Below are 57,671 nucleotides of genomic sequence, written 5' to 3' on the forward strand. Positions count from 1 at the left end.
TCATATTTTAACTATTTAGACTCAGGTTTTTTTATTTAAAGCAAACTATGGGACAGTAGTGGCTTCATGCGCCTTTTTTATTATCATCTATTAAGATGCATGAATTTTTTCAACAATATCTTTAACTCGTTTTGCATAGAGCTTAGCTGTTTCCAAATCACCTGAAGGAATTTCATCAACACCTGCATCTGATGGAGTTTGTACTAATAAACCAACAGAACCACCTAAATTGTTCACATCCTCACGGGTTGCTGTTTTAGTATTTGCTGGTAATAAGCCTAAACTTACCCAAATTCCACCATGTTGAGAGGCTAAAGTTTGTAAATGGATTAAGGTAACTTGTTTATCACCATTTAAACTTGCACTATTGGTAAAACCTGCAAAAACTTTATCTTTCCAGCCCTGTGTAAACCAGATTTTCGAAGATGCATCAGCGAATTTCTTAAATTGCCAAGGCGCTGCTCCCATATATGTTGGTGTACCAAAAACGATCCCCTGCGCTTGATTTAGCAGCTGCCAATCTTGTTCTGAAATATCGCCATTTTGATCAATTTCGATTAAATCTGCTTGTATGCTTTGAGCAAATGTTTCAGCAACAACTTTCGTATGTCCATAACCAGAATAATAAACCACAGCAATGTTTGACATGAGAGAATCCTTATAATTTCAAAAAAAGTTCGATTTAATAATATATATTTTAGAAACTAGGTATCAATTAGTTACCAATTGGTAACTATGTTGCTATTCGCATTAAATACTGGGTTAAAAAGATGAATACCGGATTAAAATATAATATTTATCAACAACATTGCCCTGCTCGGTTATTTTTTGAAAAAATTGCTGACAAATGGGTTTTACTGATTATCAATGTCCTCGCAGACGAAACTCAGCACTTCAATCTTTTAAAGAAAAATATTCAAGGTATTTCACCTAAAGTACTGTCTCAAAAACTAAAAATGCTAGAGCGAGATGGATTTATCCAAAGACAAGTCCAAAATACCTCTCCAATACGTGTTGATTATTCATTAACATCGTTAGGACATGAAGTTGCCAAAATGGCATTTCAGTTAAAAGATTGGGCTGAAACTAATATTGAAAAAGTGATATCGGCTCAACAAAAATTTGATTCAAGCCCCAAACAAGAAAACGACTTAAAGTAGATCACTTTAAGTCGTTTTAGCACTTGAGCAATAAATTAAACTAGACTAGAACTTTAAATCCTTGTTGACGCCAAGCTTCATAGACAATAACAGCAGTTGCATTAGATAGATTTAAACTTCTTGAGTTTTCAGCCATTGGTAACCTTATCCACTGCTCTTGTGGGAACATCATTCGGACATGCTCAGGCAAACCTCTAGTTTCAGGTCCCATCAATAAAGCAACTGGACGATTGAGATCAACTGTATGTGGTGTCGCACTGCCCTTGGTCGTAAGTGGAAAGACATGCTCAACACCTTTAGATTTGAGATCAGCAAGACACAACTCAATATTGTCCCATATCAACATTCTTGCCCATTCATGATAGTCCAAACCTGCGCGCTTCAATTTTTTATCATCTAGCTCAAAACCTAAAGGTTTGACTAAATGTAGCTGAGCACCTGTATTAGCGCATAAACGAATGATATTACCTGTATTTGCTGGAATCTCAGGTTCGTATAGGACCACATGAATCACAAATTTTCTCTACTTTTCATAATCCCTCCTAGTCACCCTTTGAAAAAGAGAGGAACTCACTCTCTTTTTAAAGTGGGATTAGGAGAGATTTATTGCCATTTTAACTGTTCCCGTAGGCTCACAACTTCACCAATAATCGTTAAAGTCGGTGCTACGATATGATGTTCAGATACCTTTGTTGCAATATCAGCCAAAGTTCCAACAACAACTTTTTGTTCAGGCGTTGTACCTTTAGAAATCAATGCAACAGGCATCGTTGGACGTTGACCATGTGCAATCAGTTGCTCACAAATGCGTTCTAATCCGACCAAGCCCATGTACAGAACTAAAGTTTGGTTTTCATAGACCAATTCACTCCAAGGCAACTCTGGTGAACCTTCTTTTAAATGTCCTGTTAGAAACCGCACACTTTGCGCATAATCACGATGTGTTAACGGAATCCCTGCATAAGCGGAGCAACCTGAAGCCGCGGTAATTCCTGGAACCACTTGGAATGTCACATTGGCTTCCACCAATTCTTGAATCTCTTCACCACCACGCCCAAAAATAAATGGATCACCACCCTTTAGACGGCAAACACGCTTACCTTGTTGTGCATATTCAACCAACAAAGCATTAATGCCTTCTTGTGGAACAGAATGATTTGAACGTGCTTTACCCACATAAATTTTTTCGGCATCACGACGACACAAATCTAAAATCGGACCTGAAACCAAACGATCATAGATCACAACATCAGCTTGTTGCATCAAACGCAACGCTTTGAGTGTCAATAACTCTGGGTCACCTGGTCCCGCACCAACGAGATACACTTCACCTTTAGGTGCAGACCATTCAGTTAGAGCTTGCTGGATCAGTTGATTTGCAAGCTCAAGATTGTCATTGAAAACTTGTTCTTTTAGAGGACTTGCATATAAATTTTCCCAAAAGATACGTCGCTCATCTGGGTTAGAAATTTTTTCTTTAACTTGCTTACGCCATTGTCCAGAAAACTCAGCGAGTTTACCCATCCCGTGCGGCACAATAGTTTCAATCTGTGTACGCAATTGTCGAGACAATACTGGCGATGCCCCATTAGACGCAACAGAAATCACTAAAGGTGAACGATCAATGATTGCAGGTACCATGAAACGGCAATTAGGTATGTCATCAACACTATTGACTAAAATATTGCGCTGCTCATAATGATCAAATACGGCTTTATTTACATCCGCTTGGTCTGTCGCAGCAATCACTAAGCGATAGCGAGTATCAAGTACAGATTCTGAGAAGCTTTCTTGGATATACTGACCCGTTGATTTCTCAACTAAAATCATCAAATCAGGTTCGATCTCAGGTGCAACCACATCAATGATTGCACCTGCTTTGATCAATAAACTTGCTTTACGATAGGCAATACGCCCACCGCCTACAATCAGACAACGTTGCTGCTGCAACTTTAAAGAGATTGGAAATATTTCCACATCTGGCCTCTTCTATATTTTCTATCTGATTGAACTAAAGCAAAAACTATGCACAAAATCGATGCATGTTTTAATCAATGAAGCTTACGCCGCCCATATATGGACGTAAAACTTCTGGAATTTCGATTGAACCATCAGCACGTTGATAATTTTCCATTACCGCAAGCAAGGTACGACCCACCGCAAGACCTGAGCCATTCAATGTATGCACCAATTCGATCTTCTTCTGATCTACACGATAACGTGCTTTCATACGACGCGCTTGGAAATCACCCATATTTGAACAACTAGAGATTTCACGATAGGTATTTTGGCTTGGTACCCACACTTCGAGGTCATAAGTCTTAGTTGCGCCAAAGCCCATATCACCACCGCAGAGCAAAATCTTACGGTATGGCAGACCAAGTGCCTGTAAAATGCCCTCTGCATGTGCAGTTAATTCTTCAAGTGCCTGCATAGAGTGCTCAGGCTTAACAATTTGCACCATTTCGACCTTATCGAATTGATGCTGACGAATTAAACCACGGGTATCACGACCATAAGAACCAGCCTCACTACGGAAACATGGTGTATGTGCAGCATATTTTAACGGTAAACGATCTGCATCAATGATTTCATCGCGCACAAAGTTAGTAATCGGCACTTCGGCAGTAGGAATCAGATAGTATTCCTTTTCACCTTGAAGCTTGAATAAATCCTCTTCAAACTTAGGTAATTGTCCTGTACCACGTAAAGTATCTGCATTTACTAAGTAAGGTACATAAGCTTCGGTATAACCATTTTTAAGCGTATGTGTATCTAGCATGAATTGAGTCAGGGCACGTTGCAAACGAGCCAATGGACCTTTCAACACGCTGAAGCGAGAACCTGTTAGTTTTGTTGCAGTCTCAAATTCAAGACCACCCATCCACTCACCGAGATCAGTGTGATCTTTAATTTCGAAATCAAACTGGCGTGGTGTACCCCATTTCAAGATTTCTAAATTATCACTTTCATCTTTACCTTCAGGTACAGATTCATCAGGCAGGTTTGGAATCGCCAGTGATTTTTGTTCTAACTCAGTTTGAAGTTCTGCCAAAGCAACTTCAGCAGCTTTGATTTCGTCACCAATGGCAGACATACGTGCCATGATTTCGGAAGCATCTCCACCAGACTTTTTGATTTGACCAACTTGTTTAGCACCCGCATTGCGTTCAGCTTGTAAATTCTCAGCTTTTGACTGCAATTCTTTACGGCGAACTTCTAAATCAGCCCATTCTTGCGCATTAAGCTGAACACCACGTTTTGCTAAAGCAGCGTTTACCGCTTCAATATTATTTCTGAGTAATTTTGGGTCAATCATAATCAATCATGAATAGAGAAAAAACTGGCTATAGTGTAAGGCTTTAACCCAAAAAAATACAGCGATAGACAACAAAGACTCAGCACCTACACATGTTGAGATGCTGAAAATCAATTAATTGGGTTCTTTTGGTAAACTTGGTAAATATTCAGCTTTAATAAACTGTTTCGCTGCATAATAGGGCAACGTTAACTCACTCATTCCTTCAGCATAAGATGCAAGCTCATATAAAGGATAGACAAAAACAATACCATTCACTCCGTAGTAATAATTGTCACTGAGCTGTAAATCTTGTTTTTTAATATTATGATCTTCTAACCAGTTCTGATTAGACGCATATAGTTCATCACGCAGTTTGGTATTCATCTCAGGTTTAATCAATTCACTGACAGTGATATGTTTTTTATTAGAAAGATCAAAATTCACAAACTCTTGATGTGACATACCATGTGCTGCGCCAGCAGAATATGAATACGACTGAATCGCAAATGTCGCTAAATTATAATTTTGTCCTATAAAACGAACGTATGTACTACTCTCACTCAATGAAGGTTCATCTGCAGGAACTTTAACTTTCTGATCAGGAAGATTAGCAAAAGCATTCGGCTCAGCTTTTTTCATACGATTGACAAAATATTCATCGATCCATTTTTGATTGGTTTCGACGGTTTGCAAATCATAATTGGTACAACCATCCTCCAAACAAACTTTTTGCTTGGGAAGCTTAACTGGAATTACTTTTGCTTGAATTAATGGTATGTCTAATTTTGCAGTTTCTTTGGATGATTCTTGTTTAGGTTGGCATCCGACTAAAGCAACAACTATAAGAATTGGAATAAGTTTTGAGAATTGTGAAGTATTCATCGTCACGCAAGTCTCTGATGTTTTTCTTCACTATACAAAGCCTTGTAAGGATATAAAATTTAAAAATGTATCTTTCAGACAAGAAAAAGCCGCAAATATGCGGCTTTTTTTAACTGATTACTGATCAATAATATCTGTACCTTTAGGCGGTGCAAAATTAAAGACTGATGCAGGGATCTTTGGATTGACTTTAATGTTACTGAATCGAACATATGTCGTTTGACCTAAAGAATCCTGTAAAATCATCAGGTTTGGTGCTTTATTTGCGCCAAAACTAATGGTCATGCTTTGGAAAGCACTGTCTTCTTGTTTTGGATATAAAGTGTAATAAAGTTTAGTGCGGTCAGGCTGCGTCACACGATAAGACTGCATGATCTGATTAGTATTGCCTGATAACAATAATGCTGGTGTATTGGCAATTTGATCATCTAAACTCTGACGAACAGCTTGTTGTAAATCTGGATCATAAATCCAAACAAGCTTACCTGTGGTCACAATGGTCTGCTTCGCTGGGCTAGTCGTTTCCCAATAAAACTTTCCAGGACGTTCTACTTTCATTGTACCTTTGAAAGTTTGATTCATATGTTGTGCAGTTAAGCTTTTATTTTTGCTCGGCTTACTGTTCGTAACTTTTGTAGTTTGTTCAAAATCTGCTGTTAAACGTTGCAAGCCAGATAACTGCTTCACCAAACTGGAGGTTGCTTGCTGAGCAGATGCTGCTGTTGGTGCAGCAGATAACTGTGTACTCACAACTGGAGCCAGTGTCATTGCACCAATTGTTGCAGCATATGCCATTTTTTTTACGAAATTCATAAAATGAACCTTCTATCAGATTTCTACTGTTATGACGACATCTTACTGTTTTTGATCATTAAAAAAATGAAGAAAAGCATAGGTTTTGTGTATTTCGTGTCGCAAAGTTCAGCATTATGTATGAAGATGCGGTCTTTATGTAGAAATTGTAAGGATGCAAATCCACAATTTGACAAGATTTTAAAATCGATCATGTAGCTAAATTTTTAGATATAGAAATTATTAATAAAGAATAGACTAGACCTGAATCAACTTTTTGATAGTCTTACTAGAATTTATAAAATAAGCATAAACTATGAAAAGTCTTGCATTCATCCATCGAAATGACACTCGATTCGCTATTGGCGACTTTTACCCTGCACTTTCAGTATTCTCTTACCATGAACTTGGTAATACAACATCACCCTTTCTACTGCTTGATCATTTAGGACCAGGAAAACTCGAAGCTAAAAGCAAAAAGAAAGGCGTAAATGAACATCCACATCGCGGTTTTGAAACCGTGACCTTTGTATTTGCAGGTGAATTACAACATAAGGACTCCACAGGTGGCGGTGGCTTGATCAAACGAGGTGACGTTCAGTGGATGACTGCTGCCTCAGGAATACAGCACATTGAACAGTTTAGTTCCGAGTTTCGTGAAAGTGGTGGTCCCTTTGAAATGGTACAACTCTGGGTAAATTTACCAGCCAAAGACAAAATGTCTGCCCCTCGCTATCAAAGTTTATTAAATGAAAATATCCCTAAAATTATTCTCGATGATCAAACTAGCTATATTCGCGTAGTTGCTGGTGAGTTAAATCAAACAACTGGAATCGCAAAAACATTTACTGCGATGAATGTCTTTGACATACATCTTGTGAAAGACCAACAAATTACATTACCTGCTGCCGAGGGTACGACAACCTTGATCTACTTGCGTAAAGGTAAAGTACATTTTTCTTCTGATGAAGAATCTCTCGAAGAACAAGCGATGGCTGTCATGTCGAGCTTAGGAACTGGCGTTCAAATCAACGCTCTAGAAAACTGTGATTTATTATTTTTATCAGCACAGCCCTTAAACGAGCCAATTAATGGACAAGGGCCTTTCGTCATGAATAGTTATGATGAAATTTTACAGGCTTATGATGATATTAAGACAGGAAAATTCGGACACTATTCTGATTAGACACCTTATAAAATGTATACCCATAAAAAAAAACCCGCTAAAAGCGGGTTTTTCTGAACTATTAAAACTTACGCTTCAACAGTTACATAGCGACGGCCAAATTGACCTTTCACTTCAAATTTTACTACGCCGTCAGCAGTAGCAAATAGAGTATGGTCACGGCCCATACCAACATTTGCACCAGCGTGGAACTCAGTACCACGTTGACGAACGATGATGTTACCAGCAGTTACAGTTTGACCACCGTAAACTTTAACACCTAACATCTTAGGATTCGAATCACGACCGTTCTTCGTCGATCCACCGGCTTTTTTAGTTGCCATGTCTATTTACTCCTCGTGTTAGCCTGCGATACCAGTAATTTTCAACTCGGTAAACCATTGACGGTGACCTTGTTGCTTACGGTAGTGTTTACGACGACGCATTTTGATGATGCGGATTTTGTCGTGACGACCATGGCCAACTACTTCTGCAGTTACTTTTGCGCCAGCTACAACTGGAGCACCGATTTGAATGTTGTCACCGTTAACAACCATTAATACGTCATCAAACGTAATAGTCGCGCCAGTTTCAGCTTTCAATAATTCTACTTTAAGGGTTTCACCCTCAACAACACGGTGCTGTTTACCACCGCTTTGGATTACTGCGTACATATGTACTCCAACATGCCCGTGTCGTCGTGTCGATAAAGGGATATATCGATCTTAAAACGAACGCCACTGGGGTTATATAAGGGGACAAATTTTAAGTGAAATTTGATCAAACAACAAGTCATTTTATACAAATGCAAATAGATTCAATCAATTTTTAGATTTTCTAATAAAATCAATTAGATTGAAGTTCTACAGTTTTGATTGATTCTTTCTGTGATTTGCAATACATTTTTAAAAACAAATTGCGACAATAACAAACTGTGTTTTTACAAAGTCATAAGTAAAGTAATGATGTTTGGTGGGCAAGCTCTTTTTTCTGTCTAAATTAAGACCAAAAAACTCATCATAATGTTTTAAATGACGGATTACACAGCCTGTATAACTGTTTAGCAACAGATTAATTGATACACTTAGCGCATTACCCACCTATACGAGGTTTTTCTTCATATGGTTATCGATTTTAAGCAAGACGTTCTTTCCCCTGTTGCGACAGATTTTGCTGCGATGGATTACCTGATCAATGAAGGAATTAGCTCTAAAGTTGGCTTAGTCATGTCTGTCAGCAAACATGTCGTGGAAGCTGGTGGGAAGCGTATGCGCCCAATCATGTGCTTACTGGCTGCAAAAGCTTGTGGATTGGCAAATATGCAGCAAGCGCAACATTTAGCTGCCATCATTGAAATGCTTCATACCGCAACTTTAGTGCATGATGATGTAGTCGATGAATCAAACCTCCGCCGTGGTCGCCCAACCGCAAATGCAACGTGGAACAATCAAACTGCTGTTTTGGTGGGGGATTTCTTAATAGCACGTTCATTTGATCTATTGGTTGATTTAAATAACATCACACTATTAAAAGATTTCTCTACAGGCACATGTGAAATTGCTGAAGGTGAGGTTTTACAACTTCAATCTCAGCATCAACCTGAAACAACCGAAGAAACATATTTGCGCATTATTCATGGTAAAACATCTCGTTTGTTTGAACTTGCTACTGAAGGCGCAGCTATTTTGGCAGGTACAGAAGAGTACCGTGAACCTCTTCGTCGCTTCGCTGGTCATTTTGGTAATGCTTTTCAAATTATTGATGATATTTTGGATTACACATCTGATGCTGAAACATTAGGTAAAAATATTGGTGATGATTTGATGGAAGGTAAACCTACTTTACCGTTAATTTCAGCATTAGCTCATTCGACAGGTGAAGAACATGAGATTATCCGTCGTAGTATCGCCACTGGTGGTATCGAGCATCTAGATAAAGTTATTCAAATCGTGCATAACTCGGGCGCAATCGAATATTGCCAAAAGCGTGCCCAACAAGAAACGGATGGCGCATTAGAGGCTTTAAAAGCCTTACCTGATAATGAATATCGACAAGCACTGATCAATTTGACCTTAATGGCCTTACACCGACTCCAATGATGTTCTAATTGCCTATGCATTTAAATTTATCTGATTTATTTTTAAAAATGCAAGAACAGCTTGAACTACCTCAAGCTGCTCTTGACGAAAACCTAATTATTGAACTGGTCAATCGTATACGACCATCTGATCCTAACGATGCCAATGAAGTAAAATCACGTATTGATGCATTGGTTAGGATTTTATTACTCACTCCTGCATCCTCCATTTTGCTTCAAAACTTTTTATTGCGACTGATTAGCCAATATAAACAAATTAGCTTGTATGCCGACAGTGGCATTCTCTCTTTGGATGGCTTTTGGAACCAGTTAAGCCAACGATTAGGCGCTCATTTTCTTCCTTTAATTGAAGATGGTCAGCAACTCAGAACATTGGTTGGTAAAGTTTTTCACCAAGAAACTGATAGCGATTGGTTAGCTTTAATTGATACGCAAGATTGGATTCGTTTATTTAGCCTAATCAGTGAAAGTCATAGCAATAGTAAAGAAAAACTCTATTCTAAAAATGAATTAATAAAAGCGATTACTGTTCTTTCATATCGAATCAGTGGCATTGGCTTATATCCCGAGTTTATCAATGCCTTACCTGACATTATTGAATACGAATCTCCTTTTCTGGTTCAAAACCGAGAAATTGTCGAATTTATTGAGAAGTATAAAAAGCAGATCGAAGATCAAGATAGTATTGTAGTTCTCCCGCCTCCTGATGCATCACAAGCATTTGTTATGCTGGATCAATGTCGCGAAGTTGTACTCAAAATCCGCAGAGCAACCAAGCGTATTGGTGTAAGTATCAGTTTGACTTATTTACTCTCGCTTTTGGAACAAGCGCTTGATCGAATTGAATTATTGCTTAGTTTATTGGTCAGCAAAAATGAAATTCGATACCGATCATTGGGTGAGTTAATCACAGATCTAACTCAAGCGAATTATGATGAAAAAAGTGTGCGTCACTTACTGAGTTCTACCAGTGAGTTAATTGCGTTACAGGTTACTGAGAATGCAAGTAAGACAGGCGAACATTATGTAAGTACTGACAAAGCTGGCTTTTGGGGAATGTATAAGGCTGCTGCGGGTGCAGGTGCAATTATTGCGACTATGGCAACCTTAAAAATACTGACAGCGCGTTTGGTCTTGGCCCCATTTGGACATGCATTTCTATATAGTATGAACTATGCGTTAGGTTTTATGCTGATTCATGTGCTGCATTTCACCGTTGCAACTAAACAACCTGCAATGACAGCTGCTGCTCTCGCAGCAACAGTGCAACATCAAAAAGGTAGTAAAACAGCACAAATTGCTGAACTCGCAGCTTTAATTATCAATATTATTCGTACTCAATTTGTGGCTATCCTCGGCAATATCTCGATTGCGATTCCAGTAGCTGCACTTATTACTTTCTTGTGGCAATACAACTTACATGAACCTTTGCTTTCACCTGTTAAAGCAAGTAAAACACTGCACTCCTTAAATCCATTCACTTCTTTGGCCGTTCCACATGCAGCAATTGCTGGTGTGTGCTTATTTTTATCAGGTTTACTTGCAGGATATTTCGATAACCTAGCCGTATATCGAAAGGTAGGTCCTCGTTTAAAACAGCATCTTCGTTTGAAACATTTAATGGGACAAGAAAGACTGGATAAGTTTGCTAATTATATCGAAACCAACTTAGGTGCTTTAGCTGGTAACTTCTTGTTCGGTATCATGCTTGGAAGTATGGGGACGATTGGTTTTATTCTAGGCTTACCAATAGATATTCGTCACATTGCCTTTGCATCTGCAAATTTTATACAAGGCTTAATGACTATTAGTGGATCACCTGATATTGGTCTAATCCTTGTATCGTTTCTTGGTGTCATGCTCATTGGTTTAACCAACCTATTTGTTAGCTTTACTTTGACTATTATTGTTGCTTTACGCGCTCGTCGCGTACGTTTCGCACAATGGAAACCATTGGCAAAATTGGTACTCACCCACTTCTTAACACGACCAAGTGATTTCTTTTGGCCACCAAAACAACCAATCGAAGTAGATGATGATGCATCAAGTGAACAAAAAGTGAGACATTAATCAATTTTTGTTATGTTTTTTTACTGAACCTTAAGAAAATCTGAAAATGAAATTATCATAAAATTTCAAGACTTGACCAAAAGTGTACTCACAAGTACACTTTCAAACATTATATAACACTGAACAATGGTTAAGCAAATAATGAGGTTCGCATGCCGTACCTACTGCTTTGTATTGGTTGCATTTTTTTGATAATCGGTGTGATTGGGCTGTTTTCTCCAAGCATATCAAATTTAGACCTTAGAGGTGTTCAAATGCTATTTGAACACCGTTCGTTTGCGCTTAACCACGTAGCCGTTCTATTTTCTCGCCTAGGAGGCATGCCCTTTTTACTGGTTTTAACGTCGTTTTTTTGTATCCATCAAATTCGAAAGAAAAACTATAAAAAGGTCATATTTGTCGCCCTGAGCGTGATCGGTAGCATTGTGATTGGTTGGCTTCTGAAATGGGGCATTGATCGACCAAGACCATTGGTGTTTTATCATTTAGTTCAAAGTTATGGAGCATCCTTCCCAAGTGCCCATAGCCTGTATGCTGCAACCCTATCGAGTTTAGTTCTGTTGCTATCACAACAGCACAAATATCGTTCCAGTATCGTTTTAGTATCTGTTTTATGGTTAATAATCATGGGGATATCTAGAGTTTATGCAGGGGTTCATTACCCAACTGATGTATTGGCTGGTTGGGGTATTGGGTTGATTTTGACTTCGTTGCTTTGGTTTTGGCTGTATCAAAGCAATTTCAGCAACAATTTGTTTTTAGATAAAAAATCTAAATTGAGGTGGAACAATGATGTCGGCTAAGCTTTGGGCACCTGCCCTCACTGCTTGCGCATTAGCAACAAGCATTGCGCTTGTTGGTTGTAGCAAAGATCCTAAAGATGAACAGCAAGCTGCTGCTGCTCAAAAAATGCCGCCTCCAGAAGTTGGTGTTATCGTTGCTCAACCACAAAGTGTTGAACAAAATGTTGAACTTTCTGGGCGCACTTCTGCGTATCAAATATCAGAAGTTCGTCCACAAACGGGTGGCGTTATTTTAAAGCGTTTATTTGCTGAAGGCAGTTATGTCGAAGCAGGTCAAGCGCTTTATCAAATAGATGCTAATACCAACCGTGCAACTGCTGACAGTGCTCGTGCAGCTTTATTACGTCAGCAAGCTAATTTAAATGCATTGCGTGTGAAAGAAAATCGTTATCGCCAATTGGTTGGTACTAACGCCGTTTCTAAACAAGAATATGATGATATTAATGCTCAAGTAAAATTGGCTGAAGCAGATGTAGCTGCAGCTCAGGCAGCATTGAAAAATGCTGAAATTACTTTAGGTTATTCAACTGTTCGCGCACCTATCTCAGGGCAATCTAGTCGTTCTTCGGTAACTTCTGGTGCTTTAGTTACTGCAAACCAAGCAGATCCGTTGGTGACAATCCAACAACTTGATCCGATCTATGTAGATATCAATCAATCAAGTGCTGAAATGCTCCGTTTACGTCAGCAGTTGAGTAAAGGTAGTTTAGATAGTAGTAATAATACGCGCGTCAAACTCACACTTGAAGATGGTTCAGATTATCCTATCGAAGGCCAACTCGCATTCTCTGGTGCAAGTGTTAACCCTGAAACAGGATCAGTGACTTTACGTGCCGTTTTCCCTAATCCAAATCACTTGTTATTACCTGGTATGTACGCAACTGCAAAAATTTCTCAAGCAGTTCTACCTAATGCATATCTGATTCCACAAGCAGCTGTAACTCGCTTACCTACAGGACAAGCAATTGCTATGGTCGTAAATGCGAAAGGTGCTGTAGAGACTCGACCAGTGACGACAGCAGGGGTTCAAGGTCAAGACTGGATTATTACCGATGGTTTAAAAGCGGGTGATAAAGTTATTGTGGATGGTGTTGCAAAGGTAAAAGAAGGTCAAGAAGTTAAGGCTAAGCCTTACCAACCTCAAGCATCACAAGGTCAAAATGCTGCCCCTAAAGCAAATGAACAAAAACAAGCTGACTCTTCAAAAACTGAACAAAAAGCTACTTCACAAGTTTAAGGGGTAGATTGCATGGCTCAATTTTTTATTCATCGCCCAATTTTTGCATGGGTGATTGCACTGGTTATTATGCTGGCGGGTATTCTCACCCTCACCAAAATGCCAGTTGCACAATACCCAACGATTGCACCACCTACGGTGACAATTTCTGCAACATATCCAGGCGCCTCAGCTCAGACTGTTGAGAATACGGTTACTCAAATCATTGAACAGCAAATGAATGGTTTGGATGGTTTGCGTTATATCTCTTCAAGCAGTGCGGGTAATGGTCAAGCATCGATCAACTTAAACTTCGAACAAGGCATTGATCCTGATATCGCTCAAGTTCAAGTTCAAAATAAATTGCAATCAGCAACTGCACTTTTACCAGAAGACGTTCAACGTCAAGGTGTAAGAGTGACCAAGTCTGGTGCAAGCTTTATGCAGGTCGTTGCTTTCTACTCACCTGACGGCAGCTTGTCAGCATCAGATATTAAAGATTACGTCAATTCAAACATCTCTGAGCCACTAAGTCGTGTTGCAGGTGTAGGTGAAGTGACTGTCTTTGGTGGTTCTTATGCAATGCGTATTTGGTTAGATCCAGCAAAACTTACTAGTTTTAATCTCACACCTTCAGATGTTGCAGCAGCTATACGTTCACAAAATGCTCAAGTTGCGGTAGGTCAATTAGGTGGTGCTCCAGCAGTTCAAGGACAAGTTTTAAATGCGACGGTAAATGCACAAAGTATGTTGCAAACTCCAGAGCAGTTTAAAAACATTTTCCTAAAAAATGCTGCTGATGGCGCACAAGTGCGTTTAAGTGATGTTGCACGTGTTGAGTTAGGTTCTGACAACTATCAGTTTGACTCTAAGTTCAATGGTAATCCTGCAGGTGGTGTCGCGATTAAACTTGCGACGGGTGCAAATGCGCTAGATACAGCTGCTGCAGTTGAAAAACGTTTATCAGAATTACGTGTTAACTATCCAAGTGGTTTAAAAGATAAACTTGCTTACGATACGACACCATTCATTAAGCTTTCGATTGAAAGTGTAGTACACACACTGATTGAAGCTGTTGTTCTGGTATTTATCGTCATGTTCCTGTTCTTACAGAACTGGCGTGCAACGATCATTCCGACACTTGCAGTCCCTGTAGTTGTATTGGGAACTTTTGCGGTAATCAATATTTTCGGCTTCTCAATCAACACACTCACCATGTTTGCGATGGTACTTGCGATTGGTCTGTTGGTCGATGATGCGATTGTAGTCGTCGAGAACGTCGAACGTGTGATGCAAGAAGAACACCTTGAACCTGTACCTGCTACTGAAAAGTCGATGGGTCAAATTTCTGGTGCTTTGATTGGTATCACTAGTGTATTAACGGCGGTATTCGTACCAATGGCCTTCTTCGGGGGGACAACTGGTGTAATTTACCGTCAATTCTCTATCACTTTAGTAACGGCAATGATTTTATCTTTGATCGTTGCGTTAACGTTTACCCCTGCCCTTTGTGCAACGTTATTAAAACAACACGATCCAAACAAAGAACAAAGCAACAGTATCTTTGCGCGTTTCTTCCGTGGTTTTAATAGTGGGTTCGAAAAACTTTCAGAGAAATATCAAGGTGGCGTCAACCGTATGACCCATCATAAGTTGTTCTCTGGAGTCATTTATATCGTTGTTATTGCTGCTTTAGTTGGTTTATACAAGATGTTGCCTTCGTCTTTCTTACCTGAAGAAGACCAAGGTGTTGTTATGACACTTGTTCAATTACCACCGAGTGCAAGTCTTGAAAGAACAGATAAAGTCATCACCACTATGACTGATTACTTCTTAAATAAGGAAAAAGAGCATGTAGAGTCGATCTTTACTGTGTCTGGCTTCTCATTTACAGGGGTTGGTCAAAATGCTGGTCTTGCTTTCATCAAATTGAAAGACTGGAGCGAGCGTACAACACCTGAATCACAAATTGGTGCCATCATTCAACGTGGTATGGCATTGAACATGATCGTAAAAGATGCATCTTACATCATGCCATTACAGCTTCCTGCAATGCCTGAATTGGGCGTATCGTCTGGTTTTAATATTCAGTTGAAAGATGTAAGTGGTCAAGGTCATGAAAAACTGATCGCTGCTCGTAACGCTATTTTAGGTATGGCATCACAAGACAAACGTCTTGCAGGTGTACGTCCGAATGGTCAAGAGGATACTCCTCAGTACAAAATCACAGTTGACCAAGCGCAAGCTGGTGCAATGGGTGTGAGTATTAGTGATATTAACAGCACCATGAGCATGGCTTGGGGTGGTTCTTATATCAATGACTTCGTTGATCGTGGTCGTGTGAAAAAAGTTTATGTTCAAGGTGAAGCCGATACTCGCATGATGCCTGAAGACCTAAACAAATGGTATGTACGCAATAACAAAGGTGAAATGGTTCCATTCTCAGCTTTTGCTAAAGGTGAATGGACGTATGGTTCACCACGTTTAGAACGTTACAACGGCGTATCTTCTGTGAACATTCAAGGTTCTCCTGCACCAGGTGTCAGCTCAGGTGACGCGATGTTAGCAATGGAAGAAATCATTGGTAAGTTACCATCGATGGGCTTACAAGGTTTCGACTATGAATGGACAGGCTTATCTTTGGAAGAGCGTGATTCTGGTAACCAAACAGTTCCATTACTCATTCTTTCATTATTGATCGTGTTCCTGTGTCTTTCAGCATTGTATGAAAGCTGGGCGATTCCAATTTCGGTATTGTTAGTTGTACCACTAGGTATTATTGGTGCTTTCACGATGACATGGTTAGGAATGGTGATTAAAGGTGATCCAAACTTATCCTTTAACATTTATTTCCAAGTCGCAATCGTAGCCGTGATTGGTCTTTCTGCAAAAAATGCGATCTTGATCGTAGAGTTTGCAAAAGAGCTGCAAGAAAAAGGCGAAGAGTTATTTGAAGCAACATTACATGCTGCAAAAATGCGTTTACGTCCGATTATCATGACTACACTTGCATTCGGATTTGGTGTTTTACCATTAGCCCTTGCAAGTGGTGCGGGTGCAGGTAGTCAACATTCTGTTGGTTATGGTGTACTGGGTGGCGTAATTTCTTCAACACTTTTAGGTATCTTCTTCATCCCTGTATTCTTCGTGTGGATTCGTAGTATCTTTAAGTACAAACCTAAAACTTTAAATACTCAGGAGCATTGATCGTGATGCAAACTGTTTGGTCTATTTCCAGTCGTGGCATTGCAATCTCTGCACTCGCGCTGTCTTTGGCTGCCTGCCAAAGCATGCGTGGGCCAGAGCCTGTTGTGAACACAGCTATTCCTGAAAGCTTTGCGTCATATAGTAATGCTTCTGGAACTTCTATCGCAGAACAAGGCTACAAAGACTTCTTTGCTGACCCTCGTTTATTACAAGTGATTGATATGTCACTTGCCAATAACCGTGACTTGCGTACAGCGGCGTTGAATATTCAAAAAGCCCAACAGCAGTACCAAATTTCAGAAAACAACCAATTACCAACGATTGGGGCAAGTGGTAGTGCGGTTCGCCAAGTCACGCCATCTCGTGATCCTAACAACCCCTACTCGACTTACCAAGTTGGTTTAGGTTTAACGGCTTACGAGTTAGATTTCTGGGGTCGAGTTCGTAGTTTGAAAGACGCTGCTTTAGATAGTTATCTTGCGACACAAAGTTCGCGTGATGCGACTCAGATCAGCTTAATTGGACAAGTGACACAAGCATGGTTGAATTATTCATTCGCCAGTGCACAACTCAAACTTGCAGAGCAAACGCTTAAAGCACAGCAAGAGTCGTTTAACTTGAACAAAAAACGTTTCGATGTCGGAATTGATAGTGAAATTCCTGTGCGTCAAGCTCAGATTTCAGTTGAAACTGCACGTAACGATGTAGCTAACTACAAAACCCAGATTGCACAAGCTCAAAACTTGTTGAATTTATTGGTCGGTCAACCAGTTCCTGAAAACCTGTTACCAAAACAACAAGTTGCTCGTATCACACAAAAGAATGTGTTGACAGCAGGCTTACCAAGTGACTTGTTGAATAATCGTCCTGACGTCAAAGTGGCTGAGTATCAACTCAGTGCTGCGGGTGCAAATATAGGTGCTGCGAAAGCACGACTATTCCCAACGATTAGTTTGACGGGTTCAGCAGGTTATGCATCAACAGATTTAAGTGATTTGTTTAAATCTGGCAACGCACTTTGGTCAATTGGTCCGAGCATCGATATGCCAATCTTTGATTGGGGTACACGTCGTGCGAATGTCAAAATTTCTGAAACAGATCAGAAGATTGCCCTTTCAAATTATGAAAAGTCAGTCCAATCTGCATTCCGTGAAGTGAATGATGCTTTAGCAACTCGTGCCAATATTGGTGATCGTTTGAGTGCTCAACGCCGCTTAGTTGATGCCACTAACACCACTTATAAACTATCTAATGCTCGTTTCCGTGCTGGTATTGATAGCTACTTAACGGTGTTAGATGCTCAGCGTTCAGCATATTCAGCAGAACAAGGCTTATTATTATTGCAACAAGCTGATTTAAATAATCAGGTTGAGCTTTATAAAACCTTAGGTGGTGGACTCAAAGCGTCTTCAACTGAGACGATTGCACGCCAACCATCTAGCGCTGAAAAAAATAGCGCTCAATAATAAAAAACTTTGTCAAAAAAAAGCTCACTTCGGTGAGCTTTTTTATTGCATGCGTGCGGAATATTTCTTATCTTCAATACTGAAATATTAAAGACTTAGAAAAACGCTATGTTATTAAGCAGTTTAGAATCAGTTCCTGGTCACGAGATTTTACGTCAGCTAGATGTCGTTTACGGCAGTACGGTACGCAGTAAACACGTTGGACGAGATCTTATGGCAGGATTAAAAAACATTGTTGGTGGTGAACTTACAGGCTATACAGAGTTGCTTGAAGAATCTCGCCAAGAAGCGACACAACGTATGATCGATAAAGCACGTGCTTTAGGTGCCAATGCTATCGTCGGTATTCGTTTCTCGACCTCAAATATCGCTCAAGGTGCATCTGAACTCTTTGTCTATGGAACAGCTGTCGTCGTCCAGCCGATCACACCAAAACTTCCTGATCCATTTAGCGCTTAGGCATGTCTATGAGTGGATTAATTTTTCAGGTTATTCTTTTCTTGATTCTGTTTTCAGTCGGATGGGGATTTGGTCGTCATATCGAACAAAAACATTTACGTGAACTAGATGAAAAAGAAAAAAAATTTGCCCATATTCGAATTGATACCAATCGATTTGTTGAAACATCAGCAAAGGGGCAATTGGTGAGTAGCAATGTCGTCATCTCACATGATTACTTTAAATACATACTTGCCAATATTCAAAACTTTTTCGGCGGTCGCCTGACCAGTTATGAAAGTGTGGTTGAACGTGCACGTCGTGAAGCGATGCTCCGCCTCAAGCAAGAAGCACATGCAATCGGTGCTAGCCATATCATGGGGGTTCGTCTCAGCACGACTGAACTCGGTATGCAAGGTGGGATGGTTGAAGTGTTTGCATATGGAACAGCGATCTATTAGCCATCTTGAAGACGTATGTCCTGTTGCACATGCTGCATCAGGACAACTCAGTTACTATGCAAAAATCGCTTGCCAATAGTGATAGGTTTTTTCTTCCCCATTCTCTAATTTAAAGTCATAAGACATTTGACGAGTTTCTACAATCTCAAATTCAACGGGTTGTTTGAACAATGCTCCAGCATAAGCAAAAGTATGGTATTCGCCATTTTCTCCGCAGATATCGATATCCTCAGGCATCCGTTCTATCAATGCTGCATCTATATCTTGACCAATAAAAGAACGATCCAATTTACTAGCATCTGTGACGATGATTTTAGTTCTAATGCCTGAATCCAAAAAGTGTTTCATCACTTCAGTTGAATCAAGATTCCAGATTGGCTCGACCACTTCAATTCCTAAAGGATGTAAACGGTCTTCTCGATATTTACGCACGTCACTAAGATAAATATCACCAAAAATAAAATGTTCTACCCCCTGTGCCTTGAAATGCTGAGCAGCATCTAACATGCGCTGCTCATAAACAGGTAGGTTCTTGGGTAAAAATACAGGATAAAGAGGGATACCAATACTTTCAGCTTGTTTCATCAATAATGAAAATGGAATCGCATGCATAGATGACAATTCCGTTTCCTCATTGACTGTAGTCAACAAAGCAACCACTTCGAATTGTTTTTGCTGTAAGACGGTATAAAGTGCGAGGGCAGAATCTTTTCCGCCACTCCAATTAAAAACAGCTTTCTTAGGTGTTTGCACTATCATTTAACTCGTGTTTTACGAATCATTTTATATAACAAGCTTGGTGATAAGCGAGAGACCAATACTCCGAGTTGTTCTTTTTTCCCGCCAACAACAATATATTCATCACCTGCCATTAATGAACTCACTACTCGTTCAGCAAATACATCGGCTTCAAGTCCATTTTCAATCGCTTCATCCTGATGTCCTTGTGGTTTGCCCTCACCATTTAAAGCATTAAATGAAACATTGGTTTTAACAAAACCAGGAAAAACCACTGAAACTGCTATTCCCTCTTTGGCGACTTCCGCACGTAAGCTATTGGCCCACATGTGAATTGCAGCCTTAGCCGCAGAATAAGTCGCGCGATATTGGGTTCCTAAAAGACCCGCCACACTCGAAATAAATACCACCCGACCTGATTTTTGTTTGCGCAAAGTGGGTAATACGGTTTTGGTAAAGAACACTTGGGAGAAATAATCCACTTCCATGATGGCACGTTCAGTGTGCATACTCGTTTCTTCAATCAACGCACGCTGACTCAAGCCTGCATTATTAATCAGCCAATCAATACGTCCTTTGGTTGCGAGAACTCGTTCATGTGCATGGCGGACTTGAGCTTCATCGGTAATATCAGCAGCGATTGAAAGATGCTGTTCAGGCTTAAGTAAACCCACTCGAACCGATTCCAACTCATCATAACGACGTGAAGTCAGTACAACTTGAGCACCTTGTAAAGCGCACTCTCGTGCCAAAGCTTTACCTAAGCCCGAAGATGCACCTGTAATCCATACGACTTTATTTTCAAGACTTTTAAGTTTCGCCATGTCATATATCTCCTTTATTTATGCAGGGTGACGCATAAATTTAAGAAAGTGATCTACATAAGTTGCCGCAGCTTGTTGATCAAGTTGAGTACCTAATTTTTCTAAACGCTTGTACCCTAAATGTGTCGTCATATTAATGACACCATTTAAGGTTTTATCGACTACAAAATTAAATTTTAGGCTCTTTTTCGGCTCACGAATTAAATGAGTGACACCTACATCAATCACTTCTGTGAGCAACTTCAGTGAATTGGCAATTTCCCGACTTTCCCCTTCAGCTAATTTTTGACTCGAAGCTTTAACCTGTTGAGTCAACTGTTGCTCAATCGGATAAGTCATATATACCGACTCATCTTCAACTCGAATTGTTTTAGATAAATGTTCAATCAATGGAACTAGACGATCATTCCCAAAGAATGACACTGACCATGGCATATATTTTCGGATTGCTTCTAAAATCTGCTGAATCACTTTTTCAGATTCACCTGTGAGTGAGTGATGTTGATTGTCTTGCAATAGCACCATAAAAACTTGTTCTATCACTTCACATGCAATTTCAGATAAAACTGCCCCCAAAGCATTTGCTTGGCTTTCTTTACTACCCTGTAAGAGCTGCGTACGGATGTGAGCAAATCGCGTGTATGTATCGGCATGAATATTTAAAAAAACGGCAGTGTTCATTCTAATCACCCTATTCTAGATTCCATAAAATAAGGGCTTATTCAATAAGCCCTTATTCATCCTTAGATTCTGTTTTTCTTTCATTTTTGGCTTTTCAAATGCTGAATTTACCACATTCTATTCACGATCAACATGCATAAATGCCAAAAATGGTTGACCGTGTGTTGCTTCATTAATTTTTAATAGAATTGAATAACTCATCGTAACCGTCCTTTTTTAAGTTTTAATATTTTTATATCTAGGACTTACGCACTATTATTTATAGATTCTCTGTGGTAGCAGATGATTTTTATCGAGAATAAAGTCATCAATGAAGTTTTTGATCATTGGTCTAAATAATTTCTTCTGCCAACGATATATATTTTCAAAGATCCGCTCAAAATGGTTCTTTTGTATCTCAACGTAGGCCATCAAGGCTGAAAAAATATGATTCAAAATCAGTTTAGATCGTCTTACTTGAAACTTTTCAATATGACAAACCTGTTTGATCACCCGGTGATATTGCTCTATTTTCCAATGACTTGAATGTAATTCATGAAAACCCTCAAAGGACAATAAATCATCTTCATCTTGATGCACAATATAAAACCTCTGCTGTTCTTTTAACTGAGTCTTAAATAATTGTACAAAGCCAAAATCTTTGAGCCAGACTACTTGATCCTGATGGAAATCTGGCAATAAACGCAGTTGAAACCATTGTCCTTTTTCTGGGGAAACCTTACGGTTACAGTCGATACCAAACATAAATCGAATACCATATTTTCTTATGGTTTTTAGATTTCCAGTCGATGAATACCAACTATCACCTGTAATAAATTGAATCTTTGCACCCCAACTGAGTACTTCACTTAACATATCCATAAAGTAATCATTCTTGGTTTTACTTTCAGATTTGTCATAAATTCGGAAATTAATTGGAATATTTTGACCATTTTGATCTGTCGCATACAAGGTAATCAGATTAATACCCTTGACGGATCGGTGGTGTTTGCCTGACCAAAAATAGCTAACTAAGTCCATATGTTGACTATATGGTTTATCTAAAACAGTATCATCAATACTGACTATAAGTTTGTTATTATCAATATGTTGAATTGATTCTTGATATAGGTCGTGAGGTGTGTAATCTTCACGCTCTAGAAAGCGATTTACACTATCATGCGAGATATTATAAGTCTCGGCAAGTTGTGTGCAGCTAATAGAGTTCGGTTCTGCCATGAGAAAGCCCATATAAATGGGTAGAGTACAAGTTGCTGTAGAAGCATGTTTAATTCGTCTGATCACAGATACTTTATAAAGTATTTTAGTACTTTTTTGAATCCGTCAATGCGTAAGTCCTAATATCGTTGTTTTATGCTTAAACATTTTTAATTGTGTGATGTAACATACATAAATCTAACTTTTTCAAGAAAAAAACCAACTGTTTTCATCGACTTTTTTTGATGAAAATATTCATCATTTTTTTGCTACAATAGACGCAATTTTTTATTCTATTTTGATCTTCTGTACTATGACTGACGCTCAATCTGCTCAAAATATCGCAACAACTTACGATCCAACCGAGATCGAAAAGAAGTGGTATCAAATCTGGGAACAAAACGGTTATTTCAAACCATCAGGTCAAGGTGAATCATTCTGTATCATGATTCCACCACCAAACGTTACGGGTAGCTTGCACATGGGTCATGGCTTTAACAATGCCATCATGGATGCTCTGACTCGTTATAACCGTATGATGGGTAAAAATACCTTATGGCAACCTGGAACTGACCATGCGGGAATTGCAACGCAGATGGTCGTCGAGCGTCAACTTGGTCTCCAAGGGATTAACCGCCATGACTTAGGTCGTGAAAAGTTCATCGACAAAGTTTGGGAATGGAAAGAACAATCAGGCGGAACAATTACACGTCAAATCCGTCGTTTAGGCTCATCAGTCGATTGGTCACGTGAACGCTTCACGATGGATGAAGGTTTATCCAATGCTGTGAAAGAAGTGTTTGTTAAACTTCACGAAGATGGTTTGATCTATCGTGGTAAGCGTTTGGTGAATTGGGATCCAAAACTACAAACTGCCCTTTCTGATCTTGAAGTTGAAAGCAAAGAAGAAAAAGGCTCGTTGTGGCACTTTAAATATTTCTTTGAAGACAAATCGCTTAAAACCAAAGATGGTAATGACTACCTTGTGGTGGCAACCACACGTCCTGAAACATTATTGGGCGATACAGCAGTTGCAGTACATCCTGAAGATGAACGCTATGCACACCTTATCGGTAAAAACATTGTTCTACCGATCACAGGTCGTTTAGTTCCAGTTGTTGTAGATGAATACGTTGAAAAAGACTTCGGTACAGGCTGTGTAAAAATCACACCTGCGCATGACTTCAATGACTATGAAGTAGGTAAACGTTGTGGTCTAGCGATTATCAATATCTTCAACAAAAATGCCGAAGTGTTGGCTGAGTTTGAATATATCGCCAAAGCGGGTGAGCAAATTTCACAACTGTTGCCTGCCCCTGCGGATTATATCGGCTTGGAGCGTTTTGCTGCCCGTAAAAAACTGGTTGAACAGGCAGAAGCTGAAGGCTGGCTGGACAAGATTGATCCGTATGACTTGAAAGCACCACGCGGTGACCGTTCAGGCGTGATTGTTGAACCATTACTCACAGACCAATGGTATGTGAAAATTGCGCCTTTGGCTGCGCCTGCAATTGACGCTGTACAAGATGGTCGTATCAAGTTTGTCCCAGAACAATACACCAATATGTATATGTCATGGATGAAAGACATTCAGGACTGGTGTATTTCCCGTCAACTGTGGTGGGGTCACCGTATTCCTGCATGGTACGATGCTGAAGGTAATGTTTATGTGGGACGCAACGAAGAAGAAGTTCGTGCCAAAAACAACATCGCTGCTGACATTGAATTAAATCAGGATGAAGATGTACTGGATACATGGTTCTCCTCTGCACTTTGGACATTCTCAACTTTAGGCTGGACTGGCGATGCACAGAAAGATGCAGCCAACGATTTCCTTAAAACGTTCCACCCGACTGATGTATTGGTGACAGGTTTTGACATCATCTTCTTCTGGGTTGCACGTATGATCATGATGACCATGCACTTCATGAAAAATGAAGATGGTTCATCTCAAGTACCATTTAAGACGGTTTACGTGCATGGCTTAGTCCGTGATGGTGAAGGTCAGAAGATGTCGAAGTCTAAGGGCAACGTACTTGATCCACTCGATTTGATCGACGGTATTGATTTAGAAAGCCTAGTTGCGAAACGTACCACGGGCTTAATGAATCCGAAAGATGCTGCGAAGATTGAGAAATCAACCCGTAAGGAATTCCCAGAAGGCATCAATGCCTATGGTACGGATGCAGTACGTTTTACCTTCTGTGCGCTTGCAAACACAGGTCGTGACATCAAGTTCGATTTAAAACGTGTTGAAGGCTACCGTAACTTCTGTAATAAAATCTGGAACGCAACCCGTTTTGTTCTGATGAATGTCGAAGGTCAAACCGTTGGTCAAGAAGCTCGTCCTGATCTTTGGGAACTTCCTGAACAATGGATCATCAGCCGTTTACAAAAAGCAGAAGCTGCTGTTCATCAAGCATTTGCCACCTATCGTTTAGACCTTGCGGCGCAAGCGATTTATGACTTTATCTGGAATGAATACTGCGACTGGTATGTCGAACTGACCAAGCCTGTGCTTAACGATGCCAATGTGTCAGAAGAGCGTAAAGCTGAAGTTCGCCGTGTACTCCTTGCCGTGATGGAAGCGTCTTTACGTTTGGCTCATCCGTTAATGCCGTATTTGACAGAAGAAATCTGGCAAACCCTTGCGCCGATGTTAGGCAAAGGCGGTGCTACGATTATGACTGCGCAATACCCTGTTCCTGAACAAGCGAAGATCAATGATCAAGCTGAAGCAGATATGCAGTGGTTACAAGGTTTGATCGGTGCAGTACGTAATATTCGTGGTGAAATGGGCTTAGGTAATGCACGTTTATTACCTGTATTGCTTAAGAATATTTCTGATGCAGAACGTGAGCAAATCATCCGTATCGAAGCGTTGTTCAAAGCACTCGCAAAAGTTGAAAGCATTGAGTTCTTGACCAATGAGCAAGAGCCACCTCTCTCATGCTCTAGCGTTGTAAGCCATGCATCTGTATTTGTACCGATGAAAGGTTTGATTGATCCTAAAGCTGAATTGGGTCGTTTGCAGAAAGACTTGGATAAGGTTCAAAAGCAACATGACCAAATCGCAACTAAACTTTCTAACGAAGGTTTTGTTGCTAAAGCACCAGCAGCCGTAGTTGAAGGTGAAAAAGTGAAATTAGCTGAGTTTGCTGATCAGTTAAGCAAAATTAAAGCAAGTATGGAGCAAATTGCTGCGCTGTAACACTTTAATTTAATTAGCATTTAAGTTAGAATCCCTTTCAAATTTGAGGGGGATTTTATGCCAATCATATATCAATTAGAACAAAATAAAAATATTCTTAAATTTATAGACAATGATTTTGAATTACAAAATACCAATATATTTACTTTTTTAGTGGGTAAAAACTCTGTTGGTAAAAGTCGACTTTTAAGAAGTCTTATAATTCATGCATTAGAAGAAGATAAATTTGATAAAGTTTTAGCTCTTTCTAACACTCAATATCATAAATTCCCTTCCTACCGTGATCTTCCAAATAAAGAGCAGATATCAAACAACAAATATACCAGACTAGCTTTTGAAGCTAGAACACCTATTTACTCTGGTGGCTATGATTACAGAAAAAAAATAAATAATTTTTCAAAAAAAAACTATCATTATCTTTTTAATTTTTTTGACGAAAATAATATTAAATTTCATAAGAACCTAAATACGAACCTTAACTTCGCTCAATCCTTTGAATCATTTTTAACTCAATTCTCTTTTAAAGAAAAACCATATTATAATCTATTGACAATTTTAGACTTCTTAAAACTAGATCACTATGTGAAATGTACAATTCTACCAACCAATAGCTTTAAAACAGAAGATTTAAATATTAAAATTAATAATTACTTTAATAATTCTAAAAACATTACAAGTGAAGAGTATGAAATATTTAGACGTTTAAAAGATAGCTTATATGATTTAAAAAATTTAAGAAGCTTTGACTTACTTCACTTATCTTTATACGAGCTTGAAAGTATATCATTCTTAATAGAATCAGGACTCGTTAGAATTTATAAAGTATCCTTTTCTAAAGATAAAAAAATATTTAATTATACAGATTTAAGCTCTGGAGAACTTGCTGTTTTAAGTTTAGTTTTAGGATTGACAGCTACAATCACTGATAATTCATTAGTATGCATAGATGAGCCAGAAATAAATTTACACCCACAGTGGCAAGAAAAAATTATTGAACTTATTGAGTTAGTATCTGAAAACTATTATGGATGTCATTTTTTTATTGCAACTCACTCTCCACAACTCATATCCGGAATATCAGAAAAAAATAGCTTTATTCTTGATTTAACTAATAATTCATTAAAAACGATTGAAAGTTTTAAAAATAGATCATCTGATTTTCAACTATCAGAGGTTTTTAATTTCCCTGGAAAAAATAATGAATATTTAATTAGAAAACTTATTCTTCTATTGAATAAACTAAACAATGAAGAGGACTTTATACTAAACACCGAATCAAATAATTTTCTTAAACATATAAATAAATTATTAAAAGAAGAAAAAATAGACCAAGAGGATAAAGTTAGAATTCTTTTCAATCTCGTAAATAGCTATAGGGATTAAAATGGAAATTTTTCAAATTCCTACTGAGCTACAAGATTTTATTAATAGATATGATAAGAAAAGTTATCAACTATGGAATGACGAGAAGAATAAAGATGTTAATAATTTTCGTAGATTAATTAGGAATCACTATGTTTCTGATCAGAAATTTACTTGTTTTTACTGTAAACAATATATTTTTTCTACAAATGGTTTACATTGGCAAGTCGAACATATTTTACCTAAATCCATATTTCCCCAATTTCTTTTTGAACCTAGAAATTTAATTATTATTTGCCCTGATTGTAATCATGAGAAAGGAGACCAAAATCCCCATACTGAAGGAGTGAGGGCTTGTAATCGTCCAAATTACCCAAGTACAAGTAGTAGATTTAAGATTATTCATCCTTTATTTGATAAGTATGAAGAACATATTGAACGTGTACCTGCGAATCATTGTGAATATCCTGATCATTATTTTCTCAAAGCCCATACACCGAAAGGAAAAGCAACTGCCAAAATGTGTGATTTAAACCGTTTTTATCAAGAATTTGCGGGTTACAAAGATATGAAAGGTAAACAAGTTTCGAGCTTAGATAATTTTATAGAAAAAGATTTGAATGATCTTACAAAAGAACAAAAAATAGAGTTAGTTCAGAGAATTATGGCATCCATGTAACTTTTTGGCATCTTATATAGAAATGTTACGTGACATATAAAATTTAAATTTCTGCTCAATAGTCTATGAGTTATTCTCTTTCTTAGGAAAAAATACTTAAAAAATCAAAGCACCCCATGCCCCAACAACATCTCTACTCCACTCACTTTTTTCATATGCTTTAATCGTTCCTTTTCCCATTTCACCTGCTGCTTTAACTCAGCACAGTCCGCATCTATCGCTTTATACACATCGCTGATATGCAGATGCTCGGCTTTTACTTTTTTCGCCAACTGAAAAGAATCTAAAATCTCTTCAATTTGACTTTCAAGCTGCTGACTTTGTGCATCCAAAGCCAGTTTATAAAACTTCACTTGCTCCGCTGATAGCTCTTTAGTTCCTACACCTCTATTCTGTTCAAGCTGTAACTGGAGTTTGAGCAAATAAAACAAATCCTGCTGTTCATACGCCTGACTCGCTTGCTGAAACAATTCGGTTTTTTCTGCTTTCTTAGTTTCATCTTGCTCACGGTCAGGATGAATCATGGCAGCTATTTTTAAATACACCGTTTTAAGTGATTGTGCTGCCAGTTGCTCAGCTTGTTCACGTTTCTGTTGCTGGCGTAACTGCTTAGCTTTCTCTCTTGCTTGTTGTTGTTCCGCAGCATATTGCTCAAAGTCTTCTTCTAGTTCACTCGCTTGTTTTGCATGTTGTTCGATACTCTGCTCAGAGGATGCTTGATACTCAAACTTTTCTGACTGTGCTTTTTTAGACTTTTTAACAGATTGTTGAGTATGTTGTTGATAAAAAGTATCGATCTGCTTCACAAGTGAGAGCTGTACTTCATTCAACATTTGTGAACGTTTCAACATACGGGCAAGTTGTGCGATTTTCTCATCGAGTTGCTGCATATCCGCTTTGGAAAACTCATGCTGTTGTAACAGCATCCAAAGCTGATCTAACTGCTGAAACAGGATTTCATGCAGCTCGCTATACACAGGCATCAGCTTTTGCCGTGTGTGCTGTTGAATCTCAGCTTGTGCATTCTGCCATGCAGCAAGGCTGATTTTTTGCTGTTCTATTTGATCAATCAGGCGATTCAGCTTTTTCTGCTGTGGTGAAGGTTCATCTTTAGATGATCGGCTTATTTTTATATCGAAAGACATGCAACAGAAGAAGATAAAACAGAAGGTCGTAGTGTAACAGATCACCCCGATCTGCTACATCACTAAGCAGGCAATTAAGCTCCAATCACTCGGTTACGACCTTGTGCTTTAGCTTGATACAAATATTGGTCGGCACGACGCATCGCAGCCTGTGCATCACTATCCCCAGCCTGTACCACACTCACTCCGATGCTGATGGAAATTGGGTGATGATCCAAAATAGGCGCATTTTCTACCGCCTGTCGCAGATTTTCCGCCAAAGCTACTGCCCCTTCAAGCGATGTAGCAGGTAACAACACTACAAACTCTTCACCACCATAACGGGCAACAAAGTCAGACTCACGCACCGTCGAGGACAACTGTTGCGCTACGCTTTTCAGAACAAAGTCGCCTACTTCGTGCCCATATTGATCATTCACTTTTTTGAAGAAATCGACATCCATTAACAACACCGCATAAGCCAAATGACTTCGTGCAAACTGTGCGTACAAATAATCTAAATAATCCGTGAGTGCGTGTCGGTTATATAATTCCGTTAATGCGTCGTACCGAGCCAATTTTTCTAATTCAATATTGGCTTGTTCGAGTTCCTGCGTGCGTTCTTGTACCTTTTGTTCAAGCGTGATATTGGCATCCATGAGCTGATGTTTTTGGGTTAACAGCGTTTTAGTCATGCTATTTAAAGACTGTGATAAACCTGTAATTTCTCGAATACTACTATTTACCTCAAAATGAACATCTTCTTGTCCCTCTTCGACCGCATGTGCACTTTTCGCTAAATTTTCAATTGGACGGCTAAAACGATTGGCTAAGCGATAAGTGAGAGTAAGCATGAATAAGGTGACGATTAAACCAATCAGCACAATTTGTTGCTGTAAAGCACGAACCTCCGCAAGTGCTGTAGACACGGGTTGACGGATTATGACATGCCATCCTAAGCTCATTTCTGTATCTGAGATCACAGCAACATCTGTGGTCAAATACTTCTGTCCCTCATTCCAAGTATCAACAAAATAATGATTGTGCTGCTGCGAGATCGCAGATAATTGAACTTATCCAATACTTTTATAGGGATAAAGAATCTCCCCTTGCTTATTGACAATAAATACCTCGATGCCTTTTTCAGCTGCATCTTCTGGCAAAGCTGTTTTTAAAACTTGCTGAGCCCAACTCCAATCTGCATGTGCGGCCAAAACACCTTTCAATACTTTGGTATTTGGGTCGTAGATTGGCGTTGCAAAATCAATAAAACGCATGGGTTCATTGGGATTAATGGCTTTTAATTTTTTCGCAAGCAGAACTGCTTCATGTACATCGCCCAAATAAACATGTTTCAAGCCTTCAATAAACCATGGTCTTGCTGAAACATCTGCCCCTTCTAGTAGTTTATTGGCCGCAACTTCTACTTTCCCACTAGGGTTTGCAATTCCTAACCATGGATAATACTTATACGACTGTTGTACTTGATCGAGTTTCAATTGCAGTTTAGGATTTTTAAAGTCGGTATCTATAAAAAATGGAGACTCACTTAAAAGCACCATCTCCCGCTCGCGTTCTGTCAGAGAATTTGCCAAAGTATTGCTAATATTTTTTGCCGTCGCGTACAGCGTTTGACCACTGGATTGAGTCATTTGCGCTGAGGCTTTATATCCAATATACAAGGTAATACACAACCCTAGAATAAGGGCCATGCCTGCAAATACAATCAGTAAACGATTACGAAAGGTGTCGATTTGGAACATATTCTTTTTCATTGCACCCTATCGCAAATGATTTTTTGATCTCTCAAATATATCAGGTATTTTTTATGAATTATGTTCGGATTCGATGAACTACTCATTAAAATCAAATAAATTTGATCGCAACTGATTCAGACTTCTACACTAAATCCAACAAAGTGCAAACTCATGCTCTCAAGTGTTTTATTGATGCAAATGATTCGCCTTCCTTTGTATCAATCTTTAAGGCCCTATGCTTTTCAGACAACACGCACCAATTTTCATCATATTTACAATTTATTTTCTAAATTGGTGCGTTTTTTGCATCACAAAATCCATCAAATTGAGTTGTGACGCTACAGCTTGAGTTTTTAGATTTACTAAATCTATTTTGGTGCAAAAAATGAATCAAATACTCGCACCAAAATAAAATTTAGCACTTTTTTTGAGCACCACTATGCAAAACGTAGATCTATTTTTCTTACTGCTCGGTGCAGTACTGGTTTTGGCAATGCATGCAGGCTTTGCATTTTTAGAGCTAGGCACCGTTCGTCACAAAAACCAAGTCAATGCACTCAGTAAAATTCTGACTGACTTTGCAATTTCCGCAATTGCCTACTTCTTTGTTGGTTATTGGATTGCCTATGGACAAAACTTTTTTCATGCAGGTGAAGTTTTAGCTGCTGATCATGGTTATAACCTGATGCGTTGCTTCTTCTTATTAACCTTTGCTGCTGCCATTCCAGCGATTGTCTCTGGGGGTATTGCTGAACGTGCCAAAATGCGTTCACAAGCGATCGCAACTTTACTTTTAGTTGCCCTGATCTACCCGTTCTTTGAAGGGATGATTTGGAATGGAAACTATGGTTTCCAAAAATGGCTTGAAAGCTCTTTTGGTGCAACTTTCCATGATTTCGCTGGTTCTGTAGTTGTACACGCGATGGGTGGATGGATTGCCTTAGCTGCGGTGATCTTGTTAGGTGCGCGTAATGGTCGTTATAAAAATGACGGTCGTGTTAGTGCTCACCCTCCTTCATCTATTCCATTCCTAGCTTTGGGTTCATGGATTTTGATCGTAGGTTGGTTTGGCTTCAACGTAATGAGTGCTCAACGTGTTGATGCTATCTCTGGCTTAGTTGCGATCAACTCATTAATGGCGATGGTTGGTGGTACTTTGGCAGCAAACTTTATGGGTAAAAATGACCCAGGCTTCTTGCACAATGGTCCTTTGGCTGGTTTAGTAGCGATCTGTGCTGGCTCTGACATCGTGCATCCTATCGGTGCATTGGTTATCGGTGGAGCTGCTGGTGGCATGTTCGTTTATCTATTTACTTACACGCAAAACAAACTCAAAGTCGACGATGTCTTGGGGGTTTGGCCATTACATGGTGTCTGTGGTGCTTTTGGGGGTATTGCGGCAGGTATCTTTGGTCAGCAAGCGCTTGGCGGTTTGGGTGGAGTATCGATTATTTCTCAAATCATCGGGACTGGCTTAGGTGTTGCTATCGCATTGGTAGGTGGTTTTGTCGTATATGGCATTTTAAAAGTCACTATGGGCATCCGTTTATCTCAAGAAGATGAGTATCGTGGTGCTGACCTTTCGATTCATAAGATTTCAGCGAATTCTGAAGAATCAATGTTTTAAGTTTTAATGTTTTATGCGGCGGAAACGCCGCTTTTTTTATGTCAATTTTAAGAGCTGTTTAAGATTAAAACAGTTTAATAAATCATAGATTGTTTACTTTTCGACGTTTAATCCTATGATTATTAAAACGCCATTTTTTCTGCTCACCAGTTTCTTACTTTTAATCAGTTTTTTTATTTTGTGGTGGGTCTTTCCTGTAGGGGGCAGCATAGATATGTACTTAATCCAACCTTGGGTAGGTACATTTGGTGATTTTGCGCTAAAAGGTGATTGGTATCTAGCAAAGCTCAATCACACCTATGTCAAAAAAGTTTTAACGCTGGTCTACATTAGTTTTTTCTTATTATGGATAGCATCTTTCAAAGTTGAAAAACTCAAAGCAAACCGCTGGAAATATGGCTATATGTTTTGGGTCAGCATGTTATGTACTTGTGTGATCGGGCTAATCAAAGCAAATGCTGCTCATGCTTGTCCTTGGGCAATGACGACTGCAACAACCACAGGCTTCACATGGGATTTTTCTGCTACAGCAGGACATTGTTTTCCTGGTGGACATGCTAGTACAGGCTTTGCACTGGTAACAGGTTATTTTGTCTATCGACTCGATGAACAAAAACGAGCATGGTTTTATTTATTTGCAGGTATCCTACTTGGTTTTGCGATGGGATGGGCGCAGATGATGCGTGGTGCTCATTTTCTCAGCCATAATTTATGGACAGCGTGGATCTGCTTTGCAATCAATCTTGTTGTGTATGCTTTAACCTACCAACGCCATCTCATACGCTCGAACATAATTGATACTCCGAAAGTTTTGCCTGATGTGGTAAAGTGAGCAATCAAACACCCTTATACAATCACCTAATTATAGTTTGCTGCGAATGGATGACTTTCAGACTTTTTTAGACAATACCTTAAAAACCCAACAAGCATCTATTCAGGCTTATAAGCTCGATACTGGTAAAGTATGGTTAAAAAAAGCATCTGAACGTCATGGTCTATGGTTATATACGCCATTGAAATGGCTTGCCAAGATTTTCAATCTTGGTGCCATTATGCCTGTCCCGAATCAAGGTGGCGCGGCGGCGATTCGATGTGAATATCAGCGTATTCAACAGCTCAAACAACTCGGTGTATCAACACCTAATGTGCTTGCTCATTCTGACAAAGGGATTTTACTGGAAGATATTGGCGCTCAACATCAAAGTAAAGTTAAACAATTAGATCAAGCACTTGCATACTGCAAAGATGATTTAGCAGCTAAAACCACTTTATTTACCCAAGCGATTCAAGCAGTTCAATATGTTCATTTGCAAGGTGGTTATTTAAGCGAAGCTTTTGCACGTAATATTTTAGTCGATCAAGAAAGACATTTTAGTTTTATTGATTTCGAAACTGATCCTGCATCCGTGCTCAGCTTGCACGATTGTTTTGTCCGTGATTGGATTTTATATATTTTCTCGACGGCCTATCATTTCGAATTTGAACAGCTTAATGATGCAAGCTATATCCTTTACCAAGCTCTACTCGCTGAACCACAAGTGTATAAAGACATTTGTAAAGTTGGAAAACGCTTAAACTGGGTGCTCAGACTCAATGTAAACCGCGTCGGCAATGATGGTAAACGCATCCAAAAATGTGTGTTGTTTCTGCGTTATCTTCGAGAGCATGCGGAAAGCAATACTTAAATCAAAGTGACTCAGTGATGATTTAAGATTTTTGGTAAGCGTACTAAAACGGATAAGCCACCCAAATCAATACTACGAGACAGTTGCAGCGTACCGCCTAAACGTTGAATAGCTTTATCAACGATGGAAAGTCCTAAGCCGCTACCCACTTCTAGATGATGATGCACACGATAGAAACGTTTTAATACTTTATCGTAATTTTCAGGGTCGATGCCAACACCACTGTCTTCAATTTGCACGCATGCAAAATTGTCTTGGTCACTATAGACTGAAATATTAATGATGCCTTGATTAGGCGTATACTTAATCGCATTGTCGATCAGGTTAAAAATAATCGAATGAATCGTTGACTCCAAACTATTCATTTCAATCACATCATTACGCTCAAAACCCAAATCTATTTCTTTTTGCATGGCTAAGTTGACCAATTGCTCGACGCAATTGAGTGCAACATCATTCAAACGAAACTCCGTATTTGGCTCAATCAAATTTAAACCTACATCTTGTTTAGCCAATGCCAGTAATTGTGTCACCAGATGCTGAATCCTCGCCAATCCTTTACTTAGATTAATTAAAGCTTCGTGCTCAGGGAATTGACTCATTAAAATCTTGGTTTGTAGATTTAATGCCGTTACAGGTGTTCTGAGTTCATGTGCTGCATCTGCAATAAATTGCTTTTGTTCAGCCTGTGCCTGTTGGATTCGTCCAAACAAATGATTCATTTCTTCAATAGTTGGAATTAACTCTTGCGGATAATCTTGGCTATCAATCGGTGCTAAGCCATCCGAATCTCGACTGCGCAATTCAGCCTTGAAGTCTTCTAAAGGTTTTAAACTGAGACTAATAATGAATGCTAAGATAATAATTGCAAAAGGCAGTAACAGCACATATGGCACAAACATACTGCCTGCCAACTCCCAAGCGAAGTTCTTGCGTACCTGCTCTTGTTGGCTCACTTGAATTTGATAATCTTTTAACGGAATGACATAAACACGCCATTTTCCTTGTGGGGTTTCTTGCGTGTAAAAACCTGCTTGCTTCACTGGTGGAATCAATAGATGCGTTTGATGCCATAAATGACTTTGATCTTTATAAGCCCAAATATCAACCAGCAAATCTTCTTCGTGATATGTGCGATGCAATTCAACTTTACTCACAACAGTTGTTAATGGCTGAGCAGTCGAACGCTCAGCCATATATTGCATTTGTGTATCAAGAATCTCATCAACTTCATGTAAAGCTGTTTTATAAGCTGTAAAAATTAATAAACATCCAAGCAGTAAACTAAAGACCGAGGTTCCCCAAATCAGTCTTTTTTTCAGTGAGTATTGCTTAGATATTTTCATAAATATTTATGATTGTCCTAGTCGGTAACCCAAACCACGGATAGTTCGAATAAAATCTTTCCCTAGTTTTGCACGTAAGTGATGTACATAAACCTCTATGGTATTACTGGTCACCTCACTATCAAAATCATAAAGCTTATCTTCAAGATTTGCTTTGGAGAAGATTTTATTTGGATGGCTTACAAGCGGAATTAAAATTGCCCATTCACGGTTTGATAACTCAATCTGTTGTCCTTTGAAGGTCGCCAAATGCTGCTCGACATCAAGAACCAAATCACCATTTTTCAATAACTGCGATTGACTTTTAAGTTGTGCTGTTTCTGCATGACCTCGACGTAATAGTGCATTAATTCGTGCCAATAACTCATCGAACTCATAAGGTTTAATTAGGTAATCATCCGCACCTTGATTCAATCCATCGACACGGTTTTGCAGTTGATCTCTGGCTGAAATGATTAATACTGGAAGTGCACTACGCTGACGGATTTGTCTCAATACCTGCATACCATCCATCATAGGCAATCCCAAATCAAGCAAAACCAAATCAAAATTATGCTTTGCTAATAAGGATAGCCCATCTACGCCATTATTGACCCACTCTACCTCGAATTGATGGTAGCGCAACAGAGTCAATGTTGACTCTGCAATCATAAAATCATCTTCTATCATCAAGATTTTGGTCATGACTTTATCTCACCTTATGGGTTAGAACATGTCGCTAACATGTCATTTTTAGGGTCAATCACCTTAGTTTTGACATCAAGTAAACTTAACATCGTTGGAAACAAATTATCTTGACTCAATTCACTCTTATTTTGCTTCGCTAAACATTTCATTTGTTCTGGAGCTTGTTTTTTCCAAAGATCAGAGAACCACATAAACATTGGAACATGGGTTTGTTGAGTGGGGGCAATTGCATATGGCGCTCCATGTAAATACATGCCACTTTCACCTGTTGATTCACCGTGATCCGATAAATACCACAAGCCTGCTTCGTGCTGTGTTTGACCTTTTAACGTTTTAATCAATGAGTCCAAAACATAATCCGTATAAAGCAAGGTATTATCATAACTATTCACAAGTGAATCACGCGAACAACCTTGAATCGCATTGGTATCACAGGTTGGTTTAAAAACTTTAAATTCTGCTGGAATACGTTTGTAATAGGCTGGACCATGACTACCCATTTGATGTAGTACCACTAAGCGTGGACGCGTATCATCTTTAGGAATTGTTGCAAGATAAGCTTTCAGGCTATCAATTAAAATATCATCAAAACACTCTTCATCTTTACACCATTTCTTTTGAATTGGCTCTGGAATCTTAAATTGTTCAACTCGATCACAAGTTCCCTTACAACCAGAATTATTATCAATCCATGTCACTTGATAACCTGCACGTTTTGCAATATCCAGTAGACCTTCACGATGGCTTGCAAGTCGTTCATCATATTCTTTACGTGGCATACCTGAGAACATGCATGGTACGGAAACAGCTGTCGCTGTACCACAAGAACTCACTTGAGCAAAATTAATTAAATCCTGTTTCGCAAGCTTCGGATTGGTATTCTTAGCGTAACCATTCAAAGAAAAGTTTTCTGCACGTGCCGTCTCACCCACCACTAAAACCATCAATTTAGGTAAAGCAGCAATATTCGCTTTCTGCATTGAAGCATCTTCACCATAAGTCACTAACGGTAAATTTTCTTTAGGTGCTTTCTTCTTATAATATGAAGCAAATGAAGCAATCATATTTTGCGGTGAGATCATTCCCTTCAAATCACGGTGTTCACGGAATATCGCTGCAAAATCAACGTAAAAAACAAACAATAATCCACCAACCAAAGCCAATGAAACAATTGAAGCAATCACTTTTTTTACAATTTGACGCAGCATTGGTTCAGGCTTTAACTTCACCATCAAAATTGCAATGATGGGAAGTACTGTCATTCCTAATGTCCATACAACTAAATGCCAAGACCATGTATCACGTGCTTCAGCAACATCAGTTTGCATTAAATTTTGCACTTGCTCTGATGTAATTAAAACACCAAGCGTATTCACAGCATATGAAGCAAAGCCACCAATAAAAACTAAAACAATCGCTATTGGTTTTGCTGTCCATTTCCAGTTAAAAAGCTGAAAAATAAAATGATAAGCTGCAACAACGACTATAACGGATGCTGCGACAAACATTCCCGCTTTTATCCCAGTATAGGGCGTAAGCGATTGGATTTTTTCATAAAAAGCAAAGTTAAGAAAAATACCTAACCATATTGCAAGCAATAGATTAAATGCAAACAAGGATATCGATTTGGTCTTGAGTTTCTGTAGGAACATGATCTTCACAGTCTGAAAATAGATTTCTTAACTTGCTTAAGATAAGAATAAAAACTTAAAAATGACTTAAACTAAATAATTGAGAGTTAACAAAACAATGGATCTATATCTAGACATCAAAGTATATTTCAAAATAATTCATTTTAAAACAATGAATTCCATTTACTTTCCATCTAAAATTTATCTTAGTTTTATTATCGAAAATCATTTTATTCAGTTAAATGATTATATTACAACATAATAAAATAGAAATAAAAAAACACCCCCTAAGTCAAACTTAGGGGGTGTTTTTAGATACAAGATATTAGAATTTAAATTCTAAACCTAATCCTGCTACAGGTTGCTTATCTTTTTTGTCCGCTTGTTCAAGCGTTAGATAACCTGCATAACCGTATGTTTTAACTTGTTTGCTAAATGCATAGTCAGCACCAGCAATCACTTGTTTGGCTTTGAAGTCTGCACTGTTGTCTTTGAAACTGGTATCGTTTTGGCTGTATTGAGCTTTCACTGTCCAGTTTTTAGACTGTGGAATGTTATATTCAGCACCAACTAACCAACCTTGTGCATCATCAATATTTTTAGCTTTTGCAGCCCATTTAGTTGCATCACCTGCATCAGCATAAGAAGTTTCTTCAACTTCTGAACTTTGATAAAGTGCTTTAAGCGCTAAACCTTCAATTGGATTTAATCGGCCAATCGCACGAACTGTATTTGCAGCAGCAAACACTGATCCGCCAGCAATTTCAGGATCAGATGCATTTAAAATACCTTTACCTAAGAACGTACTTGGGATCGCTTTGTCATAACCAAGACCCGCAACAAAAAGTGGATTTTCATAAGTTACCGAAGCTGACCAAGCATCACCTAAGCCCTGACCTTCAACTTTAGCACCACCACTGCTTTGCTTAATCCCAGTCGCCTCACCTGTTGCCAGTAAAGCATTAAATTTAAATGCACCATCAAGAACTTTGACTGCAGGTGACTCATAGATCACTACATTATCAATACGGTTTTCGCCAGTAAAAATCCCTGTTACATCTGCTTTGTTAGCAACATAGTTGTTGAAGGTATCTACAACACTTGAGAGTTGCTTGACTGGTGTGTCATGTTTACCAATTTTAACTGTACCTAACTGAGCGTCTTTCAAACCAACAAAGCGGTTACGTTGGCTCCAATCAGTGGTATCGCCATCAGCACTTAAACCCCATTCTGCAGCATATACAGCGCTTAAACGATCAGTGAGTTTTTCATCGCCTTTAATCCCAATGAACGAAATATTTGAGCTAATTTCCCAAACATCCTTATTTCCAATCGTTGCATTTTTTTCTGGTAAATAATCAACACTGGCATCAATCTCACCATAGATTGTTGGTGCTGCAAATGTTGATGTTGCGAGTAAACCAAGCACTGCTGCTGTTACAATTTTGATTTTCATTGTTTACGTCCTAGCTAAATTTGTAACAAATCCTACACATTAACTTTATATGACAAAACGATTAAAATATTATTTATTTATTCTATTTTCGACTAAAGTTTAATTTTTAGCCGAGACTAACACCTTATCTTTTCTTATTATATCCACACCAAAAAATATTTATTAGTCAGTAATTTACAATATTATTCATCATATTTTAGACTCAAGAAATAGAGCTAAAAAACAATTGAATGAAGAAATACATTTATCGAAAATCCTTATATTGTCACCTCAAAATATTACAGTTTAATATCCAAGCTTTATAAATTTGTAATCAACCTTGATTAATATTTACATATTTCTTCCAATTAAAAATTGGTAGCAAACAAATGAATGATATTAGAAAAATTACAGACAAATAATTGTAATATCCAAGCAAATCACCAAGTAATCCACTTAGTAAATATAATAAACCACTGACTGTCGCCATAATTGAAACCTGCAAAGTAAAGTCAGTTCCCGCAAAGTGTTTACGGCTGTAACTCATAATTAAGCTGAGCATGACCACCAACAACATCGCGGAACATGCATCTTCAAAGGCGTTGATTGCATATATTACAGAAGAATCAATTTTTTTATTATGTTCAAATACATAACCCAAATAAACATAGAAAAATAGACTTAGAATTTTTAACATAGAAAATATAATCAAGGCATATGCCTTAGACAGATATTTCAACACCCCCCCTGCAATTGCTGCGCCTAACAATGCAGCTACTGCACCTAAAATTGTAATATAAAGTCCAATTTGAGAAAAAGTTAAACCTAAATCAACAGCAAGTGGTTTTAATATAGGCCCTGTCAATCCATCAACAATCTTAAAAGTGATTAATACTAGCAACCATGCTTTTAACTGTGGAGACGAGCTAAAATAATGAAGATATTGTTTAATCGCATCAATTTTTGAATGATTTGAACTGTTATTAGAATTTATCGATTTAATTCGTTCAGGTTCTTTATGAAATAAAATAGGAATGGTATTCAGGAATACTAAAACCGCCAACAATAAAAATGTTTTTTGCCAATATAACCAATCCAAGCACCAAAGTACGACACCTCCACCGACGATAAACCCTAACCGAGAACCAATCACTTGAAAGGTATTACCCCAGTGTAATTGATCATTTTTAAGTAAATTAACAGCTAAAGCATCCGTCGCAATATCTTGTGTCGCACCTGTAAGATTTATACATAACAGCAAAGTAAAGAAGATTAATAAATACAGAGGTTGATCAAGTGCATGAATCGGAAAAAAGGACAATATCACCAAAATAACAACACTAGCGAATTGAGTAGGAATAATCCAACTGCGATAGTGACCTAAATTCGAGATTGCATAACGATCAACATATACAGCCCAAAAGATTTTGATCGACCACGGCAACATCAATAATCCAAAACCGCCAATATGTGCCAGAGATACACCTTGAGATCTTAAAATCACAGGTAAAGCATGTGTCATAAAACCGACAGGTAAACCTTGTGCCCAATACAACGAAAATAGCAATAAATAGATTTGACGAAGATTAGGCATGTAAGGCTGTTCCTAAAGTATTTCTTTGTAAGTTCAACTATCTAATCCTCTCAAAACCACCACAATAAAATCTCATTTTTTGCCAATGCGATGCAGATAGTGAGAGTTTAAGATGATTAAAGTTGTCATTATTTTTCTGAACCTATGTCACAACATTTTCCTGAATTACCGCCTCTAGTACCACAAAGAGGAACCAGTTACAGCCGTGCATTGTGTAAGAAACTCTTTCTAAGTCAAGGTTGGAAAGTGGTTGGTGAAATTCCAAACTTACCCAAAGCAGTCGCTATTATCTCACCACATACGTCTAATATTGATGGGTGGTACGGTTTTCTTGCGATTGGCGGTTTGGGGCTCAAGATTACGGTTCTAGGCAAAGATACACTATTTAAGCCTCCATTTAAGCCCCTTCTCAACTGGGCGGGATTAATCCCTGTGCATCGTGACAGTACCAATGGTTTGACTGAACAGGTCGTTGCGGAAATTCAAAAGTGCGATCGAATCTGGGTCGGAATGGCACCTGAAGGTACGCGTAAAAAAGCCGAAAAAATGAAAAGTGGTTTCTACCATATTGCACATGCAGCAGGCATTCCGATTGTGATGTTTTCTTTTGATTATGACCACAAAACGATTTACTGCTTAGGTGCCTTTACGCCAACAGGTCATTATCAACAAGATCTTGAAAAAATTATGGGTTTTTACCAAGGACATTTTTCTCCCAAAAATCCAAATTGGTTAGCAGAGCCATTACAAAAACTTGTGAAAAAAAACTAGAAAATCGAGGGCAAATCTGCTGAGATGTGCCCATCTTTTCGTCGATTTTATCTCCTTTTGATATGAAAATTGCTCAACTCTCCTGTTTAGCACTTGTTAGCTTGACATTATTTGGTTGTGATCAAGTTGCAAAAAAAACGCCACCAACTTCAACCTTAAAAGCACGTGAGCCCGTGATTGCTCTAGCATTAGGCGGTGGCGGTGCTAAAGGCTTTTCACATATTGGCGTCATCAAAGTCCTTGAGTCACATGGCATTAAAGCTAAAATTGTGACCGGCACCAGTGCTGGCAGCTTTGTTGGTAGCATTTATGCAAGTGGGCAAACGCCTTATCAGATGCAAAGTCTTGCATTAAAACTACAAGAGTCTGACATCCGTGATCTCACCTTAAATAGCCAAGGTTTTATCATGGGGCAAAAACTTCAGAATTATGTCAACAGTCAAGTTGCCAACAAGCCGATTGAGAAATTCCCAATACGTTTTACTGCTGTAGCAACTCGTTTAGACAACGGCAAGAAAGCTGAATTTATTAAAGGCAATGCAGGTCAAGCTGTACGTGCATCATGTAGTATTCCAAATGTCTTTGTGCCAACGGTCATCGGTGGTACCAAATATGTCGACGGTGGTTTAGTCAGCCCTATTCCTGTAAAAACAGCGAAAGATATGGGTGCTGATATCGTAATCGCGGTTGATATTTCTGCGCGTCCTACAGGTGATAAACCCATGAATATGTGGGGATTACTAGATCAGACGATTAATATCATGGGTCAGCAAAGTATTAACGAAGAACTTAATCAAGCTACTGTCGTGATTCAGCCGAAAGTCGGTCATCTCGGTGTACTTGATCTAAAATCAAGTAACCAAGCTATCTTAGAAGGTGAAAAGGCGGCTCAAGCCAAGATCACAGCGATCCGAGCTGCAATTACTAACTTCAAAAAATCCCCTGCAGCATTTAAACCTGCCCCTCGACCAAAATTCTAAAACACATTCATTATCTTTATATATTCATAAAGATAATCATCTGTTACAGTGCTAGAGGTGAATATTTTTTCACCTCTATTTACCGTTTAACGATACGAGCAAATCTATGGAATTTGTAGTTGAGCCTTGGCACTGGTTGGTATTAGGTATTTTGTTAATTCTTTCAGAATTGGTATTACCTGCATTTGCTGCACTATGGTTTGGTATAGCAGCAGTGATGGTGTGTATTTTACTTTGGCTTTTCCCAATGATGGGCTTTACCACTCAAGTGATCACTTGGGGGATTTTATCGATTTTATGTACGATTCTTTGGTTTAAATTTATAAAACCACTCTCAATTGATAAGACCAAAGCGGGTTTATCCCGTGAAGCAACCATTGGTCAAGTGGGGATGGTCATCCAAACTGGACTGGATCACAGTCAAATCGTGGTGCGTTTTCCAATGCCTGTACTCGGCTCTGATGAGTGGAACTGTCGAAGCACAGCTCCTGTAAAAGTCGGAGATCGTGTTCGTGTTATTGATATCATGGGTAATGATTTAGTTGTTCAACCGCATAGCACTTCATAAACATAAAGAGGGTTTCTAATGTCTGTCGGTACTATTGTTGTTTTAGCGCTCTTCGCTTTTGTTGGTATAACCATTTTTAAAGGGGTTCGAATTGTTCCCCAAGGTTATAAATGGATTGTTCAACGTCTTGGTAAATACCATACCACGTTGAATCCGGGTCTCAATTTTGTGATTCCATATGTAGATGAAGTTGCATATAAAATCACGACGAAAGATATTGTCTTAGATATTCCATCACAAGAAGTGATCACACGTGATAATGCAGTGTTAGTGATGAATGCCGTTGCTTATATCAATCTGACCACACCTGAAAAAGCCGTGTATGGTATCGAAAACTATACTTGGGCGATTCAAAATCTTGTACAAACTTCTCTGCGCTCGATCGTAGGTGAAATGGATTTGGATGATGCCTTGTCGTCACGTGATCATATCAAAGCGAAATTAAAGGCTGCTATTTCAGATGATATTTCTGATTGGGGGATTACACTTAAAACTGTAGAAATTCAAGATATTCAACCATCACATACGATGCAATCTGCAATGGAAGCACAGGCTGCAGCTGAACGTCAGCGTCGTGCAACTGTTACGAAAGCTGATGGTGAAAAACAAGCAGCGATTTTGGAAGCTGAAGGACGTCTCGAAGCCTCTCGTCGTGATGCAGAAGCTCAAGTTGTTCTTGCAGAAGCATCAGAGAAAGCAATTAATATGGTGACCAATGCTGTTGGCGACAAAGAAATTCCTGTTGCTTACCTATTGGGCGAACAATATGTAAAAGCTATGCAAGATATGGCGAAATCGAATAATGCAAAAACAGTGGTTTTACCAGCCGATGTTTTAAATACAATTCGTGGTCTTATGGGACGTTAATTGTTTTTAACGTTTTATTTGCAAAAAAAGCCATGATCATCATGGCTTTTTTTTGTACTTGAGTACATCTTACTCTGCGATCAACGTTGAATGATCTTTTTCGGCTAATTGCTTAACTTTACGATCAAAGATAAAAGGGCCAAATGGTAAAATGGCAGCAATCAAGCCCAAATTAAAGATTGACAGAGACCATTTCATTCGATGGCAAACAACTAAAAGCATCACAAGGAATAGTACAAATAAAACACCATGCCCCATCCCAATATATTTGACAAAAACAGGATTTCCCCAAATATACTTAATCGGCATGGCAACGCCGAGCAATAATAAAAATGAAATGCCTTCAAGCGTTCCCACAAACCGTAAAGCTTGTACGTTCATATACTTCCCCAAATTAATTTTTTCGATCTAATAAAAATTTAGAAATCTCAATCAACTCTTTGGCATTTTCACCAAAGTATTCTAATGCTTCAAATGCTTGATCATGTAAGGTTTGTGCATAGGCTTGTGCTTGCTCTAAACCCATTAAAGCAGGATATGTTGATTTTTGGACTTGTTCATCTTTGCCTGCGGTTTTACCTAAGGTTTCAGTGCTCGCCGTAATATCCAAAATGTCATCCTGAACTTGGAAAGCTAAGCCAATGCTCTGACCAAACTGACGTAATTTTGGAATCGCCTGATCTGTGCCAGAGTAAATAGTCACAGCGCCCATCATGATGGCAGCCTGAATTAAAGCACCTGTCTTATTACGGTGAATATTTTCCAATTCATCTTGGGCAACATGCTTACCTTCAGCTTGGAGATCCAAAACCTGACCGCAAACCATCTTTGAACTTGCTGTAGCTAAGATTTGCATTTGCTTGAGAACAACAGCTGCATCTGTACCTTGTGCCTGATCGTCAAATAAACGACTGCCTAAAATCTCAAATGCCATCGATTGCAGAATATCACCTGCCAACAAAGCAGTATCTTCACCAAATGCAACATGACAAGTCGGTTGACCACGACGCAGTAAATCATTATCCATACAAGGCAAATCATCATGTGCGAGTGAGTAGCAATGAATCAGTTCTACTGCGACAGCTGCACGACGTGCGGCAGCAAAGTTTTGGTTGGCCTGTAACGAAGCTGCCGCATAACATAAAGCTGGGCGGACTCTTTTACCACCAAGCATAACGGCATGGTGAACAGCTGCTTTGAGTGGTTCTGGGAGAGAAAATGCAGCCAATGCTGTCAATAAATCTTGTTGAATACGTTGTTGAGCTTGTTTTAAAACATCCGCATTAACTGGAGAAATAGACGACACAATTGCCTCGAAAAATGAATAAATGAAGAAGTGACAGCATCTGTCAGAATGGCAACATCATATCACTATTTATCCCGATAGATTATCTTTGTATTTTCAAGCTATACAAAATAAAAACACCTCCAAATGGAGGTGTTTAAAACTGATGAAAACGGCTTAGAAGGTATCACCTGGTACACGAACCCAACCTTCCATCAGAACACGTGCACTACGACTCATTATGGCTTTTTTCACAGCCCATTTTCCATCAATCAACTCAGCTTGAGCACCAACACGTAACGTGCCTGATGGATGTCCAAAACGAACCGCTTCACGCTCACCACCACCAGCAGCTAAATTCACTAACGTACCAGGAATCGCAGCAGCAGTACCAATTGCAACTGCAGCAGTTCCCATCATGGCATGGTGAAGTTTACCCATTGATAGTGCACGTACTAATAAGTCAACATCAGCAGCTTCAACTGTTTTACCACTTGATGATGTATAGGTTTTTGGTTGAGATACAAAAGCAATCTTCGGAGTATGCTGACGCGCAGCAGCTTCAGAGATGTCTTTAATCAAACCCATTTGAACAGCACCATACGCACGGATTTTTTCAAAACGAGCTAGTGCTGCGGCATCACCATTAATATGATCTTGTAATTCAGTGCCTTGATAACCAATCGCTTCTGCATTTAAGAAAATAGTTGGAATACCTGCATTAATGAAAGTTGCTTGGAAAGTACCGATCTCAGGTACCACCAATTCATCAACAACATTTCCTGTAGGGAACATATCCCCACCTTCTTCACCATCATCAGCAGGATCTAAAAATTCGATTTGAACTTCTGCCGCAGGGAAAGTGACACCATCTAATTCAAAATCACCTGTTTCTTGAACTTGACCATTGGTCACTGGAACGTGCGCAATAATGGTTTTTTGAATATTCTTCTGCCAAATACGAACTGTGCAAATTCCATTTTCAGGAATACGAGCTGCATCCACCAAACCATTTGAAATTGCAAAAGAACCTACAGCAGCAGTGAGGTTTCCGCAGTTACCACTCCAATCTACAAAAGGCTGATCAATTGAAACCTGTCCAAATAAATAATCAACATCATGTTCAGGCTGTGTACTTTTAGCCAAAATTACCGTTTTACTGGTACTTGAGGTCGCCCCTCCCATACCATCGATTTGTTTACCGTATGGGTCAGGACTACCAATCACACGGAGAAGAAGTTGATCACGTGCTTTGCCTGCTACTTGTGCCGCTTCAGGTAAATCATCAAGTTTGAAAAAAACACCCTTACTTGTGCCACCACGCATATATGTTGCAGGGACTTTGATTTGCGGTACTGAGCTCATGTCAATTTCATCCTTTTATCATGTTCTTGGTGCAAGTAAATCTTGAGTCTAAAATTACTGCACAGCAATAAAATATGCCATACGACCAATTGCTTTTCGGTCAATTGTTATGGGTAAAATGTGCTCACTATATTGAGTATTTTTGTACAAATTAACAATGGCATCGAAACATTTATACGCGGTTTAAAAATCAAGTGCCCGATTTAAATGCTCAGAAAACAAACTTCACTTAGTTTACTATTCACCCAAATATAAGATTTTAAATGAATTTTAAAAACAACTTTCCAGTCATAGCCTGTCTGTACTTTTACTAGTCGAAAATCATTCAATCTATTAGAATAATCCACTTATTCCTCGTCGAGCTCAGTCCTTTGAACAACGATTCTTCTAAACTTCAGCGTGGACTAAAAAACCGCCATATCCAACTCATCGCGATGGGTGGGGCTATTGGTACGGGCTTATTTTTAGGTTCTGCGCAAGTCATCCAGTCTGCTGGACCATCTATTATTTTGGGTTATGCGATTGGCGGTTTGATTGCTTTTTTAATCATGCGTCAACTCGGTGAAATGATCGTAGAAGAACCTGTAGCAGGTTCATTTAGTCATTTTGCATATCAATATTGGGGTAAATTTCCAGGCTTTTTATCAGGTTGGAATTATTGGGTATTGTATATCCTCGTTGCGATGAGTGAGCTCACGGCAGTCGCAAAATATATCAATTACTGGTGGCCTCATATTGCTGCATGGCAGTCAGTTTTATTCTTCTTTGTGATTATTACAGCGATCAATCTCACCAATGTAAAATTCTATGGTGAGTCAGAATTTTGGTTAGCCATTATTAAAGTTACCGCTGTTGTAGCGATGATTTTATTTGGTCTGTTCTTGCTGTTCACTGCGGATGCCAACTCTACGGCTTCATTTACCAACCTTTGGAATCATGGTGGATTCTTCCCGAATGGGTTTGAAGGTCTATTCTTCATGCTGGCATTCTTGATGTTTGCATTTGGTGGTATTGAATTAATCGGTATGGCAGCGGCTGAAGCCAATGATCCAAAGAAAACGATTCCTAAAGCGATCAACCAAGTTGTGTTCCGTATTCTGATTTTCTACATCGGTTCACTCACAATTTTATTATCACTTGTGCCTTGGAATCAGCTTGATTTAGGTGGCTTAGATAAAAGCCCATTTGTAATGATTTTCAGTCAAATGGGAATTGGTTGGGCTGCTCACCTACTTAACTTCATTATCTTAACCGCAGCATTATCTGTATATAACAGTGGTATGTATGCAAACAGCCGCATGTTGTTTGGTTTAGCTGAACAAGGTAATGCACCTAAAGTATTTGCTAAAGTGAATAAACAAGGTGTTCCTGTTCCAGCCGTATTGCTTTCAGCATTGCTCATCTTCGGATGTGTACTTTTAAACTACTTCGTACCAGAAGATGCCTTAGGTCATTTGATGTATGTGGTTGTGGGTGCTTTAGTTTTAAACTGGGCAATGATCAGTTTGACGCATTTGAAATTTAAAGCGATGGTCAAACAAAAAGCATTAACAACGAGCTTCCCTGCTTTATGGTCACCATTCAGCAATTATCTTGTACTCGCATTTATTGCGGTTGTACTTTACATCATGTGGCAGCAAGGCTTTAAGGAATCTGTGCTCATGATTCCTATTTGGATCGTTCTAATGTTTGTGCTTTATCGTGTTTTAAATTTGAAAAATAAGAGCTAAATACAGCTAGTCGGTTTCATCAAAAAGTGATTGCTAAGGCAATCACTTTTTTGTTTATAATCATTTAATTATGCGCTCATAGCTTAACTGGATAGAGCAGTTGCCTCCTAAGCGACCGACGTGGGTTCGAGTCCCGCTGAGCGCACCATTTTATGGTCTAATTCAGTATCTACATAGATATACAATACAATAAATTAATATAAATCAATATTTTAATTAATATAAAAGTTAATAACTGTCTCTATTGATCTACCAAAATCCATGTTTCTTTACGGTAATTTATACGGTAAACTCGTTTTACCGTATAAACTAATACCGCAAAAATGCCAAAAGTTGTTGTACCACTTACAGATACCAAAATAAAAAAGACCAAAGCTGATCCTGAAAACATACAAAAGCTATCTGATGGAAAAGGCTTATTTTTAATGATTACCAAGAATGGAGAAAAATTCTGGCGTTTTGACTATGCTCGTCCTTATACAAAGAAACGTAACTCTATAAGCTTCGGTAATTACCCTATCATTGGTTTGGCAGAAGCAAGGCAACGACGTGATGACGCTCGTACATTACTTGCTCAGAACATTGATCCTCAAGTAGAGAAATTAAGAATTGAGAATGAGTTTCTAAATGCAAATAAGAATATATTCTCAATTGTAGCTCTAGAATGGGCAACAAAGCAGAATTTTGCTGAAGCTACAGTTAAAGGACAACAACGTTTATTTGAAGTGATTTTCAAACATATTGGCAGGATTCCTATCCATGAACTAAAGCCAATGGATATTTTAAATATTTGTCGTATTTACGAAAAAGAAGGCAAACATGAAACAGCAAAGAAGGTAAAAACTAAATGTGGTCAAATTTTCCGTTACGCTGTCTCATTAGGCTTATGTGAACGCGATGTAACACAAGATTTAAGAGGGGTTTTAACTACACCTGAGACTAAACATATGGCAGCAATCATAGATCCAGATGAGTTTGCTAAACTTCTAAATGATCTAGATCATTATGATGGTTCAGTTATCACGCAATATGCTTTGCGTATTGCTCCTCTAGTCTTTGTTCGCCCAGGCGAATTACGCCATGCGAAATGGGCTGATATTGACTTAGGAAAAGGTCGTTGGGAATACACGCCACCTAAAACCAAGAAAAAAACAGGTGTATCACATATCGTTCCATTATCGACTCAAGTCGTTCAAATGCTGAAAGAGCTTGCCAAAATAACTCAGGCAAACAGCGAATACGTTTTCCCCTCTCTTACCACATGGCAACGCCCGATGTCTGAAAATACAGTTAATCAGGCTTTACGTCGCTTAGGCTATACATCAGAGGAAGCATGTGGGCACGGTTTTCGAGCTTCTGCTAGAACTATTTTAGAAGAAGTACTTGAATACCCTGTTGAATGGATTGAGCAACAACTAGCTCATAAAGTCAGAGATATGCATGGAACAGCTTACAATCGTACTAAGCACTTAGACAAACGTACTGAAATGATGCAAGCTTGGGCGGATTATTGTGAAAATATTAAACTGCTTCATTCAACTCTTTAAAGAAGTATCCATCTACTTTCGTATTAAGTTAAACTAACATCCATAAGATTAAAATTACTTAACCATCAATCTATTAAAGAAATTTGATAAACTATACTTCACTACAACAAGGTAAGTAAATGGGTAATCCCCCCTAAAAATAAAAGGATGTAAAAGTAGAATTTTCTCTTAAGATCAAAGCAGGAGATTCTGCATGAAAACATCTAAATTTACTGACAGTCAGATTATGTCTATTTTGAAACAAGCGGAGTCTGGCACGCCTGTTGCCACCCTTTGCCGTGAACATGGTATGAGTAATGCGACTTTTTACAAATGGCGGGCTAAATATGGCGGCATGGATGCCTCATTAATTACTCGATTGAAAGAACTAGAAGCCGAAAATGCCAAGCTAAAAAAGATGTATGCTGAAGAGCGGCTTAAAGCTGAAATCATTCAGGAAGCCATGTCAAAAAAGTGGTAAAGCCATCTTGTCGTCGTCAGATGGCACAACAAGCCGTTGGTGATCATGCCGTCAGTATTCGTTTGGCCTGCCGTGCATTTAGTATCAGTGAAACCTGCTACCGTTATCAGTCCAAATTGAACGATGACAATGCACTGATTGCAGAACAATTGATTGAACTCACCGAAGAAAATACAGATTGGGGCTTCGGGCTATGCTTCTCTTATCTACGCCATGTTGAGAAGTGTGGTTGGAATCATAAGCGTGTTTACCGTATTTACTGTGAGCTGGCATTGAATCTGCGGATCAAACCAAGAAGACGATTAAAACGACATGTACCTGAACCATTGAAGGAACCAACTCATCCAAATCAAGTATGGTCATTGGATTTTATGCATGATCAGTTAAGTGATGGACGAAGTTACCGTTTGCTTAACGTAATTGACGACTATCGACGTGAGGGTTTAGTGATTGAAGCAGGTTTTTCACTGCCTGCACTGCGCGTCATTCGTACACTTAACCAATTGCTCGAATGGAGAGACAAACCGCTTGTGATTCGCTGCGACAATGGACCTGAATTTATCAGCCACGAATTCGTACGTTGGGCAGCTGAGCATGGTATCCGTATTGAATATATTCAACCAGGCAAGCCACAACAAAATGCTTATATCGAACGATACAATCGTACAATGCGTTATAGTTGGGTGAGCAAACATTTGTTCGATACATTGGAGCAAGTACAAGATTATGCAACACAGTGGTTGTGGCACTACAATCATGAACGACCACATCAAGCTAACGGAGGCAAACCACCTTTGATGGCTGCTTAACCTCTACTTTTAAATTCAGTTATTTATGGGAGGATTACCAATGCTTCAACTAGACTAGAGATAATATTCATCACAGCGTAGATAATTTAGAAAAAAGAAAAATTACTTTCTAGTAGTTTTTCCCTTATTAATTGATAAGATAGCTAAAAAATTTCGGTAGATAAATTATGAAAATTAACTCCATCGAACTAACAGATGTAGGTGGAATACCCCATCTAAATTTGGAATTTTTGAATACACAGATGAACATTATTTGTGGTGAAAATGGTGTAGGCAAGACAACCTTATTGGATAGTATTGGACATATTTTTACAAATCAATATTCACATATTCTCAAAAAAAACATTAATTCGAATAGGGCTACAATTAATGGGAATGTAACCGATGATAGAGGGAATAAACTTAACCCTATATTACTTTTTAATCAATCCAGACCAGATCAAGGGAGTCCTATGAATGGATTAGGACATTTATCCTTTAAATTAATATCCTTAAAGGTTGATCGTACATTTTCTTATCAAAAGTTAGATGCTATAACTAAAGATCAGACTAAACAAGAAGATCATGCTTCCCATCAATCAATTAATGGAATTGATTATAGAGATATTAAAAGTTGGTTTTTACATAGGCATTTATACTCAGCTCATCCAGAAGCATTAAAAAAAGAGCAATTAGAAAATTTTGCACTTGCAAAAAGATGTTTTTCTATTCTAAATCCAGCTTTTAATTTTAGTAGGGTTGATGCAAATGATAATGAAATCATGTTAAATACTCCGAGTGGAGAGATCTATTATGAGTATTTATCATCGGGTTTTAAATCTACAATATCGATTGTATTTGGAATAATAAAAGAAATTGAGTTGCGATTTAAATCACCATATATGCTAGCACATGAATTTGATGGAATTATTTTAGTTGATGAAATTGAATTACATCTTCATCCAGAATGGCAAGGTAGAATTTGTTCTGTTTTAAAAGAAGTTTTTCCAAGAGCGCAATTTTTTATTTCCACACATAGCCCACATGTTGTACAAACTGCTTTACGTGGTGAAGTTATCGCCTTGGAGCGCAATGAAACTGGCGTGTCAAAACGCGAATTGCCAACATCTGAATATGGCTATCAAGGTTGGACTATTGAGGAAATTCTAGAAGATATAATGGGAATGCCAGATCTTCGAACACAGAAATATAATGAGATTAAAAAAAGATTTGAAGATGCTTTGGATGAGATGAATAAAGTTGAAGCACAAAATGCATATAATGAATTGAATAAGATGTTACATCCTGATTATCCATTACGTCCTGTTTTCCAAATGCAGCTTGACAGTCTTGGGGAATAATCCATGATTAAGCTGGAAAGAAAAGAGAAGCCTGAATACTTAAGTAATGAAAAAGTAGCTGAACTAACTGAACGATTTAAGATAAACAAAAAAGATACTGTTTGGAAACATACTGACATCCATAGTGCCCTGCTTTTATCTAGTTCATCTAAATGTGCATTTTGTGAAGCACAATTACAAACTGGTACAGCTTACATGGAAATTGAGCATTTTAAAGATAAGGATACATACCCAGAGCATGTAGTTGATTGGGAAAACCTTTTACCATCTTGTAAGCGTTGCAATACTACGAAAGGAACTCATGATGTAGTTACTGAACCAATTATTAATCCTTTTGATACCGATCCCAAAGAACATTTAACTCAAGCTGTATGTAGGATTTATTTTAAGACACAACTTGGAGAGTCAACGAGGGATGTATTAAATCTTAATGATGATCGTTTATTGCGCCTCCGATTTGAGACTTGGAACTATGTTATCAATCAGGTTGAAAGTATCTATTATGATATGGAGAGAAAAACTACTTTAAATAGACGAGAAAGGAATAAACTTGCAAATTTATTAACTTCTTGCCAATCTGATCGTGCATTTTCGGGATTTGCATCTACAGCATTGCATCAATCGGTTGAATATACAAAGATTATTGCGTTACTAAAAAACCATAACCTGTGGGATGATCATTTAGAGTTATTGCACACTAGCTCATTAAACCTTATCCTAGATTGTCGCACATAAACTAAAGTCCGGAATGGGGCTTTTATGATCTAGGCGGTATAACTATTATATCACTACACCACAGATTGTTATTAACAGCTTAAACGATGACTTAGAAAACAAATTTTGCATTCTATTAGGTTCATGTACTAGTTCAATCCTAGTCTGACAGTCAGCATTTTTCAATGTATCTATCAGGCTAAATTGAGGTAAGCAACTTTCGCAAATCAACAACTGCTTGTTTTTTCGTAAGATCAAGTACAGACTTAGGAAAAAGTATCATATAGCTCTTTGCTTCTGTTGGTTGACCTGCTAATTGAGGGTGTAAAGACTTTTTGCATAATTCAGAAGTTTCAGGAATTCTTTGCCTTAAAATATCTAGCAGCATACCCTCTAAACATAAAGGCTCAGATAGTAAAATAATAATATTATTTCTCTTAGCTAAACTAATATCTTGCTACTTTATAGCAACGTCACTATCCATAAAAATGTATTTTTTATCATAGGCAGCATGACTGGTCTTTTTAATTGCTGTCTTAATTACATCGTGAGGTGAACCACCATCTGCTGAATTAATCGTAACTTTTTGACCAGAATCCCGATGGTCATAAAGACTTTTCATGTGATCTAAAAAGGCTTTATCGTGCGCTCCCTCTGCAACAATGATGAGTGTTGTTTTTTTAATGTGACGAGTTCTAGCCATAATGCATAACCTCACACATTTGGAACAGCATCAAATGCGCCAGCCATGTACTTCGCATATAAATTATCATCTGCCCTGACACCAACTACATCATCTAAACGCCAAGCTTCTGATTCTTGATTTTCTTTCTGCACAAGATAAATTTGATGCTTCTGAAGTATGTTAAATACCTCAGGTGTGTGACAGCTAAAAATAAGTTGTGCTTGATAAGGATTTGTTTGTTCAAATTTAAATAAATCAATTAAATGAGGTAAAAGATGTGGATGCAAGTCGTTATCAATTTCATCAATAATTGCTAAACCACCTTTCTGTAAAATTGGCAAAATTATACTTAACAAAATAAAAGCAGAGCGAGTGCCATTAGATTCATTAATGAACCAGAATTTTAATTCTTCATTGCCATATTGATGTATTGCTACTGGCATTAAAACTTCTTTAGCTTGTTGATCTAAATCAAATGAAACAACCTGCTCAAATTTTAACTTTGAAATTCCAATATCGAACTTACACAGTAAATTTTCTACTTGATTTTTAAGAATTTCATTATCATTAAACAACTCAGCAGCTTCAATTAAAGCCTCGCTAGAGTGTTCCTCTCGTCCCGTTGGATGAACATTAAAAGCAAAACTGCTAAAGAAATGAACAACTTTTTTAGCTACCGGACTGTCTAACAAGTTAGCATAAGCAATCAAAGAAACATTTGTATTAGCATCATCAGCTAATGAGGGTGAAAGGAAATGACGGTGTTTATAACTTACAATTTCTTCATCATTTATTCTCTCAAAAATATAACTAAAACTACGACTAGTTTTCTGATACAAAGCTTCCCGATAAACTTTCTTTGTTGTAACACTTAACTCGTAACGATACTCGTCATATAAATCATCCTCGTTTTTTAATAAAAATCCAACTTCAAAATTTGATATCTTTTCTTCAGTACCTTTGAATGGAGAAAATAAAATAGCATCATTAGATTCTAGTCGTTTCGCAGAACGTGCAATAAACCAACTTAAAAAAGGTAAAACTTTTAAAAACTGAGTCTTACCAGAGCCATTTGCTCCCAAAACCCCAGTTACTTTATTTAACCGAAACTTATCATAGGTAGTTTTCAAATTAATATCATATAAAGACTCAGCTGGCTGTTTGCCAACTTTAAAAGACCACTCTCCCTCTCCTGCAAAGGAGAAGAAATTATTAAAACGAATATAGAGCAGCATAGAAACGCCTATTCAACAAAATTTTGTTAAGTTCTTTACAATATAGCACATAGAGTATACTTTCCTAGCTCAATTAACTACTGCAATCAATTTATCACCCAAATACAACACATTTTTTATCAAAAAAATAAGGAGGCTCTCGCCTCCCACTTATTTTCGACTAGCTAACTTAGTCTCAATCCATTGATTGATTTCTAAAGCTGACCAAGCGACACGATTGACAGATAACTTTATCGGTTTAGGAAAAGTCACATCATAGCGTGGCGATTTCTGATTCATCATTAAATATATAGTTGGTCGACTTAACCCCGTAATTTCACAAACTTGTGAGATTTTAAGCAATTGATTCATCTGAAAAGTTTGACCTGTGAACGCATTCATGATGTTTTTCTCCCAATCAATGATGCGAGCGCAATTTCGCTCAAATAATAGAGCTCGCTGTAAGAAAAAACGTCCTGCTTCCACCCAATCAATTCAAAGCCTGAACTGACTGCTGCAACCCTTTCTGAATATCCTGAACATGAGTCAAATCATGGGACTGCTGATGCTGTTCTGATTTAGATTCATCCGTGTAAAACTCCTCAACAATATCCAGACCCTCTTCACTTCCCACTTCAAAGCTGGCATTACTGTAACTCTGCCGTGCTACATGATATAAAGCCTCCTGATAAAACCCTGCTGCCTTACTCTATTCATCCATCAGCTTGGCTGAAGTAATTGATTCCTGCAAATTCACACCATCACGTAAAGTTAAGTGCACATACTAGATTGGGATACGGTAGCTTTAGTTGATAATTACGCCTCAGTAAGAAAAATCGCAATAAATAGTTGGTATAAGATTAAACCACCAAAAGTAATATGAATAAGTTTAGCTTATTAAATTTAGTTCATAATTATTATAGGAAATAAAAGTTGTAGGGTAGCTAACTACCCTACGACACTTAAATATTAATAGATGATGGACTGATTCATTGTTAAATCTGCTATAGACAATGAGTCAGCTTGGTTAGTAAAAATTAGAAGATCTTTCGAAAGTTCGGTTGGCTGATTACGAGCACTCAATGTATTAGTTTTTGCATTAGCATCATAAATAATCTCGATATAATCGGAAAGATTAGAGCTGTTTGCATGATTATCTAATATTTGAGACAAATCAATTTGATCTTCTGTCATATCAAAATCAGTCACAAAGTCGACAGGAGTTTCACCTGAAGCATTGAGCAACAATTCAAGAATATCATTGCCCTCATTTAGGACAAATAATTCACTCACAGCTGCATCACTGCTCAGAATATTGTTACCTGAATCACCCATTACAATACTGGTGACTTCGTCCTCAGCATTAACAGGACGGTCCACACCAAACACCTGATAAATCTGCTGTGAGGAAATACTGCCCCCTGTTTCGAAATTAAAAGATTCGACCTCATGCGCACCACCAAGGAAGAAGTCTTTTACCGTAATCTTGTCACTATTACTACCATTCACCTTAAGGATCAGGTCATCGCCTGATTTAGTTAAATAGTTACCCACCTGACTAAAGGCAATATCATTGCCAAAAAGCACCTGATCTGTACCCAGCTTTTCATCAATGACCATCACACCTGAACTATAGTTATAGATCGTGTTAAAGGCATCTGAATCTATATTTTCAGGTGGAATGTTTGCTGGCGCACTTTGCTGTGGCATGGTGATTCCAAATGCCCCAAAAATCTGCTCAGCAGTAATTTGTCCTCCAGTCTCAAACTGGAATGTCTCAACCAAATACTCACCAGCCAAGAAGAAATTTTTTACTGTGACTTTATTGGTGTTACTACCGTTCACTTTCAAAATCAGGTCATCACCTGATTTAGTCAAATAACTTCCCACCTGATTAAAAGTAATACCATTTTTAAAGATGACTTTATCATTGCCTGATTGTTCTGTGATAGTTAACGCACCAGAAGTGTAATTATAAGTCGTATCTCCAACAACTTCACTTGATCCTTGATTACCTGAACCACCAGTAGATGGAAGAGTGAGACCAAATGCATCAAAGATTTGCTGTGCAGTAAGCGCTCCACCCGTCTCAAACTCAAAGTTCTCAACTAAAGAATTTCCTGCGAGAAAGAAGTTCTTTACTGTGACTTTATTAGTATTACTACCATTGATCTTAAGAACTAAATCATCACCCGATTTACTCAGATAATTTCCAACTTGACTAAAAGTAATCCCATTTTTAAAGATGACTTTGTCAGTGCCAGATTGTTCATTGATCGTCAATTCTCCGGCTGTATAACTATAAATAGTATCCCCGACAGGATTAGCTGGTTGAGTACCACCACCAGTTGTTGGAATGGTTAAGCCAAATGCACCAAAAATTTGTTCCGCTGTCAGTTGGCCACCTGTTTCAAAGTCAATCGTTTCAACTAAATTGTTACCCGCAAGAAAGTAGTTTTTCAATGTAACTTGATTAGCTGAGCTGCCATTTACTTTCAAGATGAGATCATTCCCAGATTTCATTAGCCCAGATCCAACCTGATTGAAGGTAATTCCATTACTAAAACGTAATACGTCTATACCACCAACTTCTTGTAGAACATCTTTCCCCCCTGTGTAGAAGAAAATATTATCCTCATCACCACCAATCAATGAATCATTTCCCAATGTGTCATAAATTGCCCCAGGAATAGGTGTAT

General features: G+C 38.4%; 52 protein-coding genes, 1 tRNA gene and 1 pseudogene (1 of these 54 running past the window's edge). 26 read left to right on the plus strand and 28 right to left on the minus strand.

The window, feature by feature from the left end; all coding sequences use genetic code 11:
• Positions 1–90: 90 nt before the first annotated feature.
• Positions 91–648: a flavodoxin family protein gene (locus tag F948_RS10645; protein ID WP_004908422.1), complete on the minus strand. Its 558-nt coding sequence runs from the start codon at positions 646–648 to the stop codon at positions 91–93.
• A gap of 122 nt (positions 649–770) precedes the next feature.
• Between F948_RS10645 and F948_RS10650 the strand changes: the two genes are divergently transcribed.
• Positions 771–1,160, plus strand: coding sequence for a winged helix-turn-helix transcriptional regulator (locus F948_RS10650; protein ID WP_004963630.1), 390 nt, complete (start codon positions 771–773; stop codon positions 1,158–1,160).
• 40 nt (positions 1,161–1,200) lie between these two features.
• On the opposite strand, the gene F948_RS10655 is transcribed toward F948_RS10650, so the two are convergent.
• The 5 genes from F948_RS10655 to lolA all read right to left on the minus strand — a co-directional run bounded on the left by F948_RS10655 (position 1,201) and on the right by lolA (position 6,156).
• Positions 1,201–1,674, minus strand: coding sequence for a tRNA (cytidine(34)-2'-O)-methyltransferase (locus F948_RS10655; protein ID WP_004950756.1), 474 nt, complete (start codon positions 1,672–1,674; stop codon positions 1,201–1,203).
• A gap of 89 nt (positions 1,675–1,763) precedes the next feature.
• Entirely contained in the window at positions 1,764–3,137 is a 1,374-nt protein-coding gene (cysG, locus tag F948_RS10660) for a siroheme synthase CysG (protein ID WP_004963635.1), read from the minus strand.
• 70 nt (positions 3,138–3,207) lie between these two features.
• Positions 3,208–4,479 (minus strand): serine--tRNA ligase, encoded by a 1,272-nt coding sequence (serS, locus tag F948_RS10665; protein ID WP_004908431.1) that lies wholly within the window; start codon positions 4,477–4,479, stop codon positions 3,208–3,210.
• 114 nt (positions 4,480–4,593) lie between these two features.
• Entirely contained in the window at positions 4,594–5,349 is a 756-nt protein-coding gene (locus tag F948_RS10670) for an RsiV family protein (RefSeq protein WP_026057389.1), read from the minus strand.
• Positions 5,350–5,460: 111 nt separating this feature from the next.
• On the minus strand, positions 5,461–6,156 hold the full coding sequence (gene lolA / locus F948_RS10675; protein ID WP_004908434.1) for an outer membrane lipoprotein periplasmic chaperone LolA: 696 nt from the start codon (positions 6,154–6,156) through the stop codon (positions 5,461–5,463).
• Positions 6,157–6,451: 295 nt separating this feature from the next.
• Between lolA and F948_RS10680 the strand changes: the two genes are divergently transcribed.
• On the plus strand, positions 6,452–7,321 hold the full coding sequence (locus F948_RS10680; protein ID WP_004963643.1) for a pirin family protein: 870 nt from the start codon (positions 6,452–6,454) through the stop codon (positions 7,319–7,321).
• A 68-nt stretch (positions 7,322–7,389) separates the two neighbouring features.
• Here F948_RS10680 and rpmA read toward each other — a convergent pair whose 3' ends face one another.
• Both rpmA and rplU read right to left on the minus strand, forming a co-directional pair.
• Positions 7,390–7,644 carry a 50S ribosomal protein L27 gene (gene rpmA / locus F948_RS10685; protein ID WP_004640422.1) on the minus strand — a complete coding sequence of 85 codons (255 nt, stop codon included), beginning with the start codon at positions 7,642–7,644 and terminating at the stop codon, positions 7,390–7,392.
• An 18-nt stretch (positions 7,645–7,662) separates the two neighbouring features.
• Positions 7,663–7,974 (minus strand): 50S ribosomal protein L21, encoded by a 312-nt coding sequence (gene rplU / locus F948_RS10690; protein WP_004652230.1) that lies wholly within the window; start codon positions 7,972–7,974, stop codon positions 7,663–7,665.
• Positions 7,975–8,421: 447 nt separating this feature from the next.
• Here rplU and sdsA point away from each other — a divergent pair, with 447 nt between their 5' ends.
• The 8 genes from sdsA to F948_RS10730 all read left to right on the plus strand — a co-directional run bounded on the left by sdsA (position 8,422) and on the right by F948_RS10730 (position 19,059).
• Entirely contained in the window at positions 8,422–9,399 is a 978-nt protein-coding gene (sdsA, locus tag F948_RS10695; RefSeq protein ID WP_004950751.1) for an All-trans-nonaprenyl-diphosphate synthase, read from the plus strand.
• Between the two features lie 14 nt (positions 9,400–9,413).
• Positions 9,414–11,468, plus strand: coding sequence for a site-specific recombinase (locus F948_RS10700; RefSeq protein WP_004963646.1), 2,055 nt, complete (start codon positions 9,414–9,416; stop codon positions 11,466–11,468).
• A gap of 152 nt (positions 11,469–11,620) precedes the next feature.
• A complete protein-coding gene (locus F948_RS10705) occupies positions 11,621–12,271 on the plus strand; it encodes a phosphatase PAP2 family protein (RefSeq protein WP_004963649.1) in 651 nt (216 codons plus the stop codon).
• A complete protein-coding gene (locus tag F948_RS10710; RefSeq protein WP_004963653.1) occupies positions 12,258–13,508 on the plus strand; it encodes an efflux RND transporter periplasmic adaptor subunit in 1,251 nt (416 codons plus the stop codon). Before F948_RS10705 ends, F948_RS10710 begins: the two co-directional genes overlap by 14 nt.
• A 12-nt stretch (positions 13,509–13,520) precedes the next feature.
• Positions 13,521–16,694, plus strand: coding sequence for a multidrug efflux RND transporter permease subunit AdeJ (adeJ, locus tag F948_RS10715; RefSeq protein ID WP_004963654.1), 3,174 nt, complete (start codon positions 13,521–13,523; stop codon positions 16,692–16,694).
• Between the two features lie 5 nt (positions 16,695–16,699).
• Positions 16,700–18,160: a multidrug efflux RND transporter AdeIJK outer membrane channel subunit AdeK gene (gene adeK / locus F948_RS10720; RefSeq protein ID WP_004963657.1), complete on the plus strand. Its 1,461-nt coding sequence runs from the start codon at positions 16,700–16,702 to the stop codon at positions 18,158–18,160.
• A 108-nt stretch (positions 18,161–18,268) separates the two neighbouring features.
• A complete protein-coding gene (locus F948_RS10725; protein ID WP_004908457.1) occupies positions 18,269–18,619 on the plus strand; it encodes a YbjQ family protein in 351 nt (116 codons plus the stop codon).
• Between the two features lie 8 nt (positions 18,620–18,627).
• The gene (locus tag F948_RS10730) at positions 18,628–19,059 is read left to right on the plus strand and encodes a YbjQ family protein (protein ID WP_004963660.1); all 432 of its coding nucleotides are present in this window, start codon (positions 18,628–18,630) and stop codon (positions 19,057–19,059) included.
• A 54-nt stretch (positions 19,060–19,113) separates the two neighbouring features.
• On the opposite strand, the gene F948_RS10735 is transcribed toward F948_RS10730, so the two are convergent.
• The 4 genes from F948_RS10735 to F948_RS10750 form a co-directional block, all read right to left on the minus strand.
• Complete coding sequence (locus tag F948_RS10735) at positions 19,114–19,818, minus strand: Dph6-related ATP pyrophosphatase (protein ID WP_004963663.1); 705 nt, start codon at positions 19,816–19,818, stop codon at positions 19,114–19,116.
• Complete coding sequence (locus F948_RS10740) at positions 19,815–20,621, minus strand: SDR family NAD(P)-dependent oxidoreductase (protein ID WP_004963666.1); 807 nt, start codon at positions 20,619–20,621, stop codon at positions 19,815–19,817. Before F948_RS10740 ends, F948_RS10735 begins: the two co-directional genes overlap by 4 nt.
• A gap of 18 nt (positions 20,622–20,639) precedes the next feature.
• The gene (locus tag F948_RS10745) at positions 20,640–21,302 is read right to left on the minus strand and encodes a hypothetical protein (protein ID WP_004963670.1); all 663 of its coding nucleotides are present in this window, start codon (positions 21,300–21,302) and stop codon (positions 20,640–20,642) included.
• Positions 21,303–21,557: 255 nt separating this feature from the next.
• Complete coding sequence (locus F948_RS10750) at positions 21,558–22,586, minus strand: IS701 family transposase (RefSeq protein WP_080632273.1); 1,029 nt, start codon at positions 22,584–22,586, stop codon at positions 21,558–21,560.
• Between the two features lie 226 nt (positions 22,587–22,812).
• Between F948_RS10750 and F948_RS10755 the strand changes: the two genes are divergently transcribed.
• The 3 genes from F948_RS10755 to F948_RS10765 are packed head-to-tail and all read left to right on the plus strand — an operon-like array spanning position 22,813 to position 27,751.
• Positions 22,813–25,710, plus strand: a complete 2,898-nt coding sequence (locus F948_RS10755; protein ID WP_004963674.1) for a valine--tRNA ligase — start codon at positions 22,813–22,815, stop codon at positions 25,708–25,710.
• A 57-nt stretch (positions 25,711–25,767) separates the two neighbouring features.
• Complete coding sequence (locus F948_RS10760; protein WP_004963677.1) at positions 25,768–27,093, plus strand: ATP-binding protein; 1,326 nt, start codon at positions 25,768–25,770, stop codon at positions 27,091–27,093.
• Between the two features lies 1 nt (position 27,094).
• Positions 27,095–27,751 carry an HNH endonuclease gene (locus F948_RS10765; RefSeq protein WP_004963679.1) on the plus strand — a complete coding sequence of 219 codons (657 nt, stop codon included), beginning with the start codon at positions 27,095–27,097 and terminating at the stop codon, positions 27,749–27,751.
• A 104-nt stretch (positions 27,752–27,855) separates the two neighbouring features.
• On the opposite strand, the gene F948_RS10770 is transcribed toward F948_RS10765, so the two are convergent.
• From F948_RS10770 to F948_RS16730, 3 genes are all read right to left on the minus strand, one after another.
• Positions 27,856–28,896: a coiled-coil domain-containing protein gene (locus tag F948_RS10770; protein ID WP_004963683.1), complete on the minus strand. Its 1,041-nt coding sequence runs from the start codon at positions 28,894–28,896 to the stop codon at positions 27,856–27,858.
• A gap of 74 nt (positions 28,897–28,970) precedes the next feature.
• The gene (locus tag F948_RS16725) at positions 28,971–29,876 is read right to left on the minus strand and encodes a GGDEF domain-containing protein (protein ID WP_004963686.1); all 906 of its coding nucleotides are present in this window, start codon (positions 29,874–29,876) and stop codon (positions 28,971–28,973) included.
• A 72-nt stretch (positions 29,877–29,948) separates the two neighbouring features.
• The gene (locus F948_RS16730; RefSeq protein ID WP_004963689.1) at positions 29,949–30,650 is read right to left on the minus strand and encodes a cache domain-containing protein; all 702 of its coding nucleotides are present in this window, start codon (positions 30,648–30,650) and stop codon (positions 29,949–29,951) included.
• Between the two features lie 421 nt (positions 30,651–31,071).
• On the opposite strand from F948_RS16730, the gene F948_RS10785 reads away from it, so the two are divergent.
• From F948_RS10785 to F948_RS10795, 3 genes are all read left to right on the plus strand, one after another.
• On the plus strand, positions 31,072–32,259 hold the full coding sequence (locus tag F948_RS10785; protein WP_004908475.1) for an ammonium transporter: 1,188 nt from the start codon (positions 31,072–31,074) through the stop codon (positions 32,257–32,259).
• Between the two features lie 115 nt (positions 32,260–32,374).
• Complete coding sequence (locus F948_RS10790; RefSeq protein WP_004963692.1) at positions 32,375–33,091, plus strand: phosphatase PAP2 family protein; 717 nt, start codon at positions 32,375–32,377, stop codon at positions 33,089–33,091.
• A gap of 46 nt (positions 33,092–33,137) precedes the next feature.
• Positions 33,138–33,944, plus strand: coding sequence for a hypothetical protein (locus F948_RS10795; RefSeq protein ID WP_004908482.1), 807 nt, complete (start codon positions 33,138–33,140; stop codon positions 33,942–33,944).
• Between the two features lie 11 nt (positions 33,945–33,955).
• Here F948_RS10795 and F948_RS10800 read toward each other — a convergent pair whose 3' ends face one another.
• The 5 genes from F948_RS10800 to F948_RS10820 all read right to left on the minus strand — a co-directional run bounded on the left by F948_RS10800 (position 33,956) and on the right by F948_RS10820 (position 40,637).
• The gene (locus tag F948_RS10800; RefSeq protein ID WP_004908485.1) at positions 33,956–35,290 is read right to left on the minus strand and encodes a sensor histidine kinase; all 1,335 of its coding nucleotides are present in this window, start codon (positions 35,288–35,290) and stop codon (positions 33,956–33,958) included.
• 6 nt (positions 35,291–35,296) lie between these two features.
• Positions 35,297–35,974 carry a DNA-binding response regulator PmrA gene (locus tag F948_RS10805; RefSeq protein WP_004963696.1) on the minus strand — a complete coding sequence of 226 codons (678 nt, stop codon included), beginning with the start codon at positions 35,972–35,974 and terminating at the stop codon, positions 35,297–35,299.
• A 14-nt stretch (positions 35,975–35,988) separates the two neighbouring features.
• Entirely contained in the window at positions 35,989–37,629 is a 1,641-nt protein-coding gene (locus F948_RS10810) for a phosphoethanolamine transferase (protein ID WP_004963699.1), read from the minus strand.
• Between the two features lie 304 nt (positions 37,630–37,933).
• Positions 37,934–39,064 carry a porin gene (locus F948_RS10815; protein WP_004963704.1) on the minus strand — a complete coding sequence of 377 codons (1,131 nt, stop codon included), beginning with the start codon at positions 39,062–39,064 and terminating at the stop codon, positions 37,934–37,936.
• A gap of 313 nt (positions 39,065–39,377) precedes the next feature.
• Positions 39,378–40,637, minus strand: coding sequence for an MFS transporter (locus F948_RS10820; protein WP_004963706.1), 1,260 nt, complete (start codon positions 40,635–40,637; stop codon positions 39,378–39,380).
• 144 nt (positions 40,638–40,781) lie between these two features.
• Here F948_RS10820 and F948_RS10825 point away from each other — a divergent pair, with 144 nt between their 5' ends.
• From F948_RS10825 to F948_RS10840, 4 genes are all read left to right on the plus strand, one after another.
• Entirely contained in the window at positions 40,782–41,408 is a 627-nt protein-coding gene (locus F948_RS10825; RefSeq protein WP_004908496.1) for a lysophospholipid acyltransferase family protein, read from the plus strand.
• A 62-nt stretch (positions 41,409–41,470) separates the two neighbouring features.
• Positions 41,471–42,388 (plus strand): patatin-like phospholipase family protein, encoded by a 918-nt coding sequence (locus tag F948_RS10830; RefSeq protein WP_004963709.1) that lies wholly within the window; start codon positions 41,471–41,473, stop codon positions 42,386–42,388.
• A gap of 106 nt (positions 42,389–42,494) precedes the next feature.
• Positions 42,495–42,956, plus strand: coding sequence for an NfeD family protein (locus F948_RS10835; RefSeq protein ID WP_004908503.1), 462 nt, complete (start codon positions 42,495–42,497; stop codon positions 42,954–42,956).
• Between the two features lie 18 nt (positions 42,957–42,974).
• On the plus strand, positions 42,975–43,823 hold the full coding sequence (locus tag F948_RS10840; protein WP_004908506.1) for an SPFH domain-containing protein: 849 nt from the start codon (positions 42,975–42,977) through the stop codon (positions 43,821–43,823).
• Between the two features lie 69 nt (positions 43,824–43,892).
• On the opposite strand, the gene F948_RS10845 is transcribed toward F948_RS10840, so the two are convergent.
• The 3 genes from F948_RS10845 to prpF form a co-directional block, all read right to left on the minus strand.
• On the minus strand, positions 43,893–44,204 hold the full coding sequence (locus tag F948_RS10845; RefSeq protein ID WP_004963712.1) for a DUF3817 domain-containing protein: 312 nt from the start codon (positions 44,202–44,204) through the stop codon (positions 43,893–43,895).
• A 13-nt stretch (positions 44,205–44,217) separates the two neighbouring features.
• On the minus strand, positions 44,218–45,129 hold the full coding sequence (locus tag F948_RS10850) for a polyprenyl synthetase family protein (RefSeq protein WP_004963714.1): 912 nt from the start codon (positions 45,127–45,129) through the stop codon (positions 44,218–44,220).
• A 156-nt stretch (positions 45,130–45,285) separates the two neighbouring features.
• Positions 45,286–46,473 (minus strand): 2-methylaconitate cis-trans isomerase PrpF, encoded by a 1,188-nt coding sequence (gene prpF / locus F948_RS10855; protein WP_004908514.1) that lies wholly within the window; start codon positions 46,471–46,473, stop codon positions 45,286–45,288.
• 371 nt (positions 46,474–46,844) lie between these two features.
• Here prpF and F948_RS10860 point away from each other — a divergent pair, with 371 nt between their 5' ends.
• The 6 genes from F948_RS10860 (at position 46,845) to F948_RS10890 (ending at position 53,094) form a co-directional block, all read left to right on the plus strand.
• Complete coding sequence (locus F948_RS10860; protein WP_004963717.1) at positions 46,845–48,203, plus strand: amino acid permease; 1,359 nt, start codon at positions 46,845–46,847, stop codon at positions 48,201–48,203.
• A gap of 72 nt (positions 48,204–48,275) precedes the next feature.
• Positions 48,276–48,351 (plus strand) — tRNA-Arg (locus tag F948_RS10865).
• Positions 48,352–48,526: 175 nt separating this feature from the next.
• A complete protein-coding gene (locus F948_RS10870) occupies positions 48,527–49,750 on the plus strand; it encodes a tyrosine-type recombinase/integrase (protein ID WP_004963721.1) in 1,224 nt (407 codons plus the stop codon).
• A gap of 193 nt (positions 49,751–49,943) precedes the next feature.
• A protein-coding gene (locus tag F948_RS10880) for an IS3 family transposase (RefSeq protein ID WP_087548153.1) occupies positions 49,944–51,019 on the plus strand; the annotation gives its coding sequence in 2 pieces (ribosomal slippage) (positions 49,944–50,196 and positions 50,196–51,019; 1,077 coding nt in all).
• 167 nt (positions 51,020–51,186) lie between these two features.
• Positions 51,187–52,359, plus strand: a complete 1,173-nt coding sequence (locus F948_RS10885; RefSeq protein WP_004963725.1) for an AAA family ATPase — start codon at positions 51,187–51,189, stop codon at positions 52,357–52,359.
• A 3-nt stretch (positions 52,360–52,362) separates the two neighbouring features.
• The gene (locus tag F948_RS10890; protein WP_004963727.1) at positions 52,363–53,094 is read left to right on the plus strand and encodes an HNH endonuclease family protein; all 732 of its coding nucleotides are present in this window, start codon (positions 52,363–52,365) and stop codon (positions 53,092–53,094) included.
• Between the two features lie 436 nt (positions 53,095–53,530).
• On the opposite strand, the gene F948_RS10900 is transcribed toward F948_RS10890, so the two are convergent.
• The 5 genes and pseudogenes from F948_RS10900 to F948_RS10920 form a co-directional block, all read right to left on the minus strand.
• Positions 53,531–53,776: a hypothetical protein gene (locus F948_RS10900; RefSeq protein WP_004963730.1), complete on the minus strand. Its 246-nt coding sequence runs from the start codon at positions 53,774–53,776 to the stop codon at positions 53,531–53,533.
• A gap of 11 nt (positions 53,777–53,787) precedes the next feature.
• Positions 53,788–54,993, minus strand: a complete 1,206-nt coding sequence (locus F948_RS10905) for an AAA family ATPase (protein ID WP_004963733.1) — start codon at positions 54,991–54,993, stop codon at positions 53,788–53,790.
• A 150-nt stretch (positions 54,994–55,143) separates the two neighbouring features.
• Positions 55,144–55,374: a helix-turn-helix transcriptional regulator gene (locus F948_RS10910; RefSeq protein ID WP_004963736.1), complete on the minus strand. Its 231-nt coding sequence runs from the start codon at positions 55,372–55,374 to the stop codon at positions 55,144–55,146.
• 88 nt (positions 55,375–55,462) lie between these two features.
• A pseudogene (locus F948_RS16150) lies at positions 55,463–55,777 on the minus strand (hypothetical protein); the annotation flags it as partial.
• A gap of 164 nt (positions 55,778–55,941) precedes the next feature.
• Positions 55,942–57,671: the 3' portion of a calcium-binding protein gene (locus F948_RS10920; RefSeq protein ID WP_004963739.1), read on the minus strand. It continues 4,246 nt past the right edge of the window; the window shows 1,730 of its 5,976 coding nt (coding positions 4,247–5,976); the start codon falls outside the window, past its right edge; the stop codon is at positions 55,942–55,944.

Source organism: Acinetobacter junii CIP 64.5, from assembly GCF_000368765.1.
Taxonomy (GTDB): domain Bacteria; phylum Pseudomonadota; class Gammaproteobacteria; order Pseudomonadales; family Moraxellaceae; genus Acinetobacter; species Acinetobacter junii.

Bases quoted from the DNA above. Each gene is read 5' to 3' on its own strand.
- F948_RS10645 (WP_004908422.1), bottom strand. From the start codon at position 648: ATGTCAAACATTGCTGTGGTTTATTATTCTGGTTATGGACATACGAAA.
- F948_RS10650 (WP_004963630.1), top strand. From the start codon at position 771: ATGAATACCGGATTAAAATATAATATTTATCAACAACATTGCCCTGCT.
- serS (WP_004908431.1), bottom strand. From the start codon at position 4,479: ATGATTGACCCAAAATTACTCAGAAATAATATTGAAGCGGTAAACGCT.
- lolA (WP_004908434.1), bottom strand. From the start codon at position 6,156: ATGAATTTCGTAAAAAAAATGGCATATGCTGCAACAATTGGTGCAATG.
- F948_RS10680 (WP_004963643.1), top strand. From the start codon at position 6,452: ATGAAAAGTCTTGCATTCATCCATCGAAATGACACTCGATTCGCTATT.
- rpmA (WP_004640422.1), bottom strand. From the start codon at position 7,644: ATGGCAACTAAAAAAGCCGGTGGATCGACGAAGAACGGTCGTGATTCG.
- rplU (WP_004652230.1), bottom strand. From the start codon at position 7,974: ATGTACGCAGTAATCCAAAGCGGTGGTAAACAGCACCGTGTTGTTGAG.
- sdsA (WP_004950751.1), top strand. From the start codon at position 8,422: ATGGTTATCGATTTTAAGCAAGACGTTCTTTCCCCTGTTGCGACAGAT.
- F948_RS10700 (WP_004963646.1), top strand. From the start codon at position 9,414: ATGCATTTAAATTTATCTGATTTATTTTTAAAAATGCAAGAACAGCTT.
- F948_RS10705 (WP_004963649.1), top strand. From the start codon at position 11,621: ATGCCGTACCTACTGCTTTGTATTGGTTGCATTTTTTTGATAATCGGT.
- F948_RS10710 (WP_004963653.1), top strand. From the start codon at position 12,258: ATGATGTCGGCTAAGCTTTGGGCACCTGCCCTCACTGCTTGCGCATTA.
- adeJ (WP_004963654.1), top strand. From the start codon at position 13,521: ATGGCTCAATTTTTTATTCATCGCCCAATTTTTGCATGGGTGATTGCA.
- adeK (WP_004963657.1), top strand. From the start codon at position 16,700: ATGCAAACTGTTTGGTCTATTTCCAGTCGTGGCATTGCAATCTCTGCA.
- F948_RS10725 (WP_004908457.1), top strand. From the start codon at position 18,269: ATGTTATTAAGCAGTTTAGAATCAGTTCCTGGTCACGAGATTTTACGT.
- F948_RS10730 (WP_004963660.1), top strand. From the start codon at position 18,628: ATGAGTGGATTAATTTTTCAGGTTATTCTTTTCTTGATTCTGTTTTCA.
- F948_RS10735 (WP_004963663.1), bottom strand. From the start codon at position 19,818: ATGATAGTGCAAACACCTAAGAAAGCTGTTTTTAATTGGAGTGGCGGA.
- F948_RS10740 (WP_004963666.1), bottom strand. From the start codon at position 20,621: ATGGCGAAACTTAAAAGTCTTGAAAATAAAGTCGTATGGATTACAGGT.
- F948_RS10745 (WP_004963670.1), bottom strand. From the start codon at position 21,302: ATGAACACTGCCGTTTTTTTAAATATTCATGCCGATACATACACGCGA.
- F948_RS10755 (WP_004963674.1), top strand. From the start codon at position 22,813: ATGACTGACGCTCAATCTGCTCAAAATATCGCAACAACTTACGATCCA.
- F948_RS10760 (WP_004963677.1), top strand. From the start codon at position 25,768: ATGCCAATCATATATCAATTAGAACAAAATAAAAATATTCTTAAATTT.
- F948_RS10765 (WP_004963679.1), top strand. From the start codon at position 27,095: ATGGAAATTTTTCAAATTCCTACTGAGCTACAAGATTTTATTAATAGA.
- F948_RS10770 (WP_004963683.1), bottom strand. From the start codon at position 28,896: ATGTCTTTCGATATAAAAATAAGCCGATCATCTAAAGATGAACCTTCA.
- F948_RS16730 (WP_004963689.1), bottom strand. From the start codon at position 30,650: ATGAAAAAGAATATGTTCCAAATCGACACCTTTCGTAATCGTTTACTG.
- F948_RS10785 (WP_004908475.1), top strand. From the start codon at position 31,072: ATGCAAAACGTAGATCTATTTTTCTTACTGCTCGGTGCAGTACTGGTT.
- F948_RS10790 (WP_004963692.1), top strand. From the start codon at position 32,375: ATGATTATTAAAACGCCATTTTTTCTGCTCACCAGTTTCTTACTTTTA.
- F948_RS10795 (WP_004908482.1), top strand. From the start codon at position 33,138: ATGGATGACTTTCAGACTTTTTTAGACAATACCTTAAAAACCCAACAA.
- F948_RS10800 (WP_004908485.1), bottom strand. From the start codon at position 35,290: ATGAAAATATCTAAGCAATACTCACTGAAAAAAAGACTGATTTGGGGA.
- F948_RS10805 (WP_004963696.1), bottom strand. From the start codon at position 35,974: ATGACCAAAATCTTGATGATAGAAGATGATTTTATGATTGCAGAGTCA.
- F948_RS10810 (WP_004963699.1), bottom strand. From the start codon at position 37,629: ATGTTCCTACAGAAACTCAAGACCAAATCGATATCCTTGTTTGCATTT.
- F948_RS10815 (WP_004963704.1), bottom strand. From the start codon at position 39,064: ATGAAAATCAAAATTGTAACAGCAGCAGTGCTTGGTTTACTCGCAACA.
- F948_RS10820 (WP_004963706.1), bottom strand. From the start codon at position 40,637: ATGCCTAATCTTCGTCAAATCTATTTATTGCTATTTTCGTTGTATTGG.
- F948_RS10825 (WP_004908496.1), top strand. From the start codon at position 40,782: ATGTCACAACATTTTCCTGAATTACCGCCTCTAGTACCACAAAGAGGA.
- F948_RS10830 (WP_004963709.1), top strand. From the start codon at position 41,471: ATGAAAATTGCTCAACTCTCCTGTTTAGCACTTGTTAGCTTGACATTA.
- F948_RS10835 (WP_004908503.1), top strand. From the start codon at position 42,495: ATGGAATTTGTAGTTGAGCCTTGGCACTGGTTGGTATTAGGTATTTTG.
- F948_RS10840 (WP_004908506.1), top strand. From the start codon at position 42,975: ATGTCTGTCGGTACTATTGTTGTTTTAGCGCTCTTCGCTTTTGTTGGT.
- F948_RS10845 (WP_004963712.1), bottom strand. From the start codon at position 44,204: ATGAACGTACAAGCTTTACGGTTTGTGGGAACGCTTGAAGGCATTTCA.
- prpF (WP_004908514.1), bottom strand. From the start codon at position 46,473: ATGAGCTCAGTACCGCAAATCAAAGTCCCTGCAACATATATGCGTGGT.
- F948_RS10870 (WP_004963721.1), top strand. From the start codon at position 48,527: ATGCCAAAAGTTGTTGTACCACTTACAGATACCAAAATAAAAAAGACC.
- F948_RS10885 (WP_004963725.1), top strand. From the start codon at position 51,187: ATGAAAATTAACTCCATCGAACTAACAGATGTAGGTGGAATACCCCAT.
- F948_RS10890 (WP_004963727.1), top strand. From the start codon at position 52,363: ATGATTAAGCTGGAAAGAAAAGAGAAGCCTGAATACTTAAGTAATGAA.
- F948_RS10900 (WP_004963730.1), bottom strand. From the start codon at position 53,776: ATGGCTAGAACTCGTCACATTAAAAAAACAACACTCATCATTGTTGCA.
- F948_RS10905 (WP_004963733.1), bottom strand. From the start codon at position 54,993: ATGCTGCTCTATATTCGTTTTAATAATTTCTTCTCCTTTGCAGGAGAG.
- F948_RS10910 (WP_004963736.1), bottom strand. From the start codon at position 55,374: ATGAATGCGTTCACAGGTCAAACTTTTCAGATGAATCAATTGCTTAAA.